At 69.5% G+C, this 55,375-nt stretch carries 53 protein-coding genes, 1 tRNA gene, 1 pseudogene and 1 riboswitch (1 of these 56 only partly in view); of the genes and pseudogenes, 36 read left to right on the top strand and 19 right to left on the bottom strand.

The genetic code is table 11. The features are described from left to right. From SLNSH_RS01595 to SLNSH_RS01560, 8 genes are all read left to right on the top strand, one after another. Positions 1-1,796: the 3' portion of an AMP-dependent synthetase/ligase gene (locus SLNSH_RS01595; protein WP_106334877.1), read on the top strand. It extends 187 nt beyond the left edge of the window; only the last 1,796 of its 1,983 coding nucleotides appear in the window; its start codon lies off the left edge, out of view; it ends in the stop codon at positions 1,794-1,796. Then, a complete protein-coding gene (locus SLNSH_RS01590; protein ID WP_106334876.1) occupies positions 1,793-2,596 on the top strand; it encodes an ABC transporter ATP-binding protein in 804 nt (267 codons plus the stop codon). Before SLNSH_RS01595 ends, SLNSH_RS01590 begins: the two co-directional genes overlap by 4 nt. A gap of 208 nt (positions 2,597-2,804) precedes the next feature. Then, complete coding sequence (locus SLNSH_RS01585; RefSeq protein ID WP_196240192.1) at positions 2,805-3,761, top strand: branched-chain amino acid ABC transporter permease; 957 nt, start codon at positions 2,805-2,807, stop codon at positions 3,759-3,761. A 12-nt stretch (positions 3,762-3,773) separates the two neighbouring features. Further along, entirely contained in the window at positions 3,774-4,850 is a 1,077-nt protein-coding gene (locus SLNSH_RS01580; RefSeq protein ID WP_106334875.1) for a branched-chain amino acid ABC transporter permease, read from the top strand. Positions 4,851-4,936: 86 nt separating this feature from the next. Beyond that, entirely contained in the window at positions 4,937-6,286 is a 1,350-nt protein-coding gene (locus tag SLNSH_RS01575; RefSeq protein ID WP_106334874.1) for an ABC transporter substrate-binding protein, read from the top strand. Between the two features lie 166 nt (positions 6,287-6,452). Continuing rightward, positions 6,453-7,301, top strand: coding sequence for an ABC transporter ATP-binding protein (locus SLNSH_RS01570; protein WP_106334911.1), 849 nt, complete (start codon positions 6,453-6,455; stop codon positions 7,299-7,301). A gap of 17 nt (positions 7,302-7,318) precedes the next feature. Beyond that, positions 7,319-8,551 (top strand): phenylacetate--CoA ligase family protein, encoded by a 1,233-nt coding sequence (locus SLNSH_RS01565; protein ID WP_106334873.1) that lies wholly within the window; start codon positions 7,319-7,321, stop codon positions 8,549-8,551. 114 nt (positions 8,552-8,665) lie between these two features. Next, on the top strand, positions 8,666-10,252 hold the full coding sequence (locus tag SLNSH_RS01560) for a gamma-glutamyltransferase family protein (RefSeq protein WP_106334872.1): 1,587 nt from the start codon (positions 8,666-8,668) through the stop codon (positions 10,250-10,252). Between the two features lie 156 nt (positions 10,253-10,408). Here SLNSH_RS01560 and SLNSH_RS01555 read toward each other — a convergent pair whose 3' ends face one another. Continuing rightward, positions 10,409-11,512, bottom strand: coding sequence for a peptidase C39 family protein (locus tag SLNSH_RS01555; protein ID WP_106334871.1), 1,104 nt, complete (start codon positions 11,510-11,512; stop codon positions 10,409-10,411). Between the two features lie 131 nt (positions 11,513-11,643). Here SLNSH_RS01555 and puuE point away from each other — a divergent pair. The 3 genes and pseudogenes from puuE to SLNSH_RS01540 all read left to right on the top strand — a co-directional run. Further along, a pseudogene (gene puuE, locus SLNSH_RS01550) lies at positions 11,644-12,543 on the top strand (allantoinase PuuE); the annotation flags it as partial. A 414-nt stretch (positions 12,544-12,957) separates the two neighbouring features. Further along, a complete protein-coding gene (locus tag SLNSH_RS01545; RefSeq protein WP_106334869.1) occupies positions 12,958-13,908 on the top strand; it encodes a TAXI family TRAP transporter solute-binding subunit in 951 nt (316 codons plus the stop codon). Between the two features lie 22 nt (positions 13,909-13,930). Next, a complete protein-coding gene (locus SLNSH_RS01540) occupies positions 13,931-14,305 on the top strand; it encodes a DUF1850 domain-containing protein (RefSeq protein WP_106334868.1) in 375 nt (124 codons plus the stop codon). Between the two features lie 113 nt (positions 14,306-14,418). On the opposite strand, the gene SLNSH_RS01535 is transcribed toward SLNSH_RS01540, so the two are convergent. Next, a complete protein-coding gene (locus tag SLNSH_RS01535; protein WP_106334867.1) occupies positions 14,419-14,655 on the bottom strand; it encodes a hypothetical protein in 237 nt (78 codons plus the stop codon). 117 nt (positions 14,656-14,772) lie between these two features. Between SLNSH_RS01535 and SLNSH_RS01530 the strand changes: the two genes are divergently transcribed. The 6 genes from SLNSH_RS01530 (at position 14,773) to SLNSH_RS01510 (ending at position 19,625) form a co-directional block, all read left to right on the top strand. Then, positions 14,773-16,368, top strand: coding sequence for a gamma-glutamyltransferase family protein (locus SLNSH_RS01530; RefSeq protein ID WP_106334866.1), 1,596 nt, complete (start codon positions 14,773-14,775; stop codon positions 16,366-16,368). Between the two features lie 24 nt (positions 16,369-16,392). After that, positions 16,393-17,595 carry an amidase gene (locus SLNSH_RS01525; protein ID WP_106334865.1) on the top strand — a complete coding sequence of 401 codons (1,203 nt, stop codon included), beginning with the start codon at positions 16,393-16,395 and terminating at the stop codon, positions 17,593-17,595. A gap of 100 nt (positions 17,596-17,695) precedes the next feature. Further along, positions 17,696-17,824, top strand: a complete 129-nt coding sequence (locus SLNSH_RS25535) for a hypothetical protein (RefSeq protein ID WP_280954442.1) — start codon at positions 17,696-17,698, stop codon at positions 17,822-17,824. 111 nt (positions 17,825-17,935) lie between these two features. Next, positions 17,936-18,580: a nitrile hydratase subunit alpha gene (gene nthA / locus SLNSH_RS01520; protein ID WP_106334864.1), complete on the top strand. Its 645-nt coding sequence runs from the start codon at positions 17,936-17,938 to the stop codon at positions 18,578-18,580. Then, positions 18,577-19,242, top strand: a complete 666-nt coding sequence (gene nthB / locus SLNSH_RS01515) for a nitrile hydratase subunit beta (protein ID WP_106334863.1) — start codon at positions 18,577-18,579, stop codon at positions 19,240-19,242. Before nthA ends, nthB begins: the two co-directional genes overlap by 4 nt. Continuing rightward, positions 19,239-19,625, top strand: a complete 387-nt coding sequence (locus SLNSH_RS01510) for a nitrile hydratase accessory protein (RefSeq protein WP_106334862.1) — start codon at positions 19,239-19,241, stop codon at positions 19,623-19,625. The genes nthB and SLNSH_RS01510 overlap by 4 nt, the downstream gene beginning before the upstream one ends. On the opposite strand, the gene SLNSH_RS01505 is transcribed toward SLNSH_RS01510, so the two are convergent. From SLNSH_RS01505 to SLNSH_RS01495, 3 genes are all read right to left on the bottom strand, one after another. Next, a complete protein-coding gene (locus SLNSH_RS01505; protein ID WP_106334861.1) occupies positions 19,622-20,662 on the bottom strand; it encodes a nickel/cobalt transporter in 1,041 nt (346 codons plus the stop codon). The two genes, SLNSH_RS01510 and SLNSH_RS01505, sit on opposite strands and share 4 nt — an antisense overlap. Before the next feature lie 10 nt (positions 20,663-20,672). Next, positions 20,673-21,305, bottom strand: a complete 633-nt coding sequence (locus SLNSH_RS01500) for a DUF1007 family protein (protein WP_106334860.1) — start codon at positions 21,303-21,305, stop codon at positions 20,673-20,675. A gap of 62 nt (positions 21,306-21,367) precedes the next feature. Then, positions 21,368-22,876: a bifunctional metallophosphatase/5'-nucleotidase gene (locus SLNSH_RS01495; protein WP_106334859.1), complete on the bottom strand. Its 1,509-nt coding sequence runs from the start codon at positions 22,874-22,876 to the stop codon at positions 21,368-21,370. A gap of 120 nt (positions 22,877-22,996) precedes the next feature. Here SLNSH_RS01495 and hemH point away from each other — a divergent pair, with 120 nt between their 5' ends. Then, positions 22,997-24,064 carry a ferrochelatase gene (gene hemH, locus SLNSH_RS01490; protein WP_106334858.1) on the top strand — a complete coding sequence of 356 codons (1,068 nt, stop codon included), beginning with the start codon at positions 22,997-22,999 and terminating at the stop codon, positions 24,062-24,064. On the opposite strand, the gene SLNSH_RS01485 is transcribed toward hemH, so the two are convergent. The 3 genes from SLNSH_RS01485 to galE form a co-directional block, all read right to left on the bottom strand. Beyond that, positions 24,061-25,326 (bottom strand): SGNH/GDSL hydrolase family protein, encoded by a 1,266-nt coding sequence (locus tag SLNSH_RS01485; RefSeq protein ID WP_106334857.1) that lies wholly within the window; start codon positions 25,324-25,326, stop codon positions 24,061-24,063. The genes hemH and SLNSH_RS01485 overlap by 4 nt on opposite strands. An 84-nt stretch (positions 25,327-25,410) precedes the next feature. Further along, positions 25,411-26,661 carry a lytic murein transglycosylase gene (locus tag SLNSH_RS01480; RefSeq protein ID WP_106334856.1) on the bottom strand — a complete coding sequence of 417 codons (1,251 nt, stop codon included), beginning with the start codon at positions 26,659-26,661 and terminating at the stop codon, positions 25,411-25,413. Between the two features lie 79 nt (positions 26,662-26,740). Continuing rightward, positions 26,741-27,730: a UDP-glucose 4-epimerase GalE gene (gene galE, locus SLNSH_RS01475; RefSeq protein ID WP_106334855.1), complete on the bottom strand. Its 990-nt coding sequence runs from the start codon at positions 27,728-27,730 to the stop codon at positions 26,741-26,743. Positions 27,731-27,899: 169 nt separating this feature from the next. Here galE and SLNSH_RS01470 point away from each other — a divergent pair, with 169 nt between their 5' ends. Continuing rightward, positions 27,900-28,772: a UTP--glucose-1-phosphate uridylyltransferase gene (locus SLNSH_RS01470; protein ID WP_106334854.1), complete on the top strand. Its 873-nt coding sequence runs from the start codon at positions 27,900-27,902 to the stop codon at positions 28,770-28,772. Between the two features lie 37 nt (positions 28,773-28,809). Here SLNSH_RS01470 and SLNSH_RS01465 read toward each other — a convergent pair whose 3' ends face one another. Further along, positions 28,810-30,327: an outer membrane beta-barrel protein gene (locus SLNSH_RS01465; RefSeq protein WP_158266632.1), complete on the bottom strand. Its 1,518-nt coding sequence runs from the start codon at positions 30,325-30,327 to the stop codon at positions 28,810-28,812. 142 nt (positions 30,328-30,469) lie between these two features. Between SLNSH_RS01465 and SLNSH_RS01460 the strand changes: the two genes are divergently transcribed. Next, on the top strand, positions 30,470-31,474 hold the full coding sequence (locus tag SLNSH_RS01460; protein WP_106334910.1) for a KpsF/GutQ family sugar-phosphate isomerase: 1,005 nt from the start codon (positions 30,470-30,472) through the stop codon (positions 31,472-31,474). A gap of 112 nt (positions 31,475-31,586) precedes the next feature. On the opposite strand, the gene SLNSH_RS01455 is transcribed toward SLNSH_RS01460, so the two are convergent. The 5 genes from SLNSH_RS01455 to gltB all read right to left on the bottom strand — a co-directional run bounded on the left by SLNSH_RS01455 (position 31,587) and on the right by gltB (position 40,156). Next, complete coding sequence (locus SLNSH_RS01455; protein WP_106334852.1) at positions 31,587-32,024, bottom strand: NfeD family protein; 438 nt, start codon at positions 32,022-32,024, stop codon at positions 31,587-31,589. Between the two features lie 9 nt (positions 32,025-32,033). Then, positions 32,034-33,011: an SPFH domain-containing protein gene (locus tag SLNSH_RS01450; protein WP_106334909.1), complete on the bottom strand. Its 978-nt coding sequence runs from the start codon at positions 33,009-33,011 to the stop codon at positions 32,034-32,036. A 211-nt stretch (positions 33,012-33,222) separates the two neighbouring features. Continuing rightward, complete coding sequence (locus SLNSH_RS01445) at positions 33,223-34,644, bottom strand: glutamate synthase subunit beta (protein ID WP_106334851.1); 1,422 nt, start codon at positions 34,642-34,644, stop codon at positions 33,223-33,225. Between the two features lie 10 nt (positions 34,645-34,654). Beyond that, positions 34,655-35,254 (bottom strand): glutathione S-transferase family protein, encoded by a 600-nt coding sequence (locus tag SLNSH_RS01440; RefSeq protein WP_106334850.1) that lies wholly within the window; start codon positions 35,252-35,254, stop codon positions 34,655-34,657. 183 nt (positions 35,255-35,437) lie between these two features. Then, positions 35,438-40,156 carry a glutamate synthase large subunit gene (gltB, locus tag SLNSH_RS01430; protein WP_106334848.1) on the bottom strand — a complete coding sequence of 1,573 codons (4,719 nt, stop codon included), beginning with the start codon at positions 40,154-40,156 and terminating at the stop codon, positions 35,438-35,440. A 612-nt stretch (positions 40,157-40,768) separates the two neighbouring features. Here gltB and SLNSH_RS01425 point away from each other — a divergent pair. Further along, positions 40,769-41,827, top strand: coding sequence for a threonine aldolase family protein (locus SLNSH_RS01425; RefSeq protein ID WP_106334847.1), 1,059 nt, complete (start codon positions 40,769-40,771; stop codon positions 41,825-41,827). 122 nt (positions 41,828-41,949) lie between these two features. Continuing rightward, positions 41,950-43,026 carry a hypothetical protein gene (locus SLNSH_RS01420; protein WP_106334846.1) on the top strand — a complete coding sequence of 359 codons (1,077 nt, stop codon included), beginning with the start codon at positions 41,950-41,952 and terminating at the stop codon, positions 43,024-43,026. 58 nt (positions 43,027-43,084) lie between these two features. On the opposite strand, the gene SLNSH_RS01415 is transcribed toward SLNSH_RS01420, so the two are convergent. Next, positions 43,085-43,549, bottom strand: a complete 465-nt coding sequence (locus SLNSH_RS01415) for an Hsp20 family protein (protein WP_106334845.1) — start codon at positions 43,547-43,549, stop codon at positions 43,085-43,087. Between the two features lie 243 nt (positions 43,550-43,792). On the opposite strand from SLNSH_RS01415, the gene SLNSH_RS01410 reads away from it, so the two are divergent. Together SLNSH_RS01410 and SLNSH_RS01405 are read left to right on the top strand one after the other, a co-directional pair. Further along, on the top strand, positions 43,793-44,125 hold the full coding sequence (locus SLNSH_RS01410; RefSeq protein WP_106334844.1) for a PepSY domain-containing protein: 333 nt from the start codon (positions 43,793-43,795) through the stop codon (positions 44,123-44,125). Between the two features lie 116 nt (positions 44,126-44,241). Then, complete coding sequence (locus SLNSH_RS01405) at positions 44,242-45,183, top strand: alpha/beta fold hydrolase (RefSeq protein ID WP_106334908.1); 942 nt, start codon at positions 44,242-44,244, stop codon at positions 45,181-45,183. Between the two features lie 6 nt (positions 45,184-45,189). Here the strand turns inward: SLNSH_RS01405 and hisN are convergent, their stop codons facing one another. Together hisN and SLNSH_RS01395 are read right to left on the bottom strand one after the other, a co-directional pair. Beyond that, positions 45,190-45,972: a histidinol-phosphatase gene (gene hisN / locus SLNSH_RS01400; protein WP_106334843.1), complete on the bottom strand. Its 783-nt coding sequence runs from the start codon at positions 45,970-45,972 to the stop codon at positions 45,190-45,192. Between the two features lie 399 nt (positions 45,973-46,371). After that, positions 46,372-47,262 (bottom strand): N-formylglutamate amidohydrolase, encoded by an 891-nt coding sequence (locus SLNSH_RS01395; RefSeq protein WP_106334842.1) that lies wholly within the window; start codon positions 47,260-47,262, stop codon positions 46,372-46,374. Between the two features lie 151 nt (positions 47,263-47,413). Here SLNSH_RS01395 and cpdR point away from each other — a divergent pair, with 151 nt between their 5' ends. Next, the gene (gene cpdR / locus SLNSH_RS01390; protein ID WP_245421961.1) at positions 47,414-47,779 is read left to right on the top strand and encodes a cell cycle two-component system response regulator CpdR; all 366 of its coding nucleotides are present in this window, start codon (positions 47,414-47,416) and stop codon (positions 47,777-47,779) included. Positions 47,780-47,868: 89 nt separating this feature from the next. Beyond that, positions 47,869-47,943, top strand: a tRNA-Val gene (locus tag SLNSH_RS01385). Between the two features lie 394 nt (positions 47,944-48,337). On the opposite strand, the gene SLNSH_RS01380 is transcribed toward SLNSH_RS01385, so the two are convergent. Further along, positions 48,338-49,111 carry a CbtA family protein gene (locus tag SLNSH_RS01380; protein WP_106334840.1) on the bottom strand — a complete coding sequence of 258 codons (774 nt, stop codon included), beginning with the start codon at positions 49,109-49,111 and terminating at the stop codon, positions 48,338-48,340. 10 nt (positions 49,112-49,121) lie between these two features. Beyond that, positions 49,122-49,307 (bottom strand): CbtB domain-containing protein, encoded by a 186-nt coding sequence (locus tag SLNSH_RS01375; protein ID WP_106334839.1) that lies wholly within the window; start codon positions 49,305-49,307, stop codon positions 49,122-49,124. A gap of 83 nt (positions 49,308-49,390) precedes the next feature. Next, a riboswitch (cobalamin riboswitch) is annotated at positions 49,391-49,587 on the bottom strand. Between the two features lie 101 nt (positions 49,588-49,688). Between SLNSH_RS01375 and SLNSH_RS01370 the strand changes: the two genes are divergently transcribed. The 10 genes from SLNSH_RS01370 (at position 49,689) to SLNSH_RS01325 (ending at position 55,284) form a co-directional block, all read left to right on the top strand. Continuing rightward, positions 49,689-50,003, top strand: coding sequence for a metal-sulfur cluster assembly factor (locus SLNSH_RS01370; RefSeq protein ID WP_106334838.1), 315 nt, complete (start codon positions 49,689-49,691; stop codon positions 50,001-50,003). Positions 50,004-50,018: 15 nt separating this feature from the next. Continuing rightward, positions 50,019-50,273 carry a DUF2249 domain-containing protein gene (locus SLNSH_RS01365; protein WP_106334837.1) on the top strand — a complete coding sequence of 85 codons (255 nt, stop codon included), beginning with the start codon at positions 50,019-50,021 and terminating at the stop codon, positions 50,271-50,273. A 56-nt stretch (positions 50,274-50,329) separates the two neighbouring features. Continuing rightward, positions 50,330-51,364, top strand: coding sequence for a hypothetical protein (locus tag SLNSH_RS01360; protein ID WP_106334836.1), 1,035 nt, complete (start codon positions 50,330-50,332; stop codon positions 51,362-51,364). A gap of 4 nt (positions 51,365-51,368) precedes the next feature. Further along, the gene (locus tag SLNSH_RS01355; RefSeq protein WP_106334835.1) at positions 51,369-51,767 is read left to right on the top strand and encodes a putative zinc-binding protein; all 399 of its coding nucleotides are present in this window, start codon (positions 51,369-51,371) and stop codon (positions 51,765-51,767) included. Beyond that, positions 51,764-52,156: a hypothetical protein gene (locus SLNSH_RS01350; RefSeq protein WP_106334834.1), complete on the top strand. Its 393-nt coding sequence runs from the start codon at positions 51,764-51,766 to the stop codon at positions 52,154-52,156. The genes SLNSH_RS01355 and SLNSH_RS01350 overlap by 4 nt, the downstream gene beginning before the upstream one ends. After that, complete coding sequence (locus tag SLNSH_RS01345) at positions 52,149-52,760, top strand: cytochrome c oxidase subunit 3 family protein (RefSeq protein WP_425352963.1); 612 nt, start codon at positions 52,149-52,151, stop codon at positions 52,758-52,760. Before SLNSH_RS01350 ends, SLNSH_RS01345 begins: the two co-directional genes overlap by 8 nt. Before the next feature lie 4 nt (positions 52,761-52,764). Further along, complete coding sequence (locus tag SLNSH_RS01340) at positions 52,765-53,025, top strand: hypothetical protein (RefSeq protein WP_106334833.1); 261 nt, start codon at positions 52,765-52,767, stop codon at positions 53,023-53,025. A gap of 219 nt (positions 53,026-53,244) precedes the next feature. Beyond that, complete coding sequence (locus SLNSH_RS01335) at positions 53,245-54,420, top strand: zinc-dependent alcohol dehydrogenase (protein ID WP_106334832.1); 1,176 nt, start codon at positions 53,245-53,247, stop codon at positions 54,418-54,420. 11 nt (positions 54,421-54,431) lie between these two features. Continuing rightward, positions 54,432-54,962, top strand: a complete 531-nt coding sequence (locus SLNSH_RS01330; RefSeq protein ID WP_106334831.1) for a hypothetical protein — start codon at positions 54,432-54,434, stop codon at positions 54,960-54,962. A 49-nt stretch (positions 54,963-55,011) separates the two neighbouring features. Continuing rightward, a complete protein-coding gene (locus tag SLNSH_RS01325) occupies positions 55,012-55,284 on the top strand; it encodes a hypothetical protein (RefSeq protein ID WP_146140142.1) in 273 nt (90 codons plus the stop codon). Positions 55,285-55,375: the final 91 nt, after the last annotated feature.

Below are 55,375 nucleotides of genomic sequence, written 5' to 3'. Positions count from 1 at the left end.
CGGGCGAGACGATCGCCATCGTGGGCACGAACCGCCCGCGGCTCTACTGGTCCATGATGGCCGCCCAGATGCTGGGCGCGATCCCGGTGCCGGTCTATTCCGACAGCGTCGCCGAGGAGATGGCCTATGTGCTGGCCCACGCCGACGTGAAGCTCGCGGCCGTGGAGGACCAGGAGCAGGTCGACAAGCTGCTCTCCATCTCCGAGCGCATCCCGAACCTGCGGCACATCCTCTACGACGAGGAGCGGGGCCTGCGCGACTACGACCACACGCGGCTGCACCATATCGAGAGGCTGTTGGCGCGCGGCGCAGAGACGCTCAGGGCGGACCCTGCCGCCGCCGCAGCGCTGGACGCCTCCATCGCGGCCGGCAAGGGCGCCGACCTCGGGGTGATCCTCTACACGTCGGGCACCACGGGCCGCCCCAAGGGCGTGATGCTCACCTATGACAACGTGCTGATCTCGGCCCGCAACGGCTGCGCCTTCGACAGGCTGGACGAGACGGAGGAGACCATCGCGTACCTGCCGCTGGCCTGGGTGGGCGACCACATCTTCAGCTACGCGCAGTCGCTGGTGGCCGGGTTCTGCGTGAACTGTCCGGAGAGCCCGGACACGGTGGTGGAGGACCGGCGCGAGATCGGCACCACCTACGCCTTCGCGCCGCCGCGCGTGTACGAGAACCTGCTCACTCTCACGATGGTGCGCATGGAGGACGCGGCTCCGCTGAAGCGGCGGATGTTCCACTACTTCCTGGACGTGGCGAAGCGGGTCGGCGAGCCCATCCTGAACGGCGAAAGCGTCTCGCTGACGGACAGGCTGCTCTACGGCCTGGGCGAGGCCCTGGTGTACGGGCCGCTGAAGAACCGCTTCGGCTTTTCGCGCATCAAGGTGGCCTACACGGCCGGCGAGGCCATCGGGCCGGAGATCTTCCGCTTCTTCCGGTCGCTCGGCATCAACCTGAAGCAGCTCTACGGGCAGACGGAGGCGGCGGTCTACGTCACCATGCAGCCGGACGGCGAGATCCGCGCCGACACGGTCGGGCGGCCGGCGCCGGAGGTGGAGGTGCGCATCGCCGACAACGGCGAGGTGATGTTCCGCTCGCCCGGCGTGTTCCAGGCCTACTACAAGGACCCGGAGGCCACGGCGAAAACAAAGACGGCGGACGGCTGGGTGCACTCGGGCGACGCCGGCTTCTTCGACGCCACCGGCCACCTCAAGATCATCGACCGGGCCAAGGACGTCGGCAAGATGCGCGACGGCTCGCTGTTCCCGCCGAAATACGTCGAGAACAAGCTGAAGTTCTATTCCAACATCAAGGAGGCGGTCGCCTTCGGGGACGGGCAGGACTCCGTGTCCTGCTTCATCAACATCGACCTGACCGCCGTCGGCAACTGGGCCGAACGCAACGGCATCGTGTACGCCTCCTACCAGGAGCTCGCCGGGCACCCCCAGGTCTACGACATGATCGCCCGGCACGTGGACGAGGTGAACCGCTCGCTCGCGGTCGAGCCCATGATGGGCGGCGCCCAGATCAAGCGCTTCCTGATCCTGCACAAGGAGCTGGACGCGGATGACGGCGAGCTCACCCGCACCCAGAAGGTGCGGCGCGGCTTCATCGCCGAGCGCTACGCCCCGTTGGTGACGGCGCTCTATGATGGCTCGCCGGAGGCCGACATCCGCACGGAAGTCACCTTCGAGGACGGCCGCAAGGGCGTCATCGCCGCCCGGGTGAAGATCCGCGACTGCGCCACCTATCCGGTCGCCGCGCCGGCGCCAGCCATGGAGAACGCGGCATGAGGGCGCCCGGGGGCAAGGATGGGCTCGTGGCCGGGGACGTGCTGCTCGCCGTCGACAACGTGTCGCTGTCGTTCGGCGGCGTGAAGGCCATCACGGAGGTCTCGTTCGACATCCGCAAGGGCGAGATCCGCGCCATCATCGGCCCGAACGGCGCGGGCAAGACATCGATGCTGAACGTCATCAACGGGTTCTACCACCCGCAGCAGGGCCGCATCACCTACAAGGGCGCGACCCGCCAGAAGATGCGGCCCTATGTGGCCGCCTCGCAGGGCATCTCGCGCACCTTCCAGAACGTGGCCCTGTTCAAGGGCATGTCGACGCTCGACAACATCATGGCCGGGCGGACGCTCAAGATGCAGGGCTCCTTCTTCTGGCAGCTGTTCCGCCACGGGCCGGCGATGCGCGAGGAGATCGAGCACCGCAGGAAGGTCGAGGAAATCATCGATTTCCTGGAGATTCAGGCCATCCGCAAGACGCCGGTCGGCAAGCTGCCCTACGGGCTTCAGAAAAGGGTCGAACTCGGCCGGGCGCTCGCCATGGAGCCGGACCTGCTGCTGCTCGACGAGCCGATGGCGGGCATGAACCTGGAGGAGAAGGAGGACATGTCCCGCTTCATCCTCGACGTGAACAACCAGTACGGCACCACCATCGCGCTCATCGAGCACGACATCGGCGTGGTCATGGACCTCTCCGACCGCATCGTGGTGCTGGAATACGGCCGCAAGATCGCGGACGGGACCCCGGACCAGGTGAAGAGCGACCAGAAGGTCATCGACGCCTATCTGGGCGTGTCGCACTGATGATGGCCGTTGTGATCGTCCCGACCGCCCCTCACCCCAGCCCTCTCCCCGTTGTGGCGCGCAATGCGCGCCCGGGGAGAGGGGGCGCGTCGCAGCAACGGCGCCGCTGCGAACCCTTCTCCCCGGCACGGGGAGAAGGTGGCCGAGCGAAGCGAGGTCGGATGAGGGGCCGAGCCGCTTGCGACATGTCCGCCACGGAGCGCGCCACATGAACATCCTCTACGCGCTTTTCGTGGACCCGTGGGTGCAGATGGGACAGGCGCCGGACCTGCTGGTCCAGACGCTGTGGGAGGGCCTCGTCTCGGGCGTGCTCTACGCCCTGATCGCGCTCGGCTTCGTGCTGATCTTCAAGGCCTCGGGCGTGTTCAACTTCGCCCAGGGCATCATGGTGGTGTTCTCGGCCCTCACGCTGGTTGGCTTGCACGAGATGGGCGTGCCCGCCTTCCTGGCGCTGGGGCTCGCCGTCGCGGTGATGTTCGTGCTGGCCGTCGCGGTGGAGCGGGTGGTGCTGCGGCCGCTGGTGAACCAGCCGGACATCATCCTGTTCATGGCGACCTTCGGCATCACCTATGTGCTGATCGGGCTCGGCGAGCTGATCTTCGGCGGCAACCCGAAGCGGATGATCGCGGACGAGCTCTACCTGCCCAAGGGGGCGATCGACCTGAAGATCCTGGGCGGCTTCGTCAGCCTGCAGAAGATCGACATCGCGGCCGCGGTGATCGCCGCCGTCATGATCGCTGCGCTGGCCTTCTTCTTCCAGAAGACCCGCATCGGCCGGGCGCTGCGGGCCGTGGCGGACAGCCACAAGGCGGCGCTCTCGGTCGGCATATCGCTGAACCAGATCTGGGCCATCGTGTGGTTCACGGCCGGCATCGTGGCGCTGGTCACCGGCATCATGTGGGGCGCGCGGTCTGAGGTGTCGTTCTCGCTGCAGGTCATCGCCCTGAAGGCCCTGCCGGTGCTGATCCTCGGCGGCTTCACCTCCGTGCCCGGCGCCATCGTGGGCGGCCTCATCATCGGAATCGGCGAGAAGCTCGGCGAATTCTACTGGGGCCCGCTCGTCGGCGGCGGCATCGAGAGCTGGCTCGCCTATGGCATCGCACTCGCCTTCCTGCTGTTCCGGCCGCAGGGCCTGTTCGGCGAAAAGATCATCGAACGCATCTGACGGAGCCGGTCCGTGTTCTACCGCGAAGCAGGGCAGTACAAGACCAGCTACGCCGCCGACATGGCGATCTTCCCGATCCGGCAGGACCGGATCGGAATCGCCGTCATCCTCCTGATCGCCTTCGTGATCATCCCCGTCTTCGGCAACCAGTTTTTCCTTTCCAGCGTGATGATCCCCACGCTGGTGTTCTCGCTGGCGGCGATCGGCCTCAACATCCTCACCGGCTACACCGGCCTGATCTCGCTCGGCACGGCCGCCTTCATGGGGGTCGGAGCCTACGCCTGCTACAAGCTGACCAGCTGGTTCCCGGGCGTGAACATCCTCGTGTGGATCATCGCCTCCGGCTTCGTTTCGGCCGGGGTGGGCGCGCTGTTCGGGCTTCCGAGCCTGCGCATCAAGGGCTTCTACCTGGTGGTGGCCACGCTGGCGGCGCAGTTCTTCCTGCAGTGGTGCTTCGTTCGCATCCCCTGGCTCGTGAACTACAACACCTCCGGCGCGATCGAGGTGCCCGAGCGGACCCTGTTCGGCGTGGTCATCACGGGCGCCAACGCCACCCCGACGGCGCGCTACCTGGTGCTGCTCAGCGTCGTGGCGGCGCTCACCTGGTTCGCCTCCAACCTGGTGCACGGCAGGGTGGGCCGCGCCTGGATGGCCGTGCGCGACATGGACATCGCGGCGGAGCTGATGGGCATCCGCCTGCTCACCACCAAGCTGCTCGCCTTCGCGGTGTCGTCCTTCTACTGCGGCGTGGCCGGCGCGCTCATGGTGTTCCTCTGGTACGGCAGCGCCGAGCCCGAGGTCTTCGTGATCAACCAGTCCTTCCTGGTGCTGTTCATGGTGATCATCGGCGGGCTCGGCAGCCTGATCGGCTCCTTCATGGGCGCGGCGCTCATCTACATGCTGCCGATCGTGCTGCGCATGCTGCCGGCGGCGCTCGGCCTGCCGATCGCCTCCGCCACGGTGGAGCACCTGCAGTTCATCATCGTGGGCGCGCTCATCATCGTGTTCCTGATCGCCGAGCCGCACGGCCTCGCCCGCCTGTGGCAGACGGGCAAGCAGAAGCTGAGAATCTGGCCGTTCCCCTACTAGGGAGCGGAGGTGAAGAGGCGGGCGCAGAACCCGCCAGGTCGCAACAGTCCGGCGCCGGAAAGGCGCGGACCTCGAGGGAGAACAGAATGACCAAGCGTAAGGCGGGCGTCGCCCGCAGGGTTCTCGCCGCCGCGGCGCTGCTGGGCGCAACCGCGCTCGGCTCAGCCGCGACCATCGGCCAGGCGGCCGCGCAGGAAGGCATCTACGTCCCGCTGTTCACCTACCGCACCGGCCCCTTCGCGGGCTCCGGCATCCCGATCGCCGACGGCATGCGCGACTACCTGACCATGCTCAACGAGCGCGACGGCGGCATCGGAGGCGTGAAGATCGTCCTGGACGAGTGCGAGACCGGGTACGACACGAAGAAGGGCCTGGAGTGCTATGACGCCGTGAAGGGCAAGAAGCCCGTCGTCGTCAATCCCTGGTCCACCGGCATCACCCTGCCGCTGATCCCGAAGGCGTCGGTGGACAAGATCCCGATCCTGTCCATGGCCTATGGCCTCTCGGCCTCCGCCCGCGGCGACATCTTCCCGTGGGTGTTCAATCCGCCGGACACCTACTGGGACGGCCTCGGCATCATCCTGCGCTATATCGGCCAGCAGGAGGGCGGGCTCGAGAAGCTCAAGGGCAAGAAGATCGGCTACATCTACTTCGACGGCGGATTCGGCAAGGAGCCGATCCCGCTGTTCGAGCAGCTCGCCAAGGACTTCGGCTTCGACCTGAAGCTCTACCCGGTCGCCCCCGGCGACATGCAGAACCAGTCGTCTCAGTGGCTCTCGGTGCGGCGCGACCGGCCGGACTTCATGGTGATGTACGGCTGGGGCGCCATGAACCCGACCGCCATCAAGGAAGCCGCCAAGATCAACTACCCGATGGAGAAGTTCGTCTCGATCTGGTGGCCGGGCGAGGATGACATCAGGGGCACGGACGGCGCCAAGGGCTTCAAGATGATCAACTGGCACGGGATCGGAACCGATTACCCGGCGCTGAAGGACATCCAGAAGTTCGTGGTCGACAAGGGGCTGAGCAAGGCCAACAAGGACAAGGTTGGCGAGCTGCTCTACAACCGCGGCGTCTACAACTCGCTGTTGATCGCCGAAGGGATCGCCCAGGCGCAGAAGATCACCGGCAAGAAGGCGGTGGACGGCGCCGACGTCCGGCGCGGCCTCGAGAACCTGAACCTCGACGAGGCGCGCCTGAAGGAGCTCGGCCTCGCCGGCTTCACCGGGACGCTGAAGCTCACCTGCGACAACCACAACGGCCACCGCCCCGCCTTCATCCAGCAGTGGGACGGCGCCAAGTGGGTCAAGATCACGGACCCCATCGAGCCCATGCCCGACAAGGTGAAGCCGCTGCTCGACGCCGCCGCCCAGGACTACGCCGAGAAGAACCCCGGCTGGCCCAAGCGCAGCGAGCCCTGCGACAAGGCTTCGTGAGCGTTTGATAACGGTGGTCGCGCTCCGGTGCGACCGCCTCTTCTTCCATCATTGCGAGCGCAGCGAAGCAATCCAGGGCGGCTCGCGCCCACGCCTGGATTGCTTCGTCGCTCCGCTCCTCGCAATGACGGTTCCGGCGCATGAACAGACCCCGAGGCTTATCGCCATGACCGCCGCCTTGGCACCTCACGACGCCACAGCCGCGCCCGTCGCGGAGACGATCCTGGCCGTCAACAACATCGAGGTGGTCTACGACCACGTCATCCTGGTGCTGAAGGGCGTTTCGCTGACGGTGCCGAAGGGCGGCATCGTTGCGCTGCTGGGCGCCAACGGGGCCGGCAAGACCACGACCCTGAAAGCCATCTCGAACCTTCTCCACGCCGAGCGCGGCGAGGTGACGAAGGGCACGGTGGAGTTCGACGGCCAGCGCGTCGACCGGCTGACGCCGAACGACCTGGTGCGCCGCGGGTGCATCCAGGTGATGGAGGGCCGCCACTGCTTCGGCCACCTCACCATCGAGGAGAACCTGCTCACCGGCGCGTTCACGCGCCGCGACGGTAACGCCGCGATCCGGCGCGACATGGAGATGATCTACGACTACTTCCCCCGCCTGCGGCAGCGGAAGGGGTCCATCGCGGGCTACACCTCCGGCGGGGAGCAGCAGATGTGCGCCATCGGCCGGGCGATGATGTCCCGGCCCAAGATGATCCTGCTGGACGAGCCCTCCATGGGGCTGGCGCCTCAGGTGGTGGAGGAGATCTTCGAGATCGTCCGCACGCTGAACCAGAAGGAGGGCGTGTCCTTCCTCCTGGCCGAGCAGAACACGAACATCGCGCTGCGCTACGCGACCTACGGCTACATCCTGGAGACCGGCCGCGTCGTGATGGACGGGGCAGCCGACGCGCTGCGCGAGAACGAGGACGTGAAAGAGTTCTACCTCGGCGTCGCGGGCGCCGACCGCAAGAGCTTCCGCGAGGTGAAGAGCTACAAGCGCCGCAAGCGCTGGCTCGCCTGAGGCCGCAAGGGAAACGCATGTCCGACCACTACGACGCGCTCGAAACGCGCTCGCCCGCCGAGCGCGAGGCCGACCAGTTCGCCCGCCTCCCGCATGTGATCGCCAACGCGCTGTCCGGGCCGGGCTGGGCCGCGCATCTCGGCGCGGTGGATCCCGTCTCCGTCACCAGCCGCGAGGCGTTGGCGAAGCTGCCGGTGCTGCGCAAGTCCGAGCTGCCGGGGCGGCAAAAGGCGGATCCGCCCTTCGCAGGCTTCGTGGCGGAGCCGGTCGGGCATTTCGGCCGGCTGTTCGCCTCGCCGGGGCCGATCTTCGAGCCCGAAGGGCGGGGGCCGGACCCCTGGCGGGCGGCGCGCGCGCTCCATGCGGCCGGTTTCCGGGCCGGCGATATCGTCCTGAACACCTTCAGCTACCACCTCGTGCCGGGCGGCTTCATCCTGGATTCCGGCGCGCGCGCTTTGGGCTGCCCGGTGATCCCGGCGGGGCCCGGCAACACGGAGCAGCAGCTCGAGGTGATCGAGCACCTGCGACCGATGGCCTACACGGGCACGCCCGACTTCCTGAAGATCCTGCTCGACAAGGCGGCCGAGGCCGGCCGGGACGCGTCCTCCATCCGCAAGGCGCTGGTGTCCGGCGCGGCGTTTCCGCCGTCGCTTCGCGACCACCTGCGCGAGCGCGGGGTGGAGGCCTACCAGGCCTATGCGACGGCCGACGTGGGCGTGATCGCGTACGAGACGCCGGCCCGCGAGGGGCTGGTCGCCAGCGAGGAGTTCATCCTGGAGATCGTGCGGCCGGGCACGGGCGACCCCGTGCCGGAGGGGGAGGTGGGCGAGCTGCTGGTGACGTCGCTCGACCCTCATCATCCGGTGATCCGCCTGGCGCTGGGCGACCTCACGGCCGTGCTGGCGGGGCCCTCGCCGTGCGGGCGCACGGCCATGCGGATCAAGGGCTGGATGGGCCGGGCCGACCAGACCGCCAAGGTGAAGGGCCTGTTCGTCCGCCCGGAGCAGATCGCCGCGGTGGCGAAGCGTCATCCCGAAATCGGCCGCCTGCGCGCGGTGGTGACCCGCGAGAACGAACAGGACGTGTTCACGCTGCGGGCCGAGAGCGCGGCCTGTTCCGACGCGCTGGTGGCGGCGCTGGGCGAGAGCGTCCAGGCCTTCACCAAGCTGCGCGCCCGGGTCGAGCTGGTCGCGCCGGGGTCCCTGCCCAACGACGGCAAGGTCATCGCGGACGAGCGGCCCGTGGGCTGACCTTCCATCGTTCTTCGCCCGGAGGCTCGCTTCTCGCCTCAGCCATGCGCCGCGCGGCCTTGACGCCGCGGCCGCGCCGGGGTCTGCATTTCCCCAAAATCCTGGAGGAATCCCATGCGCACCACCCGCGATTTCGTCACGCCCGGCCGATCCATGGCGATCGGCGACCGCGGCATGGTCGCCACGTCACACCCGGCCTCCTCGGTCGCGGCGCTGGACGTGCTGCGCGAGGGCGGCAACGCGGTGGACGCCGCCATCGCGGGCGTGGCTGTGCAGTGCGTGGTGGACCCGCACATGACCGGCATCGGCGGCGACTGCTTCGCGCTCTACGCGCCAAAGGGCGGCATGCCGATCGCGCTCAACGGCTCCGGCCGGGCGCCGGCGGCCGCCACGCTGGGGTGGTACCAGGAGCGCGGCATGACCGCGATCCCCGACCTGACGCCGCACGCCGTCACCGTGCCGGGCGCCATCGACGCCTGGTGCCGGCTGCATGAGGACCATGGCAGCCTGCCTCTGGAGCGGCTGTTCGCCCCCGCCATCGGGTTTGCCGAGAACGGCTTCCGGGTGACGCCCCGGGTGGCGTATGACTGGGCGAAGCTCACGGACAAGCTGTCGCGCAACCCCGCGGCGGCGGCGCAGTACCTGCCGGGCGGCCAGGCCCCGGCGGTCGGCGAGCGCCGGGCGCAGCCGGCGCTGGGCGCGACCCTGCGGGCCGTCGCGAAGCACGGGCGCAAGGCGTTCTACGAGGGCTCGGTGGCCGAGGAGATCGTCGCCACGCTGCGCGAGCTCGGCGGCCTCCACACGGTGGACGACTTCGCGGCCCAGACCTCCGACTATGTCGCCCCGATCGCGGCCGACTACGCCGGCGTCACGGTCCACGAGTGCCCGCCCAACGGGCAGGGCCTCGCGGCGCTGGTGATCATGCGCATCATGGCCGGCTTCGACCTGCGCAACGCCAGCGAGGCGGACCGGGTCCACATCCACGCCGAGGCCACCAAGGCGGCGTACCGGTTGCGCGACTTCATCGTGTGCGACCCGTCCGTCACGCCGGTGGACGTCGACCGCGTCCTGTCCGAGCCGTTCATCGCGCGCCTGCGCGAGGGCATCCGCATGGACCGCTCCGCCCCGGCCGAGAGCTGGGACGAGGCAATCCACAAGGACACCATCTACCTGACCGTGGTGGACCGGGACCTCAACGCGATCTCGTTCATCAACTCGCTGTTCGCGGGGTTCGGGAGCGGCATCTACGCCCCGAAGGCGGGCGTGGTGCTGCAGAACCGCGGGCTCAGCTTCCGGCTCGTCCCGGGGCACGCCAACGCCATCGCGCCGCGCAAGAGGCCGATGCACACCATCATCCCGGGCATGGTGACCCAGGGCGGGCATTGCGTCATGCCCTTCGGCGTCATGGGCGGGCAGTACCAGTCGGCGGGCCACGCGCATTTCATCGCCCGGGTGTTCGAGCTCGGCATGAGCCCGCAGGAGGCCTCCGACGCGCCGCGCTCCTTCGCGTTCGACGGCGTGCTGACGATCGAAGATTCCATCCGCCCGGAGATCGTGGCCGACCTCAAGGGCCGCGGACACACAGTGGCCCTCACGGACGATCCCACGGGCGGTTGCCAGGCCATCTGGATCGACCGCGAGAAGGGCGCCCTGTTCGGCGCGTCGGATCACCGCAAGGACGGAATGGCGCTGGGGTGGTGAACGAGCCCGCTTGGTTCCTGACTTGCTCCCCGGCGCGCCGAAGGCGCGTTGGGCGCGCGTTGCTCCTGGATCCCCTTCCCGGCGCTTCGCGCCGCCGGGGATGACGGCGGAGAGATCGGGCGCTCGCCAGCGGGCTGAGCGGTTCAGGCGCTTGCGTCAGCCTTTCCGGATCACCACGGCCGCCCGCAGGTCTTCCTGCCCGTAGCGGGCCATGCGCTGGAATTCCTCGGCCGGGATGGGCAGGTTGGCGGCCGCCACGTCCGTCTCCAGCTCCGCGGTCTCGACCCAGGGGTCGTTGACGAAGACATGCCGGCCGTCATGGCCGTGCGCCAGAAGCCAGTGCGGAACCTTCTTGCGGAACATGCGGTAGCCGGAGACCAGCACGATGGCTATCGCGCCCTCGTCCAGAATGGCGGCGAGGGAGGCCTGGTCCAGGGCAGGGCCGATCTGCACGCCCCCGCCGAGCGCCTCGGCCCGGAACTCCTCCTGGGTGATGCGCATGACCTCCTTCTTGTCGGGGCTGCGCACGCCATCCAGGAAGAAGGGCCCCTCGTGCGAGAGCCGCAGCTCCGGCTTCAGGCCGTGGCGGGCGAGGGTGGCGGCCAGGCCGTAGGGCTCGCAGCCTCCCAGCCCGGATGTCATGTAGACGGTCGTGGCCTCCCGCCAGAGGCGGATCTCGGCGGACCGGCTTGGGCGGTAGCCGGGGTCGGCCCAGCCCAGCGCCATCATCAGGCAGCAGGGGCCGCAGGTGAAATCGAGCGTCTGCGCGTAGAAGGGCGGCGGCTGCCGGTTCGGCGTCGCGTGATGCGCGAGGCGCTTCTCGTAGCGCAGGGCGTCCTGGTGGTCCTCGTAGTAGTCGTCGTAGACGCCGAAGCGGCGGTAACCGCTGCGCTCGTAGAGCTTGATGGCGGCGGTGTTGTCGGCCCGGACCTCCAGGCGCAGGAAGATGCAGCCGCGGGCCTCCGCTTCCGCCTCCACGGCGCCCAGCAGCTTGCGCCCAAGCCCGGCCCCTCCGGCCTCGGGCAGAATCGCGATGGAGTAGAGCCGCGCCAGGGCCGCGCCGCGGCGGAAAGCCACGAGGGCGTAGCCCAGCACGGCGCCGCCGCGCTCCAAGACGAGCAGCGCGTCCTTGTCGGTCGTGATGTAGTAGCGCAGCGAGCGCCGGGACAGGCGATCGGTGTCGAAGACGCGGTTCTCGATCGCCTCGAGGGCGTCGAGGTCGGCGAGGACGGCGCGGCGGATCAGGGACTGGTCGGGCACGGCGGGCTGGCGATGACAGGGGAGCGCGGCGCTTCCGTAGCAGACGGGGGCAGGCCTGCAAACCGCCGGCTTGAAACGGCGCGGCGCGCGCGCTTCTCTGCCGTCGAGACCCCGCTTCCGGAGCCTGTCCAATGACCGAGACCTATCCGCGCGACATGCTTGGCTATGGCCGCACAGCGCCCGACCCGCAGTGGCCGGGCGGCGCTCATGTCTGCGTTCAGTTCGTCGTCAACTACGAGGAGGGGGGCGAGAACAACGTCCTGCATGGCGACCCGGCCTCAGAAGCGTTCCTGTCCGAGATCGTCGGCGCCGCGCCCTGGCCGGGGCAGCGGCACTGGAACATGGAGTCGATCTACGAATACGGCGCCCGCGCCGGCTTCTGGCGCCTGCACCGGCTGTTCACGAGCCGTAACGCCCCGGTGACGGTCTATGGCGTCGCCACCGCGATGGCGCGGGGACGCGAGCAGGTGGCGGCCATGCAGGAGGCCGGCTGGGAGATCGCCAGCCACGGCCTCAAATGGGTCGAGCACAAGGACATGCCCGAGGAGGAGGAGCGGCGACAGATCGCCGAGGCGATCCGGCTCCATACGGAGATCACGGGCGAGCGGCCGCTCGGCTGGTACACGGGCCGCTGCTCGATGAACACGCAGCGCCTTGTCGCGGAGGAGGGGGGATTCCTCTACTCGTCGGACAGCTACGCGGACGACCTGCCTTACTGGATCCCCTCCAGCAAGGGCCCGCACCTCGTCATCCCGTACACGCTCGACTCCAACGACATGCGCTTCGCGACGGCGCAGGGGTTCAACAGCGGCGACCAGTTCTTCGCCTACCTGAAGGACTCCTTCGACGTGCTCTACAGGGAAGGGCGGGAGGGCGCGCCCAAGATGCTCAATGTGGGCCTGCATTGCCGACTGGTGGGCCGGCCGGGCCGCGCAGCGGCGCTGGAGCGCTTCCTTGATTACGTGCAGTCGCACGACAAGGTCTGGATCGCCCGGCGCGTCGACATCGCCCGGCACTGGCGGGAGGTGCATCCAGCATTGTGAGGTCATCCTGCCTCGCCGTCATCCCCGACCGGAGCCGCGGAGCGGCGGAGGGCAAGGGGATCCAGGGGCAACCTGGCGCCAGTCGTGTCCGGCCCCGATTGGGTCGGTGGTCGCGTGTCACCCCTGGATCCCCTTCCCGCGCCTTCGGCGCGCCGGGGATGACGGAGCCTAGGACGGCCGACTACGAACTCATGGAAGAGCGCCGCCGGATCGGTCCAGATCTGGACAAAATCCAGCCGCGCGCGGCCTGAGCTGCTCACCTTCGGTGGCGCAAGGCCTTGTCCTGAGGGCGCATTCTCGGCAATCTCCCCCGCCAAGGCGCGCCGCGCGAACGCGCGCCTCTCGAAACCGCGCGGAAACCGAACCGCGCAGGCCCGTTCGGGGCTTCGTAGGGAGACGATAATGTTCAGAAGCATCGCCCGCATGGCCTTCGCGGCCGCCGCCACGCTGGCCGTCGCCGGGCCGGCCGCCGCGGACGAATTCATCAACGTGCTCACGGGCGGCACGTCGGGTGTGTACTACCCGATGGGAGTGGCGCTCTCGAAGATCTACGGAGAAGCCATTCCGGGCGTCCGCCCGTCCGTGCAGGCCACGAAGGCCTCCGTCGAGAACCTGAACCTGCTGCAGCAGGGCAAGGGCGAGGTCGCCTTTACGCTTGGCGACAGCCTGGCCTTTGCGTGGGAAGGCAACGAGGAGGCGGGCTTCAAGAACAAGCTCACCAAGCTGCGCGGCATGGCCGCAATCTACCCGAACTACATCCAGGTCGTGGCCTCCAAGGACAGCGGCATCAAGACGCTCGCGGACCTCAAGGGCAAGCGCCTGTCCGTCGGCGCGCCGAAGTCCGGCACGGAGCTCAACGCCCGGGCCATCCTGGGCGGCGCGGGCATCACCTACAAGGACCTCGGCAAGGTGGAGTATCTGCCCTTCGCCGAGTCCGTGGAGCTGATGAAGAACCGCCAGCTCGACGCCACGCTGCAGTCGGCCGGCCTCGGCGTCGCGGCCATCCGCGACCTCGCCACCTCGGTGGACATCGTGGTGGTGGAGATCCCGGCCGAGGTCGTGGACAAGGTCGGCGCGCCCTACGTCAAGGCGACGATTCCGGCGAACACCTACCAGGGCCAGGACAAGGACGTGCAGGCCGCCGCCGTGGTGAACTACCTGGTGACCCGGTCCGACATGAAGGAGGACACGGTCTACCAGATGACCAAGGCCATGTATGACCGCCTGCCGGAGCTGGCGGCCGCGCACAGCGCCGGCAAGGAGATCAAGCTGGAGAACGCCCTGCAGGGCATGCCCCTCCCGCTGCACCCCGGGGCGGAGAAGTTCTTCAAGGAAAAGGGCGTCCTGAAGTGAGGCGGGCGGCGCGCGGCTGAGCGTGCCGGGACTCTGCCTCTACGCCGGTGGCGCGCTGGCGGCGAAGCTCGCGGGCGTCGCCGCCTTCACGCTCGCCTGGACCCATTCCATCGAGAAGATCCCATGGGAAGAGGACTGGCGGGTGACGCCCGCCGGCCTTCAACTCGTCCAAGCGCGAGTCAAGGGCATGGGCGCCGGCATGGAGCCGCCGCCTGAGGCGCGCTTGCAGGACGGATACTGGCGGTGGACGCCGCATGTGCCTCCGCTGCCGGAGGTCGTCTTGCGGCGCTCCGGTTTCACGGCTGACTGGCGCCTGTGCGCCGACGGGCGCTGCCGGACCATGGGCGAACTGGCGCCGGGGGACGCCGACCCTGTCACGCTGAAGGGTTGCGAGTGACCGTCACCCCGACTGGCTGGGCCATGGGCTTCCATGCCAGGAAGCGCCTTCCCCCCCGCCCTGGATGGCTTCGCCGCGCTCGCTACGACGGTCTGGACGATCGGAGCGGAGCCTCAGCTCCGGATGGGCTCGACGCTGATCGCCCGCTTCATGAAGCGGAACAGGGCGTACATGCCGACCGTCCCGAAGACGGCCATGAAGGCGTATTCCCAGGTTGCGCCGAGCTGCAGCAGGCCCGCGAGCGCCCAGCCGGCGGCGAGAGCGAGGCCGACGATCTCCGTGCCGACCAGGATGCCCAGGCTGACGACGGTCATCAGGTTCTTGCTGTTCAGGCTGCCGGATGCGGCCACGCGGTGCTCCTCTCTCGCTCTACGTTCACTGCACTATATCGCGGCGCGGCGGCGTGCAAGGATGCCCGGCCTTCGGGCGCCCGCCGGGGCTCATGAGTTTCTCACGTATTGACCACGATGGCTGACACTCCCGTCTTTTCCCGCGCCGCCGCGGCGGCTCCCCACCACCTCGCATCCGAAAGCGGCCGGGCCGTGCTGGCCGAGGGTGGCAACGCCATTGAGGCCATGGCGGCCATGGCGGCCACCATCGCGGTGGTCTACCCGCACATGAACGCCGTGGGCGGCGATGCGTTCTGGCTCATCCGCGAGCCGGGCGGCCGCGTGCGGGCCGTGGAGGCCTGCGGGCCCGCGGGCAGCCTCGCCACGATCCGGCGCTATCGGGACAAGGGTGTCGACGCAATCCCGTCGCGCGGGCCTGACGCCGCCGTAACCGTGGCGGGCGCGGTTGGCGGCTGGGCGCAGGCCCTGGAGCTGTCGAAGGCGCTGGGCGGCCGCATGCCGGTTTCCACGCTGCTGGCGGACGCGATCCGTCACGCCCGGGAAGGATGCCCGGTGAGCGCGTCGGAGGCGCGGACCGTTCCGAACCTGTTCGAGGACCTCAGGCAGGCGCCTGGCTTCGCCGCGCTGTTCCTGGAGAACGGCGCGACGCCCAAGGCGGGGACGGTTCGCCGGATGCCGCAGCTCGCGGCGACGCTGGAGCAGCTCGCGCATGCCGGCCTGGACGATTTCTACCGCGGCGACGTCGGGCGCGAGATCGGCGCAGACCTGGACCAGCTCGGCGCGCCGGTGACGCGGGGCGACCTGGAGCGCTACCGGGCCCGGTTCGTGGAGCCGCTCGGGGTCGCGATTCCCGGCGCGCAGGTGTTCAATTTCCCGCCCCCCACCCAGGGGCTGGCTTCGCTCATCATCCTGGGGCTCTTCGCCCGGCTCGGGGTGGAGCGGGGCGAGAGCTTCGAGCACATCCACGGCCTCGTGGAGGCGACCAAGCGGGCCTTCCGGGTGCGCGATGCGGTGGTCACGGACCCGGACCGGCTCCGCTTCGATCCGGCCGGGTATCTGACTCCGGCGTGGCTCGACAAGGAAGCCGCGGCGATCAGCATGAGCCGGGCGGCGCAGTTCCCGCTCGCCTGGGGAGAGGGCGACACGGTGTGGATGGGCGCCATCGACGCCCAAGGCATGGCGGTCTCGTACATCCAGTCCACCTATTGGGAGTACGGCTCGGGCTGCGTGCTGCCGCGCACCGGCATGCTGTGGCAGAACCGCGGGATCTCGTTCTCGCTCGACCCAAACGCGGCGAACCCGCTGGAGCCGGGGCGCAAGCCGTTCCATACGCTCAATCCCGCGCTCGCCGTGCTGGACGACGGGCGGGTGCTTTCATACGGCTCCATGGGCGGGGACGGGCAGCCGCAGTTCCAGGCCGCGCTGTTCACACGCTACGCGCGTTTCGGCATGGACCCGGCTGCTGCTGTCGACGCGCCTCGCTGGCTGCTCGGCAAAACCTGGGGCTCGGCCTCCACGTCGCTGAAGCTCGAGAACCGGTTCGACCCGAGCCTGGTGCGCCGCCTCGAGCAGGCCGGCCACGAGGTTGAGGTGCTGCCGGAGGCTTATTCCGACCACCTCGGACATGCCGGCCTGCTCGCGCGCGACCCGCGCAACGGCGCCGTGGTTGCCATTCACGACCCGCGGTCGGACGGCGGCTCGGCCGGAGTTTGAATTCGCCTAGTGGAGAGACGCGCCATGCCCGTCCAGGACGATCCCGTTCACGCCTTCATGCCCTATCCTGAGCAGCCGGTTCCGAACGCGCCGTCCGGGCCGCTCTCCGGCCTGACGCTCGCCGTGAAGGACATCTTCGATGTCGCGGGCTATCGGACCGGCTGCGGCCAGCCCACCATGCTCGCCTTGTCCGACGTGAAATCGAAGAACGCCCCCATCGTGCAGCGCTTCCTCGACGCCGGGGCTCGCTTCGTGGGCAAGACGCACACGGTGGAGCTGGCCTATTCGCTGAACGGGCTCAACAACCACTTCGGCACGCCGATCAACGCCGCGGCGCCGGACCGGGCGCCGGGCGGGTCCTCGTCCGGGTCCGCCTCTGCAACCGCCGCGCGGCTGTGCGACATCGGGCTTGGCTCGGACACCGGCGGCTCCGTGCGCGGGCCGGCGAGCTACCAGGGCCTGTTCGGCATCCGGCCGACCCATGGGCGGCTGCCGCTCGACCTCACCATGCCGCTCGCCGGGAGCCTGGATACGCCCGGCTGGTTCTGCCGTGACGCGAAGACGTTCGAGCGCGTGGGCGAGGCCATCCTGGGCGAGGATCCGCACGCGCTGCCGGAAACGCCGCGGCTCCTGAAGGCGGAGGACTGCTTCGGGCTGGCCGAGCCCGAGCCCGGGCGGCAGCTGGACACGCTGGTGACGCGCATCGACCGGATGCTCGCGCCCGTGAGCGGGACGACCGTGGCGGCGCCGGACTTCGACGCGCTCTACTGGGCCTTCCGCTGGGTCCAGGGCGTGGAGGCCTGGGGGGCGCACGGGGCCTTCATCGAGACCTGGAAACCGGCGCTCGGACCCGGCATCGGCGATCGCTTCGAGTATGGGCGGCGCGTGACGGAGAAGGACGCGGCCGAGGGGCGGTCGATCCGGGAGAGCTTCCGGCGGCATTTCGGGCTGCTGCTGGGGCAGGACGGCGTGCTGCTGCTGCCCACCATGCCGGGCCCGGCGCCGCTGCTGGCGGCCGACGACGCCGCCATGGAGCAATCCCGGGCGCAGTCGCTGCGGTTGCTGTGCCTTTCCGGCCTGTCGGGCTTCCCGCAGGTCACCATCCCGGCGGGGACGCACGAGGGCGGGCCGTTCGGCCTGTCCATCATTGGGCCGGCCGGCTCGGACCTGTCCCTCGTGAAGCTTGCCGGGCGCATCAGCCGCGCAATGGCTGTGCAGATCGCCTGAGCGGGGACAAATGGAGGCGTTGGATTCAGAAAGCATTCAGCGCCGGGCGCCAAGGTGACGGAGGGGGTTCGCGCCGAACCCTCTCCGCCAGGAGGCGACCATGAAAGCCATGACCCTTGCGCGCGTCCGGGGCTTCGAGGCCCTGCGTCTGATCGACGTGCTGATCATGGCCGGGCTTACCGCGTTGCTGATCCTGCAGCTGACCCAGTTCGTGGACGGGCTCGCCTGAGGGGCGCCGCGCTCGGGCGAGTGCGAAGCGGATTTCGCGCCAGGCGAAGGCTTCAACGGGGTGACAGGCGGCTCGCCAGAGCGGTAGCCTGTCGCGATCCCGGGGGCCCGCATGAGCCACGACCACTCGCACGATCACCATCACCACCATGATCACGACGGCTCGGAGCTGTCCGAGACCGCGCTGCGCGTTCGGGCGCTGGAGTCGATCCTCACCGAAAAGGGCCTGATCGATCCCGCAGCTCTCGACGTCATGATCGAGACCTACGAGACCCGGATCGGCCCGCGCAACGGCGCCCGGGTCGTCGCCAAGGCCTGGGCCGACCCTGCCTATGCGGAGCGGCTTCGCCGGGACGCGACGGCCGCCATCGCGGAGCTCGGCTATGGCGGGCGCCAGGGCGAGCACATGGTCGCGGTCTGGAATACGCCCGAAGAGCACAACATGGTCGTGTGCACCCTGTGCTCCTGTTATCCGTGGCCCGTGCTGGGGTTGCCCCCGGTCTGGTACAAGTCGGCGCCCTATCGCTCACGGGCGGTGATCGATCCCCGGGGCGTGCTGGCCGAGTTCGGGGTCACGCTGCCCGAGGCGACGCGCATCAAGGTCTGGGATTCGACGGCCGAGGTCCGCTATCTCGTGATCCCCATGCGGCCGGCAGGCGCCGAGGGCTGGAGCGAGGAGCGCCTGGCGGACCTCGTGACCCGTGACTCCATGATCGGCACGGGGCTCGCGCTCCGGCCGGAGGAGGTGCGTCCATGAACGGCGCCCAGGATCTCGGCGGCATGATGGGCTTCGGCCCGGTCAACCCGGAACCCAACGAGCCGCCCTTCCACGGCGACTGGGAGAAGCGCGCGCTGGCCGTCACGCTCGCCTGCGGGGCGCTGGGCGAGTGGAACCTCGATGCGAGCCGGCACGCCCGCGAGACGCTGCCGCCGCCGGAATACCTCACCTCCAGCTATTACGAGATCTGGACCAAGGGGCTGGTGAAACTCCTGGCCGCCCGCGGCCTGGTCACACCCGGGGAGCTCGAGGCTGGCCGCTCTCTCGCGCCCCCGCGGTCCACGGCCAAGCCGCCCGTCACGGCCGACCGGGTCGCGCCCATGCTGGCGCGCGGCGGCCCCTGCGACCGTGAGCCGGCCGGCCCGGCGCGGTTCGCCGTGGGTGACCGGGTGCGGACCAAGGTGATGAACCCGACCGGCCACACGCGGCTGCCGCGCTATGCCCGCGGGAAAGCCGGCGTGGTGGAGAGCGTCCATGGCGCTTTCGTGTTTCCCGACAAGAACGCGCATGGGTTCGGCGAGAATCCCCAATGGCTGTACGGGGTGCGCTTCGAGGGCGCGGAGCTGTGGGGGGAAGGGGCCGATCCGACCGTGTTGGTCAGCGTGGATTGCTGGGAGCCTTACCTGGAGCCGGTCGCATGAGCGCGGGCCAGGACGTCGCGGCCGCCCTGGCCGCCGTGCCTTCCATCCCTTGCGAGGCGGAGGGGCCGGTGTTCCGGGAGCCGTGGGAAGCGCAGGCCTTCGCGATGACGCTGGCGCTGCACCAGGCGGGCCTGTTCACCTGGCCGGAATGGGCGGAGCGCCTCGGCGCGGCGATCAAGCGCGCGCAGGCGGGCGGGGACCCCGATACGGGCGAGACCTACTACCGGCACTGGCTGGCCGCCTTGGAGGAAATCGTGGTCGAGAAGAAGGCGGCCAGCGCGGAGACCCTGCACGCCCGTCGCGACGCCTGGGACCGCGCCGCGCGCGCGACCCCGCACGGCCAACCGATCCTGCTGGAGAACGACCCGCTCGCGGGAGCCTAGCCGGCTCCGCCGCCAGCCACCCCGAACGCGAGCGCGAGGCCCATCGCGAACACGAAGGCGCCGGCCAGCACCTCGATTCCCGCCACCACCCACTCGGCCGCCACGCCGCGGGCCGCCGCGACGCGCAGGGCCGCCCCCTTGGCGAACACCGCCAGGGCCGCCAGGGCGCCGGTGGTGACCGCCGTCCCGAGCCCCATGGCCAGCGTCGCCGCGATCCCGGCGGGGTAGAGGCCCTGCGCCATGGCGAAGACCAGCACGATGATTGCCCCGGAGCAGGGGCGGACGCCGGCGGCGAAAACCGCGCCAGCGGCGTCGCGCCAACCGCCGGAGGCGCGCTCCGGGCCGGGCAGGTGGGCATGGGCGCAGTCCGGCCCGCAGGCCTCGCCGGGAGCGTGGGAGTGAGAGAGCCCAAGGGGAACGAGGCGCGCCGCGAGCGCGCGGGACTTGCGCCAGGTGAGGGCGGCGCCCACCAGCGCCACGGCGGCGAAGCTCGCCAGCTCGACGGCGCTCGTCAGATTCGTCATGCGCACCGCGGTGACCCGGAGCACGCCGGCCAGCACCGTCACGAGGGCGATCGCGACGACCGCCTGGACGGCGGCCGCCGCAAAGGCCATGGCGAGGCCGCGACGCAGCGCGCGTTCGTTGGCGACGATCCAGGCGGAGATCACCGCCTTGCCGTGCCCCGGGCCGGCCGCGTGGAAGACGCCGTAGGCGAAGCTCAGGCCCGCCAAGGTCCAGCCGGCCGTCCCATTCTCCTTCATGGCGCGCAGCGCGGCGGTGAGCTGATGGTAGAAGGCGGCCTGGGTTCCGAGGATCCAGCCTGCCAGGGCGCCGCCGGAGGCTCCTCCCTCGCGCAGGCCAACGCCGAACGGGCTCCTGGGAGGCGGCGCGGCGCCGAGCCCGCCAAGGGCCCAGGACAGCAAGGCGCCAGCCAGGCCCACGACCGCAAGGGCGCCAAGCGCGACCAGCAGGGTGAGAACGAAGCGCTTGCGCGCCGCTTCGGCCTGTGATGGGCGGGTCTCGACGGCGACCGTCACGGCAGGGGCTTCACGGACATGCGACGATCACCTTGGAGGCGAACTGGAATCCCATGTTGGCGTTGGCGAAGTAGTCCTCGGTCAGCACCTGCTTGGCGTCGGGCTTCTTGGGCCGCGACAACTGCACGGCGCAGTTTTGGGGCGAGCCCGTCAGCTTCACGGCGTCATCGCCGTCGGCGTAGCTGAAGTCGACGAAGAAGGTGGGGTCGTAGACGTCCAGGATCAGCGTGCGCCTGGCGGTCGCCGGCTCCTTCAGGGGGAGGGTGAAGTTGAGGGTCAGCTGGCCTTTCTCATGCTCCAGCCAGTAGTCCGCCGGCGCCCCGAATTCCTGCTTCTTACCGTCCGCCTTCACGACCGTGAAGAAGCCCGTCTCCGCCAGAGACTCCGTGTTCACCTTGGCGAGCTCGGCCAATTCGTCGCGCGAGTAGATGCCGTCGCGGTTCGTATCAAGCCCCTGGATGGCGTAGCTGGTATAGCCCTCGTCGAACGTCCAGTGATGCTTCACGGCGGCGATGCGCCCATCCGGCGCCCAGACGATCTCACATTTCACCGTCACCCAGACATGCGGGTGAGCCCAGGCCGCGACCGTCCCGGCAAGGAGGGCCAGGCTGGCGATCAGACTTGTCCGAAGGCTTCGAATCACGCGCGTCCACCCCCTTGCGCCTGTCGCTCTTTGCCGGTCGAAGGCGGCCAAAGCGGGGCGGTTCACCTGATCACGACGCGCCCTTCGACCTTGGCGTCGATGCTGCCGAGCTTGCGGGCGTAGACCATGACGTCGTTGGCGACCAGCGATCCGCCGGAATCCACGGTCGCGGCGGTCTTGCCTGTCAGGGCGCCGTAGCCGTCGCCGCCGCGGAGCATGAAGTCGTTCGTGGCGACCTTGTAGGTCTTCGCCTCGTCCAGCGGCTCGCCGTTCACCAGGACCGACACGACTCGCTTGCCCGCCGGCTGGGCGGGGTCAACCTCCACCTTGACGCCCGAAACCTGCGGGAAGCGGCCGGCGCGGTTCTCCAGCTGGCTGACCCCATTCTCCAGCGCCGCCTTCAGGGCCACGCCGGTGACCTGGGTGACGGCCGTCCGGTTACCGAATGGCAGCTCGCTCAGGATGTCCCTTCGGGTCCAGGCGGCGCCGGCCTTGTACTGCTTGTTCCCGCGGATGCCGCCGCCGTTGGTGATGGCGACGTCGGCTCCGGTCGCGGCCCGCATGGCGTCGGCGATCAGATTGCCGATGGCGGCCTCGCCGCCGCGCACGGTGGCGTTGCGGCTGTCGAGGTCGACCGCGAGCGTGGCGACCTGGACGTCGAGCTCCTTCGAGAGCTCGGCGTCGTAGCGCTTCACCATGTCGAGCGTCTCGGGGTCCGGCGTCACCGTGGCGGTGTCGATGATGCGGAACTCGGGCGACCAGGCGACCGTGCGCTTCCCCCCCTCCGCTTTCACGTCGAACGTGACCTCGACCACGACCACATACTCGGCGTCCTCGCCGGACTCGGCCATGGCGGTCTTGCCGTCATAATTGACGCGCAGGTCGTGGTCGTGGCCCGTGAGCAGGAGGTCAACCGCCCGCATGTCGAAGAGCTTGAGGTCCGTGGTCCGGTCGGTGTGGGTGAGGGCGACCACGAAGTCCGCGCCCTTGTCGCGCAGCGCCTTGGCCTCTGCGCGGATCGACTCGACCGACGGCGAGAACCGCATGTCGCCCGAGGATGACATCAGCGGCGTCGTCTCGAGCGCCGATCCCAGGATGCCGATGCGCACGCCGCCGATCTCCCGGATGGCGCTCTCGGAGATCCCCGGCACGGGCCCGCCATCGGCCATGCGCAGGTTGGCGGCATAGACCGGGAATTTGGCCTCCGCCATCCGCTTCAGGAACACGTCCTTGCCGAAGTCGAACTCGTGGTTGCCGGGCGTGAGCGCGTCGAGTTTCATGGCGTTGAAAAACGCGATCATGTGCGCGCCCTGGTCGAAACCCGACATGAGGCTGGGCGAGAGCGTGTCGCCAGCATGGACGAAGAGCGTGTTGGGGTTGCGGGCCCGCTCGGCCTTGACCACTGCGGCCAGCCGCGCCATGCCTCCGCGACCCTTTTCCTCGTCGATGATGTAGACATCGTTGGTGAGGACGAACGAGACCTTGACGGGCCCCTGCGCCCAGGCCGCCAGCGCGACAGCGCCGGCTCCCAGGCCCATGCGGAGCGTGTCTCGGCGGGTGATCGGGCGCATGGCGGTCTCCGTATGAGGCAGCGTGCGCCCGGACGGGCGCGCGCCCAAATGGAGCCGAGCGCCAGCGCTTTTGCAAGGCGCAAGCTTCGCCGGGCCGAGTGATGGAAACGAGAGGTTGCGATGACCGTAATGCCCCGTCCCGATGCGGATTTCCGCGCCGTGGGCCCGCTGCCCGAGGCCCATCCGCCCGTCCGCGTGGGCAAGATCGGGGTGCTGCTGCTGAATCTCGGCACGCCGGACGCGACGGACTACTGGTCCATGCGCCGCTACCTCAAGGAGTTCCTGTCCGACCGGCGCGTCATCGAGAAGCCGCGGTGGCTGTGGTGGCCGATCCTGAACCTGATCATCCTGAGCGTGCGCCCGGGCCCGAAGGGCAAGGACTACGACCTGATCTGGAACAAGGAGGGTGACGAGGGGCCGCTGAAGACTATCACCCGCTCGCAGGCCCAGAAGCTGGCCGCCACCATCACGGAGAAGGACCCCCGGATCGTGGTGGACTGGGCGATGCGGTACGGCAATCCCTCCACGCCCTCGCGCATCCGCGCGCTGCAGGAGCAGGGTTGCGACCGCATCCTCCTTGTGCCGCTCTATCCCCAGTCCTGCGCGGCCACGACGGCGACGGCGTGCGACAAGGCCTTCGAGGAGCTGATGCGCATGCGCTGGCAGCCGGCCGTGCGCGTGGCCCCGCCCTGGCACGACGATCCCGTCTACATCAACGCTCTGGCGAAGACCGTGCGGGACAAGCTCGCGGCGATCGACTTCGAGCCCGACATGATCGTGGCGTCGTTCCATGGGGTTCCCATGGAGTACCTGCTCAAGGGCGACCCTTATCACTGCCAATGCCAGAAGACCGGCCGCCTCCTGCGCGAGACGCTGGGCTGGGACAAGGACAGGTTCATGGTCTGCTTCCAATCCCGCTTCGGGCCGGACGAGTGGCTGAAGCCCTACCTGATCGACACCATGGGCGAGCTGCCGAAGCGCGGCGTCAAGAAGGTGCTGGTGATCGCGCCTGGGTTCTCGGCCGACTGCCTCGAGACGCTCGAGGAGATCGAGGGCGAGAACAAGGAGCACTTCCTGCACCACGGCGGCGAGCAGTTCGCCTACGTGCCGTGCCTGAACGACTCTCCCGATGGCCTGGACGTGATCCGCGCCGTGGTGGAGCGCGAGCTGCAGGGCTGGATGCGCTAGCGAGTCTGAGACCCGGTCCAGCTGAAGTCGTCGGCGCGGCCGGGCTTAGGATCCGGCGCGCGGCCCTGCACGAGCGCGCGCTCGATCAGTTGGCCGGCCTCCGTGTTGGCGCGCTTGGCCACGCCGGTCATCAGGGCGCCGCCCTGCGACGTCTCGGAACCGGTCAGCGGCAGGATCGGACCGGCCACCGGCCTTTGCGGGATGGCGACCGGGGCGGGAGGCAGCCCATCGAGACCACGCAGCACCGTCTGGTTGATGGCGCGCTCGACGCCGCCCGGCTGGAGGGCGGGGTCCTGGGAGGCGGGATCGTCCGGGTCCGTGGCGGGAACCGCCACCACGCCCGGGGCGCGCTGGTCGAGCACACGGCGGATCTCGACCTCGACGAAATGCGCCGCCTTGCGGGCGCCGGCCTTGGTGAAGTGGACGCCGTCGGAGGCGCGCAGCTTCACGGTGTCGCCCGCGAGGTCCGGGCCGAAAGGCGAGTAGCGACCTCCCTGGTCGGCGAAGGGGTCGAACAGCTCGACATAGATCGCGCCGGTCTTCCTGGCGGAGTTGCGGTAGATCTCGTTCAGGGCGCGGATGTCCGCGCTCATGCGGTGGCTCTCCACGATGGGCAGCCCGACCCAGAACAGGGGGATGCCCTTCTCCGCGAAGGCGCGGCCGACCTCGTCGACGCGGGCCGCATAGGCTTCCTTCCAGGCGTCGCTGAGCACTTCGAGCGGCGCGCCGGAGGCGTCCTTCAGCATCTGGCGGTCGTTGGAGCCCATCAGGATCACCGCCTGGGTGATCTTCTCCTGGGACGAGAGGAGATCATGGATGGACTTGCGCCAGTCGTAGAAGTCATCCCGCACGAGGCCGCTGGAGGACACGGTGCGACGCAGGATGCGAACGTCCGGGTTGTCCTCGAAGGCCTCGCCGAGCCCGGTCGCGACCTGCTCGGCCATGACGTCGCCCAGCACGTACACGAAGGCGGTAGGCTGGATGTCAGGCGTCTGGGGTTCGTCGCCGACCACCACGGCCGCGGCCGGCGGCGGCTGGGCAGGCCGGCGGCGCTCCACGCGGGGAGCCGGCAGCGGGGCGCGGTGGATGATCCGGGGCCTGGGTCGCAGCTGTTGCTGCTGCTGATAGAACTGCGGCGCGAACAGGTGGGGGAAGCGGTCGTCGACCTGCGCCCGGGCCTGCATCCCGCCGAGCGGAGCCAGGCAGGCCACGGCGAGGGCCAGCAGCAGGAATCGCGCTGTTCGTTCGATCAGGTTCCGCAAGGACGCCTCCGCGGCGCCCGGCCTGGGCGCGCGCCGGCTTTATCTTAAGGCCTTTTGGCGGTTTCGTAACCGTCCCGGATCGATTCAGCGGCGGCCACGCAGCGCCTCCAGCATGGCGAGGCTGGGATGACCGTCAGGGACGAGCCCGCGCCGCTGCTGGAAATCGCGGAGCGCATCGCGGGTCTTGGTTCCGATGCGGCCGTCGGGTTCTCCAACCGCGTAGCCGAAAGACGCAAGCCGGGCCTGCAATTCGCGTCGCTGGCCGTGATCGAGTTGCGGCTCGTCCGTGGGCCAGGCCGCGACGATGCGCGAGCCGCCCGTCACCCGCTCGCCGAGATGGCCGACTCCGAGGGCGTAGGAATCGGAGCTGTTGTAGGCCTTGATGGCCTTGAAGTTGGCCGTCACCAGGAACACCGGTCCGCGGGCGCCGGCGGGCATGAAGAGAGAGGCCTCGCCGCCGTGCGGCAGCGCGCGTCCGTCGGCGCGGCGCAGGCCGAGCGCGGCCCAATGGGGCAGGGCGGCCGAGCGCGTGCGGTAATCGAAGCGGTGGGGGAGGCGCACCTCGACGGCCCAGGGCAGGCCATGTTTCCAGCCGTGCTTCTTGAGGTAGTTGGCCGTGGAGGCCAGGGCGTCAGGGACGGAGGTCCAGATGTCCTTGCGGCCATCGCCGTCCCCGTCCACCGCGTATTTCATGAAGCTCGACGGCATGAACTGGGTCTGGCCCATGGCGCCGGCCCAGCTGCCCTTCATGTCGGCGCGCGACACGTGGCCCTGCTGCAGGATCACAAGGGCGGTGAGGAGCTCGTCCCGGAAGAAGGCGCCGCGATAGCGGATGGAGGCAAGGGTCGCGAGGGAGCGGATGACATCCTTGCCGCCCGTGAAGGACCCGTAGTTGGTCTCCATGCCCCAGACGCCCAGCACGACCGAGCGCTCCACGCCGTATTTGCGCTCGATCGCGGCGAGCGTGCGGTCGTATCGGGCCGCCATCTCGCGGCCGCGGGCGACGCGGGCTTCGGACACGGCGCCGTCCAGATAGGCCCAGATCGGCTTCACGAACTCGGACTGTCGGTGTGTCAGCTCGATGATCTTGGGGTCGGGCGTCACGCCCGCGAAGGCGCGATCGAAGGTCGCGCGGCTCACGCCCCGGGCGCGGGCGGCGGGCCAGAGACCCGCCACGAAGGCTTCGAAAGAGGCGGGGCGCGCCTCGACAACCGCGGTTGGGCTGATGGAGCCCGTGACCGTGGGTTCGGCCATGGCCTGGCGCCGCGGCTGCGCCAGGGCGGCCTCGCAGAGCAGCGGCAGCGCCAGCACGGCGCTGATCAGGGGACGGCGCATGACGGTGACCTCGCCACGCGGGGGCGCGGCTTCGGGCTCCAGTCTCGGCCAGCGTGGTGAAGGCGGCGTTAAGGCAGGCTCAACGGGCGTTGGGCGTGGTCAGGTGGCGCTCCCATTCGAGCGCGTGCCGCACGATGGTGTCGAGGTCATCGTATTCCGGGCGCCACCCCAAGACCTCTCGGACGCGCTGGCCGGTGGCCACGATGGCGGCGGGATCGCCGGCGCGGCGCGGGGCCATGCGGACCTCGAAGTCGACGCCGGAGACGCGCTTCACGGTGTCCACCACCTCCAGCACCGAATAACCCTGGCCGTAGCCGCAGTTCAGCGTGAGGCTCTCGCCGCCGGCGCGCAGGTGCTCCAGCGAGGCGATGTGGGCGTTGGCGAGATCCGTGACGTGGATGTAGTCGCGGATGCAGGAGCCGTCGCGCGTGGGGAAGTCGGTCCCGAACACTTCAAGATAGGGCCGCTGCCCCAGGGCGGTCTGGGAGGCCACCTTGATCAGGTGGGTGGCGCGTGGCGTGGACTGGCCGGCGCGGCCCTTGGGATCGGCCCCTGCCACGTTGAAGTAGCGCAGCACCACGAATTTGAGGGGATAGGCGGCTGCGGTGTCGCGCAGGATCCACTCGGTCATGAGCTTGGAGCGGCCATACGGCGACACGGGCGAGGTCTCGTCGTCCTCGGACACGGGGTCGCCGCTGACGTCGCCGTAGACGGCGGCCGTGGAGGAGAAGACGAAGTGCTTCACGCCGCTCTGCACCGCGGTCTCGATGAGGGCGCGCGCCTTGACGGTGTTGTTGAGATAGTAGCCGAGCGGATCGGTGACGGATTCCGGGACCACGATCTTGGCGGCGAAGTGCACGACGGTGTCGACCTCATGCTCCCGCATCACCGAGGCGACCAACTCCTGGTCGCCCATGTCGCCTACAACCAGCGGCGCGGCGGGCGGCACGGCGGAGGCGAAGCCGGTGCTGAGGTTGTCGAGCACGACGACTTTCTCGCCGCGGTCCAACAAGGCCAGCACCATGTGGGAACCGATGTAACCCGCTCCGCCCGTGACAAGAACCGCCATTCGAATGCTCCTCCAGATCCGATCCTGCGCAAAGTAGAACGCCCAGCATAAGGTTTCCTGAACTCGCCTGGAACGGTCGGCCGTGTTATTCGGTTTGGCCGCGAACGGACGCGTCCTGCGTCCCGGCGCCTACGCCTCAGTTTTTTCTCCTGAAGAGCAGTTGCGATCCATGACCAAGAAAATCCGCAAGGCCGTGTTCCCCGTCGCAGGCCTGGGCACCCGGTTTCTGCCCGCCACGAAGGCGATCCCGAAGGAGATGCTGACGGTGGTGGACCGCCCCGTGATCCAGCACGTGGTGGACGAAGCCAAGGCGGCCGGGATCGAGCACTTCATCTTCGTCACGGGCCGCGGCAAGGCGGTGATCGAGGACCACTTCGACATCAACTTCGAGCTGGACCGTACGCTGGCAGAGCGCGGCAAGACCAAGGAGCTCGAGGCCCTGAAGCGCGACCTGCCGGGCGCCGGCCAGACGAGCTTCACGCGCCAGCAGGCGCCGCTCGGCCTGGGCCACGCCGTCTGGTGCGCGCGCGACATCGTGGGCGACGAGCCCTTCGCGCTGCTGCTGCCCGACATGCTGCACCTGGGGCAGGCGTCCTGCCTCGCCGAGATGATCAAGGGCTACGAGGCCCATGGCGGCAACATGATCGCCGCCTACGAGGTGCCGGACAGCGAGACGCACCAGTACGGCATCGTGGGCGTGCAGGACCAGGGCGGCTTCCAGCGCATCACCTCCATGGTCGAGAAGCCGCCGAAGGGCACGGCGCCCTCAAACCTGGCGATCTCGGGCCGGTACATCCTGAGCCCCTCCGTTTTCCAGATCCTGGAGACCCAGGAGCGCGGCGCCGGCGGCGAGATCCAGCTCACGGACGCCATGATCACGCTCGCGAAGAGCGAGCCCTTCTTCGCCCACACCTTCTCGGGCGACATCTACGACACGGGTTCGAAGATCGGCTTCCTGATGGCCAACGTCGCCTATGCGCTGAGCCGCGAGGACGTGTCGGCGGCGTTCTCGGTGGAGTTGCACAAGCTGATGGGTCGCTGACCCGAGCGGCGCGCCGGTCCAGGCCGGCGCGCCCTGCTCAGTGCTGCAGGCGCAGGCCCACGAGGACCACGTTGGCGGTGTAGTCGGAACCCGGGACAGCTCCGTTCAGGCGCTCGTGGGAGTAGCTCGCCTTCAGCGCCACCGAGCGGGTGAGCTTGTATTCGAGCTTCAGGCCCGCCGTGTAGCCGTTCTCACGCAGGGGCTGACCGATATAGTCGGTCTGGTAAACGCTTCCGGTCGCGGCCAGGATCAGGTTGCGCATGAGGGCATGGGAGATCTCGATCCCGAGCGTCTTCACCGTCGCGCCGGTGGCGCCCACGACGGTGGTTTCGGCCAGCGCGGACGTCCCGCGCAGGGTGACGGTGGTGAGCGGCGTCGCCGACCAGACAAGCGACGCGTCCGCGACAGGGCCCCGCAGCGGCAGCAGGCGGGGATCCTCGTAGTCGCGCGAGCCGTAGCCGGCCGAGACCTCGCCCGTCAGGGTGCGGGTGATCTCGAAGGTCGAGCCGGCGCGCGCTTGAACGCCGGACGACGAGCGTGCATAACCGGACGCGTCGATGGTCGTGTCATAGGCGCGCTTGTCCACGCTCGCTTCCACGAAGGGCTGCACGCCGGGCGTGACCTCGTAGCCTGTGCGCAGCCGCAGGGCGTAGGCGTTCAGGTCGCGGCCGGGCTGGCTGATGTCGACGCCATCCGGGCCTTGCAGGTCGCCATAGGTCGTCCGGTCCACGGAGCCGCGCAGCGAGACGGCGGCGGCCCCGAAACGCTGCGTCAGCGTGGCGCTGGCGCCGGCGGTGAGAATGGTGGAGCGGCGCAGCGTGGCGATCGGTTGTTCGAGGCTGCCGGGGCGCTCGGTGGTGAGATCGTAGGCAGCCCCCAGGTCGACCTGGGTGTCTCGCAGGATGTCGAGACGCAGGTTGGCGGAGCCCTGTCCATCCGGCCGGTTGGCGGAGGGCTGGCCCGGGTACTCGTTGTAGGCGCCGCGCAGGGTCGCCGTAAAGGCGTGGCGCTCCCACTGGCTGTCGACCTGGAGCGAGCCTTCCTGCCGCAGGAGGGCGGAGCCCTTGTGCGGGCCCGGCGCACGGTTCGGGTTGGTGTCGTAACCGCCCGTGGCCTCAATGGCAGGGCGCAAGATGAGGCCGCCCGTATCGAAGCCGAGCGGCTCATAGGGATCGACCTCCGCCTTGCGGCGGGGCCGGCGACGAGGCTCCGGCTCAGGCAGGCCGGGATTGGGCAGCGCCGCTGCGACCGGGCTCGTCGAGCCCAGCGGCACGGGCGCCGGGGACGAAGCCAGCGTCTGCGCCTGCTGGAGGCGGCGAGGCTTCGGCTTCTTCTGGGAGCCTTTCACCGGCTTCCCGACCTGGGCGTAGGAGCCGCGGAAGGCCGGCTTCGACGTCGCTGGCGCCGTGGAGAGGGCGCCCGCGGCCGGCCTGGTCGGGTCAGGGGGCGGCTGAAACGGATCGGCCTCCTGGGCCAGGGTCGCCGTCGCCCACGCGAGCCCGGACGCCAGCCCGGCGAGGGCAGCGAGGCGAACGGTGCTGGGGCGAGCGGGCAAGGACGTCTCCGGCCCTGGACAGGCGATTGCGCCGGGGCGGGCCCGGTTTGGTTAACAGCTTTATAAGGTGGCTGGTTAACGAGTGGTAAGCGCGCGCGGGATGGACGTTTCGACTCTGCGGCCGCCATGCTATGGGGCGCAGATGTCGACGCTTCCCAACCGCGCCCGAGTCGCCCCCGTGGCGGCCTCGGCCCTTCCGTCCGCGCTGCGAGCCCTCGAAGCCGAGAAGGCGGGGCTCGACGCCCTTCTGGCCGCCCTCCAGAACGGCCTGGGCGGTCCCTTCCAGGCGGCCATCGACCTCCTCGCCGGGGCCACGGGCCGCGTGATCGTGACCGGCATGGGAAAGTCCGGCCATGTCGGTCGCAAGATCGCAGCGACGTTTTCATCCACGGGCACGCCGGCCTATTTCGTCCATCCGGCCGAAGCGAGCCATGGCGACCTCGGGTCCATCCAGGCGGATGACGTCATCCTGGCGCTCTCCTGGTCGGGGGAGACCGCGGAGCTTTCCGATCTTGTGGCCTATGCGCGGCGATTCCGGGTGGGGCTGATCGCGATCACCGCCAACGCCGACAGCGCGCTGGGCCGGGAGGCGGATGTGTGCCTCACGCTGCCCAAGGCGCGCGAGGCCTGCCCGAATGGGCTGGCGCCCACCACGTCGACCACCATGCAGCTGGCGCTGGGCGACGCGCTCGCGGTCGCCCTGCTGGAAGGCCGGGCGTTCTCCTCGCAGGACTTCCGGGTGTTCCACCCCGGCGGCAAGCTCGGCGCCCAGCTGAAGCAGGTTCGGGCCGTGATGCATACGGGCGACCGCCTGCCGCTCGTGCCGCGCGGACTCGTGATGTCCGAGGCGCTGGTGCGCATGAGCCAGAAGGGCTTCGGCTGCGTGGTGGTGACCGAAGCGGACGGCGCGATCGCGGGCATCGTGACCGACGGCGACCTGCGCCGGCACATGCAGCCGGACCTGATGTCGCGGACGGTGGACGAGGTGATGACGCCCAACCCCACCACGGCGCCGCCCACGCTGCTCGTGGCGGAGGCGCTGGAGATCGTCGAGACCCGTAAGATCGGCGCGCTGATCGTCGCGGAGGAGGGCAAGCCCGTGGGCCTGGTGCACGTGCTCGACCTGTTGCGGATCGGCGCGGCCTAGGGATTCCACCGTCAGCCCCGCGCGGGGGGCGCGAAGGCGCCAGTTCCGCGCGCGCTGCCCCTGGATCCCCTTCCCGGTCTGCTGGGCAGAGCGCCGGGGATGACGGCAGGGATCAGACGGGCTTCACCTTCAGCAGCGTCCCGTCCACGCCGACGACCTTGACCTCGGTTCCGCTCGGCAGGTCCGGGCCCTCGACTCGCCAGACCGTGTCGTCGATGCGCACCCGGCCGCGACCCTCGGCGATGGCTTCGGTCAGGATCACGTGGCGCCCGACCAGGGCGAAGCCGCGGTCGTTGATGACGCGGTCGCTGGGCTTCGCCCGCGTGTCCCGCATGAACTGCCGGCCGATCGCGACGGAGCCGATCGCGAGGGCGGCGAAGAGCAGGGCGGTTCCCTCCGCCGAAAGCGTGACCACGAAGGTCACCAGGCCGGTCGCGATGGCGGCCAGCCCGAGCCAGAGCATGAAGGCGCCGGGGGCCAGGACCTCCAGGCCGACCAGGACGAGCCCGGCGATGATCCAACCCCACGGGCCCAGGCTGAAGGAGACCATGGCGGGGCCTCAGCTCGCGGGCGCGCCGGCGGAGGGGACGGAGCCCCGGCGAGGCGCCTGCCCGCCGTCCGGTCCGAACGCGCCCTTCGACAGCTCGGCGATGCCAGCGATGGAGCCGATGACGGAGGAGGCGTCCAGCGGCATCATGATCACCTTCTGGTTGGGCGCGGACGCCACAGCCTGAAGGGCCTTCACGTATTGCTGGGCGACGAAGTAGTTGACCGCGTTGAGGTCGCCCTTCGCGATGGCTTCGCTGACCATCTGCGTCGCCTTGGCCTCGGCCTCGGCGGAGCGCTCGCGGGCCTCGGCGTCCCGGAAGGCCGCTTCGCGCCGACCCTCGGCCTCCAGGATCTGGGCCGACTTGTGGCCCTCCGCCCGCAGCACCTCGGCCTGCCGCTGGCCTTCGGCCTCAAGGACGACGGCGCGCTTCTCGCGCTCGGCCTTCATCTGGCGGGCCATGGCGTCCACGAGGTCGCGCGGCGGGACGATGTCCTTGATCTCGATGCGGTTGATCTTCACGCCCCAGGGCGAGGTCGCGGCGTCGACGACCTTGAGCAGCCGCTCGTTGATTTCGTCGCGGTGCGACAGGAGCTGGTCGAGGTCCATGGAGCCCATGACCGTGCGGATGTTGGTCATGGTGAGGGTCAGGATCGCCTGCTGCAGGTTGGCGACCTCGTAGGAGGCCAGCGCGGCGTCCAGGACCGTGTAGAAGGCCACGCCGTCGACGGTCACGGTGGCGTTGTCGCGGGTGATGACCTCCTGGCTGGGGACGTCGAGCACCTGCTCCATGATGTTGACCTTGTGCCCGATGGTCTCGACGTAGGGCACGATCAGGCCGAGGCCCGGGCTCAGGGTGCGGGAGTACTTGCCGAAGCGCTCGACCGTGTACTGGTAACCCTGCGGGATCGTCTTCACGCCGGCCATCAGCGTGATGATGACGAACAGCACCAGCACGACCGCGAAGATCGTGAACCCCGAGACCACCATGGACGCCCCCTGATTCGGCATTCGCCGACCAGGATCATATGGGGGCGGGAGTCCGGCAGGGAAGCGGACCGCCGGAGGATGTGGCGCGATGGTTAGCGGGGGAGGGGACCCTTTCTCCGTTATGGCGAGCGCAGCGCAGCAATCCAGAGGGGCGGGGCGCCCACCCTTCTGGATTGCTTCGTCGCTGCGCTCCTCGCAAAAACGGCCGATGTCACCGCGGCAGGATGGTGTCGCCCATCAGAAACCGGTCGATGGCGTGGGCGGCCTGGCGGCCTTCGCGGATGGCCCAGACAACCAGGGACTGGCCGCGGCGCATGTCGCCGGCGGCGAAGACCTTATCCACGGAGGTGCGGTAGGCGAGGTCGTCCGCCACGACGTTGTTGCGGCGGTCGAGCGCCACGCCCGAGGTCTCCACCATGCCCGGCGCCTGCGAGCCTGCGAAGCCGATCGCCAGGAAGACGAGGTCGGCGCGCATGATGAATTCCGTGCCGGGGATCGGCGCGCGCGTCTCGTCCACGCGGGCGCACTTCACGCCCGTGACCTTTCCGTTCTTGCCCTCGATGCCGAGGGTGGCGGCCTGGAACTCGCGCTCGGCGCCCTCCGCCTGCGACGAGGAGGTGCGCAGCTTCGTGGGCCAGTAAGGCCACACGGCGAGCTTGTCCTCCCTGGCCGGCGGCTTGGGCCGGATGTCGAGCTGGGTGACCGAGAGGGCGCCCTGGCGGAACGACGTGCCCACGCAGTCTGAGGCCGTGTCGCCGCCGCCGATCACCACCACATGCTTGCCGCCCGCGAGGATCGGGGTCTCGTTCACGGGCTCCTGGCCGACGCGGCGGTTCTGCTGCGTCAGATAGGGCATGGCGAAGTGGACGCCCTCCAGCTCCTGGCCCGGGAGCTTGGGATCGCGCGGATCCTCCGCGCCGCCGGCCATCAGGACGGCGTCGAACTCTGCGGTGAGCTCGGCGAACGGCTTGGTGACGCCCACGTTCACGCCATAGTGGAAGGTCACGCCCTCCTGCTCCATCTGGGCGACGCGCCGGTCGATGTGGCGCTTCTCCATCTTGAAGTCCGGGATGCCGTAGCGCAGGAGGCCGCCGGCGCGAGGCTCGCGCTCGAAGACGTGCACGTCGTGGCCGGCGCGGGCGAGCTGCTGGGCGGCGGCAAGGCCGGCCGGGCCGGAGCCGACGATGGCCACGCGCTTGCCCGTCTTGTCCTCCGGCGGCTCGGGCTGGATCCAGCCTTCCGCCCAGGCCTTGTCGGCGATGGCCTGCTCGATCGTCTTGATGGTGACGGGCATGTCCTCGAGGTTCAGCGTGCAGGCCTCCTCGCAGGGCGCGGGGCAGATGCGGCCGGTGAACTCCGGGAAGTTGTTGGTGGAATGGAGGTTGCGCGCCGCCTCCTTCCAGTTGCCCTGGTAGATCAGGTCGTTCCAGTCCGGGATCTGGTTGTTGACCGGGCAGCCCGAGCCGGAGTGGCAGAAGGGCACGCCGCAATCCATGCAGCGCGCGGCCTGGCGGCCGACGTCCTTCTCGTCCAGCGGCAGCGTGAACTCGCGGAAGTGGCGGATGCGGTCGCCGGCGAGCTGGTACTTCTGCTCCTGCCGGTCGAACTCGAGAAAGCCTGTGACCTTGCCCATGTGCCCCTGCCTACTGCGCTGTTTCGACCGGCGAGAGGCCGAGAGCCTGCTCGCAGCGGCGGATCCAGGCCCGAAGGCTGGTCCGCGGAGTTAAATCGAGGCCGCCTTCGCCGGCCAGCCGCGTATAGGCCAGCAGCGAAATGTCGGCGACCGTGAGCCGCCCGGCGGCGAACCAGTCGCGGCCGGACAGGATGGCGTCCATGAAGTCGAGCGCCTGGTCGGCGCGGGCGACGCGCCAGGGTTCGCGCTCGGCGGCGGCCTTGCGGAGATAGAGCATCTGGAAGCGGCAGCCGGCCACGAAGAACTCGTGGGCGTTTTGCTCCCAGAAGAGCCACTCGTCCACCTGGGCCTGCTCGAAGGGGGCCTCGGGCAGCAGGTCCGTGCCGCGCGCCAGATAGCGGACGATGGCGTTCGACTGGGCGAGCGCCCGGCCGTCGTCGAACACGACGACCGGCACCTGGCCCATCGGGCTCATGGCGAGGAACTCCGCCGTGCGGCTTTCCCCGCGCAGGATGTCGACGGGCAGCCACTCGTAGGGAAGACCCAGCGCATCGGCCGTGTACTTCACCTTCAGGCAGTTGCCCGACTGGAGGTCGCCGTAGATGCGCATGTCAGATCGCCTCCCGGCTGAGCCGCGCACCCGAACGCCCGCCTTTCAGCGTGAACTGGCGTGCGCAAACCCGTCCACCGTCATCCCCGGGCTTGACCCGGGGATCCACCCGCTGGGCGCCGGCGTGGATGGCCGGGACAAGCCCGGCCATGACGGAGAAAAGCGGACGCCTGCCGACCATGCTCACTCCGCCGCCTGCAGGGTGCGGAGCTTGTCCATCTCCTGAAGCGCACGCCGGTACTCGACCGGCATGACCTTCACGAAGCGGGTGCGATACTCGGCCCAGTTCTCCAGGATTTCCTTCGCGCGGGTCGAGCCCGTGTAGCGCAGGTGGTCACTGATGAGCTGGTGCAGGCGCTCCTCGTCGTGGCCGGACATGTCGGCCATGATGTCGATGCGCCCCTTGGTCTCCAGGTCGCCGCCGTGATGGTGGAGGCGCTCCAGGAGATCCTCCTCTTCCTCGACTGGCTCCAGGTCGACCATGCTGAGGTTGCAACGCTTGCGGAACGTGCCGTCCTCGTCGAGCACATAGGCGATGCCGCCCGACATGCCGGCCGCGAAGTTGCGGCCTGTCGGGCCGATCACGACCACCACGCCGCCCGTCATGTACTCGCAGCCGTGGTCGCCCGTGCCTTCCACCACCGCCACCGCGCCGGAGTTGCGTACCGCAAAGCGCTCGCCCGCGACGCCGCGGAAGTAGCACTCGCCGGAGATCGCGCCGTACAGCACCGTGTTGCCGACGATGATCGACTGCTCGGCCGGCGCCTTGGCGTCGTCCGCCGGGCGGATGATCAGCTTGCCGCCCGAGAGGCCCTTGGCGACATAGTCGTTGGCCTGGCCGACGAGCTCCAGCGTGACGCCGGCGGCCAGGAACGAGCCGAAGCTCTGGCCGGCGGTGCCGTGCAGGCGGATGCGGACGGTGTCGTCCGGCAGCCCGGCGTAGCCATAGCGCCGGGCGACCTCGCCCGACAGCATGGCGCCCGTGGTGCGGTCCACGTTGCGAATGGCCGAGTGGATCTCGACGGGCGCGCCGCCCTCGATGGCCGGCATGGCCTCGGCGATCAGCTTGCGATCGAGCACCGTATCGATCGGGTGCTTCTGGCGCTCGACGTGCCGGACCGCGACCTCGGGGCCGACCTGCGGCTTGTGGAAGATGCGGGTGAAGTCGAGCCCGCGGGCCTTCCAGTGGTCCACCGCCTCGCGCTTGTCGAGCAGCTCGGAGCGGCCGATCAGCTCATCGAGCTTGCGGAAGCCCATCTCGGCCATCAGCTCGCGCACCTCTTCGGCGACGAAGAAGAAGTAATTGATGACGTGCTCGGGCGTGCCCTTGAAGCGCTTGCGGAGCACCGGGTCCTGGGTGGCGACGCCGACCGGGCAGGTGTTCAGGTGGCACTTGCGCATCATGATGCAGCCGGCCGCGATGAGCGGAGCGGTCGAGAAACCGAACTCGTCGGCGCCCAGCAGCGCGCCGATGATGACGTCCCGGCCGGTGCGCAGGCCACCGTCCACCTGCAGGGCGACGCGGCCGCGCAGGCGGTTCAGCACCAGCGTCTGCTGGGTCTCGGCGAGGCCCATTTCCCATGGGGAGCCGGCGTGCTTCAGCGAGGTGAGGGGGCTCGCGCCCGTGCCGCCCTCGAAGCCCGAGACCGTGATGTGGTCGGCGCGCGCCTTGGCGACGCCGGCCGCGACAGTGCCCACGCCCACTTCGGACACGAGCTTCACCGAGACGTCGGCGGACGGGTTCACGTTCTTCAGGTCGAAGATCAGCTGGGCCAGATCCTCGATCGAGTAGATGTCGTGGTGCGGGGGCGGGGAGATCAGGCCCACGCCCGGCGTGGAGTGGCGCACCTTTGCGATCACCGCGTCGACCTTGTGGCCCGGCAGCTGGCCGCCCTCGCCGGGCTTGGCGCCCTGGGCGATCTTGATCTGCATGACGTCCGAGTTGACGAGATACTCGGTGGTGACGCCGAAGCGGCCCGAGGCGACCTGCTTGATGGCCGAGCGCTTGGAGCGGCCGTCCGGCAGGGGCCGGAAGCGCTCCGGCTCCTCGCCGCCCTCGCCGGTGTTGGACTTGCCGCCGATCTTGTTCAGCGCGACCGCCAGGGTCTCGTGCGCCTCCTTGGAGATGGAGCCGAACGACATGGCGCCAGTGGCGAAGCGCTTCACGATCTCGGCCGCGGGCTCGACCTCCTCCAGCGGCACAGGGGCGGCGCCCCGATCGGCCGCCGTCTGGATCTTGAACAGGCCGCGGATGGTGGTGAAGCGGTTCTGCTGCTCGTTCACGCGCTTGGCGAACTCGCGATAGCGGTCCTGGGTGTTGTGGCGCACCGCGTGCTGCAGGCTCGCGACGGTGTCCGGCGTCCAGACGTGGTCCTCGCCGCGGATGCGGTAGGCGTAGTCGCCGCCGACGTCGAGAGCGTTGCGGTAGACCGGGGCGTCGCCGAAGGCGTCACGATGGCGGCGCACCGTCTCCTCGGCGATCTCCTCCAGGCCGACGCCCTCGATGGTGGTGGCGGTGCCGAAGAAGAACTTCTCGACGAAGTCGCTCTTCAGCCCGACCGCGTCGAAGATCTGCGCGCCGCAATAGGACTGGTAGGTCGAGATGCCCATCTTGGACATCACCTTCAGGATGCCCTTGTCGACGGACTTGATGTAGCGCTTGACGATCTCGTCCTCGTCCACCTCCTCCGGGATCTCCGCCCGCATGGCGAGCAGGGTGTCGAAGGCCAGGTAGGGGTTGATCGCCTCGGCGCCGTAGCCGGCCAGGCAGCAGAAGTGGTGAACCTCGCGCGGCTCGCCGGTCTCGACCACAAGGCCGACCGAGGTGCGAAGGCCCTTGCGGATCAGATGATGGTGTACGGCCGCCGTCGCCAGCAGCGACGGGATGGCGATACGGTCCGGGCCGACCTGGCGGTCGGACAGGATGATGATGTTGTAGCCGCCGTGGACGGCCGCCTCTGCGCGCTCGCAGAGGCGGTCGAGCGCCCCGGCCAGACCGGCCGCGCCTTGCTCCACCGGATAGGTGAAGTCGAGCGTCTTGGTGTCGAAGCGGTCTTCGAAGTGGCCGATGCAGCGGATCTTCTCGAGGTCGCCGTTGGTCAGGATCGGCTGGCGCACCTCGAGCCGCTTGCGGCGGGAGGAGCCTTCCAGGTCGAAGATGTTCGGGCGCGGGCCGATGAACGACACCAGGCTCATCACGAGCTCCTCGCGGATCGGGTCGATCGGCGGGTTCGTGACCTGGGCGAAGTTCTGCTTGAAGTAGGTGAAAAGCGGCTTCGACCGCGACGACAGCGCCGAGATCGGCGTGTCGGTTCCCATGGAGCCGACAGCCTCCTGGCCGGTGATGGCCATGGGGGACATCAGGAGCTTCAGGTCTTCCTGGGTGTAGCCGAAGGCCTGCTGGCGATCGAGCAGGCTCACGTCGGTGCGCGACTGGCGCGGCTCGACCGGGCGCAGGTCTTCCAGGATGATCTGGCCGCGCTTCAGCCAGTCGCGATAGGGGTTGGCCGTGGCGAGCTTGGTCTTGATTTCGTCGTCGGAGACGATGCGGCCCTCTTCGAGGTCGATGAGCAGCATCTTGCCGGGCTGGAGGCGCCACTTGGTGACGATCTTCTCCTCCGGGATCGGCAGCACGCCGAACTCGGAGGCCAGAACCACAAGCCCGTCATCGGTGACGAGGTAGCGGGCGGGGCGCAGGCCGTTGCGGTCCAGCGTCGCGCCGATCTGGCGGCCGTCGGTGAAGCACACGGCGGCCGGGCCGTCCCACGGCTCCATGAGGGCGGCGTGATACTCGTAGAAGGCGCGCCGGTCCTCGTCCATGAGCGGGTTGCCCGCCCAGGCCTCGGGGATCAGCATCATCACCGCGTGGGCGAGCGAGTAGCCGCCCTGCACCAGGAATTCGAGCGCGTTGTCGAAGCAGGCGGTGTCCGACTGGCCTTCGTAGGAGATGGGCCACAGCTTGGAGATTTCGGCGTCGAACAGCTCGCTGTCGACGGAGGCCTGGCGGGCCGCCATCCAGTTCACGTTGCCGCGCAGCGTGTTGATCTCGCCGTTGTGGGCGACCATGCGGTAGGGGTGCGCCAGGGACCAGGTCGGGAAGGTGTTGGTCGAGAAGCGCTGGTGCACCAGGGCGAGCGCCGAGGCGAAGCGCGGGTCGGTAAGGTCCTTGAAGTACTCGCCGAGCTGGCCGGCGAGCAGCATGCCCTTGTAGGTGATCGTGCGCGAGGACAGCGACACGGGGTAGAACCCCTTCGTGCGCGCGTCCTTCATGTCGTAGATGGTGTTCGAGATCACCTTGCGCAGGATGAAGAGCCGGCGCTCGAAGCCGTCGCCCGCCTCCGTGTTGGGTGCGCGGCCGATGAAGACCTGGCGGATGCAGGGCTCGGTCGGCTTGACGCTCTCGCCCAGCCCCGAGCTGTCGACCGGCACGTCGCGCCAGCCCAGGAACTGCTGGCCCTCGTCGGCGATCACCTTCTCGACGACGTCCTCGCAGATCTTCCGGCCTTCTGCGTCGCGAGGCAGGAAGAGCATGCCGACGGCATAGTCGCCGACCTGCGGCAGGGCGAAGCCGAGCTTCGCGGCCTCTTCGGCGAAGAACGCGTGGGGGATCTGCACCAGCATGCCGCAGCCGTCGCCGGCCTTCGGGTCGGCGCCGACCGCGCCGCGATGGTCGAGGTTGAGCAGGATCTGCAGGCCCATCTGGATGATGGCGTGCGACTTGCGGTTCTTCATGTCGGCGACCATGCCGACGCCGCAGGCGTCGCTCTCGCGAGCCGGGTCGTAGAGGCCCTGGGCCTCGGGCAGAGCGGGGTCGCGCACCACGAGCGGCTTGCGGTCGGTCGTCCCGCGCTTCGCCGTCTCGAAGCTCGCGCCGGTGGGGCCCTGTCCTGTCCGCTCGCTCATGGTCGCCCTCGTCCTCTGGCGGCCTTCCCGTCAGGGCCGGCCAAGCTGCTCACATCCGTGCGAAGCGCGTTCTCCATGGCAAGACCATGTAGGGCGCGCGCCATCCGGCTCGGGGCTTCTTCAGATCCAGGGAGGTTCGGCCGCGCCCCGTTTGCGCCCGCTTCCCTGCGGGCGTCTCCGGTCCGAAGACCGGCGTGCGCCCGCTCAGCCCGCGTTTTTGCGGGCGGCGCGTTTACGACCGCGCGTGGCGGCCGAGCCGCGCACCGTCATCGTCGTCTTCGCACCGTTCATCCGCACTGGCGTCCGCCATCTTTTGCGAGGCTACGGCCCCGGAAATTGGGACAGCATCACTGTCCTATTGGGGCGGGACAATGCCAGATAACCCCACGCCGCACAAGGGCCAAAATTCGTCGTTTCTGCAAGAAAATTGCCCATGCCCTCGCGTGAGCGCAAGGAACGGAATGTCGCGTCTGCGGGCGCGCAAGGGTCTGACCCGCGGCTCACCGCGCAGCAGCACGGCGCCGCAGCGCCGGATTGCGTTTCCGGGGCTTGCAGGCGCGCCCGGGGCGTGCATCGTGCGGCGGCTTTGTTTCCCTCCGCAGGTGCGCACGCATGAACTTCGCCAGCGACAACGTGGTCGGCGCCAGCCGGCCGGTGCTCGAGGCCCTCCTGGCCGCCAACGACGGGGCCGAGCCGGCCTACGGCGCGGACTCCTTCACCAAGCGCGCCGAGGAGATGCTCGCGCGGGTGTTCGAGCGGGAGTGCTCGGCGTTCCTGGTCGCAACCGGCACGGGCGCCAACGCGCTGGCGCTGGCCGCGGCCACGCCGCCCTGGGGGGCGGTGTTCTGCCACGCGGAGGCGCACGTGCTGGACGACGAATGCGGCGCGCCGGAGATGTTCTCGGGCGGCGCCAAGATCGTCGGGATTCCCGGGGTGGGCGGAAAATTCGACCCCGCCGGCCTGGAGGAGGCGCTGGAGCGCTATCCGCGGGGCGTCGTGAAGGCGGTTCAGCCGGCGCTCGTCTCGATTTCCCAGGTGACCGAGGCGGGCACGCTCTACACGCTGGCCGAAATCCGCGCGATCGCGGACGTCGCCAAGCGGCATGGCCTCAAGACGCACCTCGACGGCGCGCGCTTCGCGAACGCGCTGGACGGCCTCGGCTGCACGGCGGCCGAGATGACGTGGAAGGCCGGCGTGGACATCGTCTCCTTCGGCGCCACGAAGAATGGCGGGCTCGCGTGCGAGGCCGTCGTCATCTTCGACAAGGCGCTGGCGGAGGACTTCCCTTATCGGCGCAAGCGCTCGGGACATACGGTGTCCAAAGGGCGGCTTCTTGGCGCCCAGATGGTCGGCTACCTGGAGAACGACCACTGGTTGGACAACGCGCGGCACGCCAACGGCGCGGCCCGGACGCTGTCGCGCGGGCTCGCCGCCGTCGCGGGCGTGCGGCTGCCCTGGCCCACGCAGGCCAACGAGGTCTTCGCCGTTCTGCCGGCGCTGGTGGCGAAGGCGGTCACAGGGGCGGGATACCGCTTCGCGCCCTGGTCGAGCGGCAGCCTGCCGGATGGCTTCTCGATCGGACCGGACGAGGTCTTCGCCAGGTTCGTGACCTCGTTCGCGACCCGGGCAGACGATGTCGAAGGGCTCCTGGCCGCAGCGAGGCAGGGCTGAGGAGGCCGGAACATCCGGCCGGGGCTCGTGTTTCCATAGTGTGAACGCCAAGCGGGCGTCGCAGGTCCGCCTTAATCGGTCCTTAACCCTTGCCGCGCCCGCAATACGAGGAGCCCGTCTCCATGTTCGCGTACACCGCCGACGGCTCGACCGCCTCGGTCTTCCGTTCCGTCCTTCGCCGCAGCGCGCTGGCGCTCGTCGCCTCGGTCGCGCTGGGCGGCTCCGCCTTCGCCGGCCCGCAGGCGATGCTGCCGCCGCCCCCGAGCGACCTGGTCAAGCCCACCCAGTGGTTCGGGGAAGACTCCGGGTCGAGCGAAATCGCCGACATCCTGTATTCCCGCTACGGCATGCAACGCGTCATGCGCATCCGGGCCACGGGCGATCTGTATCGCGCCGATGCTATCGACCGGCGTGGATACCGTGTCCGGGTCACCCTGGACGGGCGCGGTCGCATGCTGGACAGCTTCGTGGTGGGCTCTCGCGCCTATGACGCCCCCGTGCCGCTTCCTCCGCGCGGGGTGCCCGGCGGGGAGCGGTATCGCTACGTGGACCCGCAGGACGGCACGGAGTTGCCCCCGCCCGGCTACGGCCGCTACGAGCAGCGTTCCTATGAGCAGCGCTCGTATGGTGCGCCATCCTACGACCAACGCTACGCGCGCACGCCGGAGTCGCGTTCGTTCGAGCCGGATGGCGTAAATCCGGCTCCGGATACGCTGAGCCGGGAGCGGCCCTCCACCAGGGCGCCGAAGTCACGTCAGGCGCGCAACCCGGATGCGGCGACCGCGCCGGCTGCCCCGCGCAAGCCGAAGGCCGTGCCGAGCCTGCCCAAGACGGAGCACGCGGCTCCGGCCAAGCCCGCGCCAGAGAAGCCCGCCGAGACGGCGGCCCGGCCGGCTGCGCCCGAGCCCGAGGCCACGAAGCCCGTGACCCCCGCGCCCATGCCGGCGCCGGCGCCCACGGCGGTCCCGCCGACCACGACGCCTCCGGTGGTCGCCCCCGAAAAGCCGGCCGCCCAGGAGCCCCCGGCGGTGCGCCAGGCCGCGCCGGCCCCGCAGCGCATCCCGGAGCCGCTGGTCGATCCCAAGACGGGCCAGCCGACCGGCTCGGCTTCAGGCGGCGGCTCCGTCCCGGCGGCCCCACTGGACGACTCCAGCAAGAAGGCGGACACGCCGATGGTGCCTCCGGCCACGCTGGAGTGAACGCAACAAAAAGGGCGGCCGGTCGGCCGCCCTTCGCGTCTGGGACTTCGGTTCGCGCTTACGCGGCCGCCTTGGCGGTGGTGTCGATCACCGTCTTGGAACCCGCGTTGATCGGGATCAGGCGAGGCTTCTTGGCCTCCGGGATCTCGCGCACGAGGTCGATGTGCAGAAGACCGTTCTCGAGGCTCGCGCCCGTCACCTGGACGTAGTCGGCGAGCTGGAAGCGGCGCTCGAAGCTGCGGGCCGCGATGCCCTGGTAGAGCACCTCGCCGGGGCGGTCTTCCTGGGCCTTCTTCTCGCCGCGCACGGTGAGCGCGTTCTCCTTCGCCTCAATGGCGATGTCCTGGTCGGTGAAGCCGGCCACCGCGATGGAGATGCGGTAGGCGTTCTCGCCGGTGCGCTCGATGTTGTAGGGCGGGTAGCTGGCGGCGGAATCCGGGCCCGACATCTGGTCGAGCATGGAGAAGAGCCGGTCGAAGCCGACGGTCGAGCGGTAGAGGGGGGAGAGGTCGTAGTTACGCATAGCATATCCTCCTAGAAGCGACATGCGGGCGGTCCGCCTTCCGAGGCCGGACCGGCCGTCGCGCAGCCGTTGCGGCCTGCGCATCGCAGAGGTGGGCATGGCCCGTCGGCCGTTCAAGACCCCCATCGCAAGCGCCGTGCGCGGATGAACGGCGGGTGAACGGCTGCTTCCGCCGGCGTTCAGGGTCGGCATGCGACAAGGCGCGTCAAGGCGGGATCTGCGGCGATCCCGGAAGGCGTTCCCATGATGTCACGCGTATTCACCCTCTGCCTGGCGGCCAGCCTGATGGCCGCCACCCTGCGCCTCGCGCCCGGGCCGGCGCTGGCGGGCGACGACGTGTCCCGCGGCGGGCTCGAGTCCGGGGCGGTCGAGGCCGTGCTGTCCCGCCAGGGCTATTCCGAGGTGCGGAACCTGCGCCGCCGGGGCGGGCAGTGGGTGGCGGACGCGTCCGGACCGCGCGGCCAGAAGGTCCGCACGGTGGTGGATGCGTTCACGGGCGAGATCACCGGGCTGGCCCCCCTGCAGGGTTCCGTGCTCGCGCCGCCGACCCGCCGCGCGGCGGACGCACGGCTCTAGGGCGCATTGGGCCTTCCGGGGCGGCTGAACTCGGCTATCATTCGCGCGACCGCCTCGCCGGAGCCCCCGTGGACCTCGTCTCGACCCCCCAGAATCCGATTCCTTCCAAACCCGTCATGACGCGCGTCACCAGCGCGGGGGGCGTCCGCCTGCGCGTGGCTCGCTGGCGTCCTACGGGACGGCGCAGCCGCGGCACGGTGGTCGTACTGCAGGGCCGGGCGGAGTTCATCGAGAAGTATTTCGAGGTGGTCGCCGAGCTGCGTCGGCGCGGCTTCGCTGTAGTGGCCTTCGACTGGCGCGGGCAGGGCGGCTCGGACCGCCTGCTCAAGGATGCGCGCAAGGGGCATGTCGACGACTTCGAGGACTACGCGGCCGACCTTGCGGCCGTGATGGAGGGCGTGGTCCGGCCGTACTGCCCGGGTCCCGTTTTCGCGCTCGCGCATTCGATGGGCGGCTGCATCCTCCTGCGGGCGCTGCGGGCCGTTCCGGACCTCGTGGAGCGGGCGGTGCTCTCCGCGCCCATGATCGAGATTTCGGGGCTGCGGCGGCCGCGGCGCATCCACCTGCTGGCGGCCGGGCTCGACGTGCTCGGGCTGGGGGGCAGCTACATCCCGGGCGGAGGCCGCACGGCGGTCAACACGCGCCCCTTCGTGGGCAACCCGCTGACCCTGGACGCCGACCGCTACGCCCGGACGGCCGACATCATCGCCGAGGCGCCGGACCTCGCCCTGGGGGATCCCACCATCGGGTGGGTCCACGCCGCGTTCCGCGCCATGGATCCGTTCCGGGATCCCAACTACCCGCTCCAGCTGACGACGCCGATGCTCATCATGGCCGGCGGCGCCGACAGCGTGACGGTCACCCCCGCGGCCGAGCGGTTCGCGGCGCGCCTCAAGGCCGGACGCGCGATCGTGCTCCCGGGCGCCATGCACGAGCTCTTGGTGGAGCGGGACTGGGTGCGCGGGCTGTTCTGGACCGCGTTCGACGCCTTCATCCCGGGCTCGACGCCCGTGCGCGACCGGCCAGCGGAGGCCTCGACCCTGGCGGAGCCTGCCTAGCGCCGGTCAGGCGTTCAGAAGCTTCAGCACCTTCTCGTGGAGGCGCGGGTCGCCTGCGGCCACGATCGCGCCGCCCTTGGCGGCCGATTCGCCCGACCAGGTGGTCACGACGCCGCCGGCGCCCGTCACGATCGGGGCGAGGGCCACGATGTCGTAGGGCTTCAGGTCGGTCTCGATGACGACGTCGATTAGTCCTGCCGCCAGCATGCAGTAGGCGTAGCAGTCGCAGCCGAAGCGCGCGAGCCGCGCCTCGCGCTCCACACGCTCGAAGGCCTCCAGCTCGGCCCCGCGGAACATGCGCGGCGACGTGCAGGACAGGATGGCGTCGCCGAGGGACTCGCACGCGCGCGTGCGCAGCGTGCGCTCGCCCGTGGGCCCGCGCCAGCGCGCGAACCCGCCGTCGCCCGTGAAGCGCTCGCGCGTGAACGGCTGGTGCATCATGCCGTAGCAGGGCTCGCCGTGGCGGGTGAGGCCGATCAGGGTGCCCCACATGGGCAGGCCGGAGATGAAGGCCTTGGTTCCGTCGATCGGGTCCAGCACCCACACGAACTCCGCGTCCGTGCGCTCGTCCCCGTATTCCTCACCGATGATGCCGTGGGATGGAAAGGTGCGCTTGATCATCTGGCGCATGGCGGCCTCGCCGGCGCGGTCAGCCTCCGTAACCGGATCGAACATGCCGCCGCGGGATTTGTCGGCTGCAGCCAGGGTGGTTCGGAAGAAGGGCATGATCGCCGTCCCGGACAGGGTGGCGAGGTCGTCCACGAACGCTGCGAAATCGACGGCCGTCATGATCCATCCAGTCCTGGCGCAAGGGAATCCCCGGCGGGCGGGGCAGGTTCGACCGTGATAGTGAACATCGCCGGGCTTGGCAAACCGGGCTCGATGGGGCCCGGCGCACAAGGTTCATGCCAAAACCATTCTGCCCGAGACACTTCTGTGCTGCGGCGCACGCATGGCGGAAAGCCGAGTGGAATCAATGGCTGTCCTGCGTTTTCGACGCGGCAGATCCTCGCCCCGCGCCGCCGGGAGGCCTTGCGGATTGTGCGGTGCAATGACATATTCAGGGGGCGTCGGGACGCGCATCGCGCGTTCGACGCAGCCCTCCTTGGGCGTTTCCTCCCTAGACTTGGGCCGCCAGCGTCAGTTGGCGGCCTCTTTCTTTTTCGGGGCTGCTTTTGGGGCCGCAACTCACTCGGCGGCGAGGCGGCCTGCGCCCAGGTAATCGCTCATTTCCCGCATCAGCGCTTCGGCCACGGCCATGAGATCGTCCGCGACGCGGGCGAAGCCATGAGTGCGGACATAGCGACGCTCGTCCATGTAGAGGCTCCGGCAGATCTCGATCTGGATCGCGTGGCGGCCGCCGGCCGGGTCGCCGTAGTGCTCGGTGATGTATCCGCCGGCATAGGGCTTGTTCCGCGCCACGACGTAGCCGCGCTGGTGCAGCTCGTGCTCGATCACGTCCGCGAAGAATCCCGCCGCGCTGGAGCCATAGCGGTCGCCGATGACGACGTCCGCCTTGGACGCGTCTTCCCGTTGGGCGACCCCCGAGGGCATCGAGTGGCAATCGACGAGCAGCAGCGCGCCGAAGCGGCGCAGCGCGTTCTGGAGCAGGTTCTCCAGCGCGCGATGGTACGGCTTGTAAAGGTGCTCGATCCGCTGCAGCCCCTCGTCAACCGGGATGCGCCGGGCATAGATCTCCTGGGCGTCTCCGACGATTCGGGCGATCGTGCCGAGGCCGCCGGCGACGCGAAGGGAGCGGGTGTTGGCGTAAGCCGGCAGGCGCCCGTCGAACATGCGCGGGTCCAGTTCATAGGGCTCGCGGTTCACGTCCAGATAGGCCCGCGGAAAGTTGGCGGACATCAACGGCGCGCCGCGGCTCACGACGCCAGCGAACAGCTCGTCCACGAAGGTGTCCTCGGACCGGCGCAGGGTGATGGCGTCCAGACGCGAGCCCTTGACGAAACTGTCGGGATACACGCGCCCCGAGTGGGGCGAGTTGAAGATCAGGGGCGTTGTCCACGAAGCCGGTTCGGCGATCTGAAAGGGGGGTGCAAACAGGTCGGCAAAGGGGTTCGTCATCAGGTGTCCGCCACCGCAAAGGCTGGTATGAAGTCTGCCTGCAACCGCCCGGGCTGTCCACGTTCGGGACGGTTCTCGTCTTTCACGGGAAATTTACCCACCCCGCGCTTCATGATTCCGAGGTCCGGAGCTTTCCATGTCCGCTGAAACCATCAACACCCGCATCCTCCTGGCCGAGGACGACAACGACATGCGTCGTTTCCTGGTCAAGGCTCTGGAAAACGCAGGGTACAACGTCGCCTCCTTCGACAACGGGCTGTCCGCCTATAACCGGCTGCGCGAGGAACCGTTCGAGCTGCTGCTCACCGATATCGTGATGCCCGAGATGGACGGCATCGAGCTGGCCCGGCGCGCGACCGAGCTCGATCCCGACATCAAGGTGATGTTCATCACGGGCTTCGCGGCCGTGGCGCTGAACCCCGATTCGAACGCTCCGAAGGACGCCAAGGTGCTTTCCAAGCCCTTCCACCTCCGCGACCTCGTCAACGAGGTGCAGAAGCTTCTTCAGGCTGCGTGAATTCCGCCGGCGGCGGCCACGATGGCGCTTGCCATCCCGGGATCGAGCCGGTATACCCCCGCCACTCGCGAACGACCTCGGTCGTCGCCGGGCGCGTAGCTCAGCGGGAGAGCACTACGTTGACATCGTAGGGGTCACAGGTTCGATCCCTGTCGCGCCCACCATTTCGAAAGCCCCATGCAGCGCCACGGCGAGGCATGGGGTTTTTCGTTGCGCGCCGCTCGCTTTTCGGGGCGAGTTCCTGGAGAGCGGGGCTGGCGAAGCCTCGCGGTCGTGGGCGCCGGACGTGGTCGGCGCCACTGTGCGGCATCCATGAGCGACATCGACCAGCGAGACTTTCTGACGTTCACGCCCCCGGGTCACCGCGGCGCATGCGTCGTGCACCGGCGGGCCTTCCGCGTGCTGCTTCGCGGATGCGCAAGCCTGGAGGACTGCGAGCGCTTCCTTGCGCACCATCGCGGGGCTTTCGACCGGGCGGCGCTCGACAAGAAAACGCGCGCCCGGCTGGGGCCGGACGCGCGGTTCCACATCAACAGCCGCGACATTCGTCGCGCTCTGTCAGGACTTGAGCTCGGCTCCGCCGAATCGGCGCAGGAAATCGCCGGTCAGGGCTCCGAGGAGCGCCCATGAGATGAAGGTGGTGACCGTCACGGCGGTCGTGAACTGCCGCGAAAGAGCGTCCGGAACGGCGCTGGCGCCCTCGGCCAGCTGAGGGGCGCCGATCACGTGCGGCGCCACGACGAGCAAGCCGCCCAGGACGCCGAGCAGCACGGAGCGACCCAGGGCCATCAGCGCCAGGCCCGAGGCCGTGGCGAGCGCGGTTCCGATCCACCATGCCTGCCTTGCGCCGAGTTCGGCGGCGGGCGCGCCGGGCAGCTCCGGCGGCAGGCCCAGGCCCGGCGCAAGCGCGAAGGCGGCGAAGCCGCCGAGGCCCCAGAAGAGCCCCTCACGCCACGACGCAGGACGTCTCGCGACGACCAGCAGCCCGGCCAGGCCCAGCCCGAAGCCGATCCATTCCACGACGTTGAACAGCGCCGTGTAGGCGTTGCGCTCAAGGCCGTCCGTGGGCTCCCATGCGGCGGCCGCGTGGTCGTGCCCGCCGTGGTCGTGACCAGCGTGGTTGTGGCCGCCGCCGTCCTGCCCATGTGCGGATGCGGCGGCGGGCGCCTCAGGCGCGGGCGCCGCCTGCCTCGCGGCTTCCGCCTGCTTCTCGTAGACCTCAGCCTTGAGGATCAGGGGAATCGGGCCGACGTGCTGGATGGCCGTGACCGTGAGGCCGACGCACAGGCCCGCAGCCGCCGCCGTGAAGACGATGGCGCGAAACACCGACACGCAGACCTCCTCAGTGGCAGGGGAAGCCGTTTGCGTGGCGCGTGTCGTGGGCCGCGTTGTGCACCGCCCCGATATTCGAAAAGCCGGCGAAGCCGACGATGAACGCGCCCAGCAGAACGGCGAAGAGCGCCTGCGCGACCGCGGAGGTCGACTTGCTGGTCGAAGCGGGAATCGTGACGGTGGACTGATGCAACATGATCTACCCCGAGTTGCTGATGTCGCGGTCCCCCGTTCGGACCGCGGCTTGCCGGGGCAGGCGCGTCCGAACCAGGGGCGCATCACCCTGGTTGCGCGGCGGCAGGTCTCCTGACTTGCGGGTCGTCGCTCCGGCGAACCTTCCCAGCGTCCATGGACGCCAGTGGTCAACTCGCCTTCCCTCGCCGCTCACAGTTGCGGGGGCAGTCGCAGCCTTGGGCGCAAACCCTCACTGCGTTCCCTTTTCAGCCCCGAAGGGCGCCGTCGCGCCAAGCACCATACCGGGTTCTTCGCCGGCGTCCATCATGAACACGCCGCGCCAGGCGCCGGCTGTTTGTCCCGGGGCAAAGAACGCCCGGCCCGGCCGTTGCACAAAACAGGCATGCACGCGTCCACCCATACGCTCGATCCCGCAATCCTCCAGGCCATCGCGGATGTTCGCGACCCCGAACTGGGCGTCGGGATCGTCGACCTCGGGCTCGTCTACAGGGCCCGCAGGGCGCCCGGCCGAGTCGACGTGGCGATCACGTTGACGTCGCGGGGCTGTCCCCTGGCGGGGCTGATCCTCGAGGAAACGAAAGTCTGTCTCGAAGACCGCTTCGGGGCGGCGACGGCCGTCGGCGTCGAACTCGTCTGGGAGCCTCGCTGGACGCCGGATCGGATGTCCGGGGCGGCGCGCGCGCTTCTGTCCAGGTGAAAACGGAGACCCCCTATGTCGTGTGGCTGCGGCAATGTAACTGAGACCACCATCGACGTCCGGCAGATCGTGCCGAAGATGCGGCACCCCATCGTGTTCGGCACGTTCGACATGCTGTCACCGGGCGAAGCCTTCCTGCTGGTCAACGACCACGATCCCCGCCCGCTGCACTACCAGTTCGGCGAATACCGCCCCGGCGCGTTCGCCTGGGACTACGAGGAGCAGGGCCCGGAGGTCTGGCGCGTCCGGATCTCCCGCGTCCTGGACTGACGGTGGCCAGGGTTTCGAACGGGCGACTCCTGCTCCTCGCGATGGCGGGGAGCGCCATGATGCTGGGCCTGGCGGGCGGACTGTCCCGGCTGGGCTGGGGCGGGTCTACCGGCCTGGCGGCCGCCACCCTGCACGGGCCGCTCATGGTCTGCGGCGTGTTCGGAACCCTGATCGGCGTCGAAAGGGCCGTCGCCCTGGGCCGCTCATGGCCCTGGGCGGCGCCTGCGCTCGCGGCCGCGGGAGCGAGCCTCGTTCCGTTTGGCGCCCCCGCCGCGACGGTCGCGGCGGTCTTCGGCCTGGCGGCCGCCTGCTATGCGGCTGTGACGACCTATCTCGCCAGGGAAGAACCCGGCCTGCCATCCGCCGCGATGCTCTTTGGCGCGCTCTCCTGGTTCGCGGGCTGCGTGGCCTGGCTCACGACTGGGTCCACCGCCGAAGGGGCGGGCTGGTGGCTGATGTTCCTGATCCTGACCATCGGGGGCGAGCGGCTGGAGATGAGCCGGCTGGTGCGGCCCTCACGCTGGGGGGACGCGGCGTTTCTGTTCGGCGTCAGCCTCATGGGCGCGGGCGCCGGGGCAGGGCTGCTGGAGCCCGCGGGCTCCGCGGTCTTCGGCGTGGGCCTGGCGCTTCTCGTGGCGGCCCTGGTCGGCCGCGACGTGGCCCGCGTCAACATCCGCCGACAGGGCGACGTGCGGTATTTCTCGACCTGCATGCTGGCCGGCTACGGCTGGCTCGCCCTTGCGGCGGCGATCCTGGCGACGGCTCCCTTCCTCGATCTTCCAGGCCGCTACGACGCTCCGATCCATGCCGCCATGCTCGGCTTCGTGGGCTCGATGGTTTTCGGCCATGCGCTGATCATTCTCCCGGCGGTGCTCGGGGTGCGGCTGCGGTTCTCACCCGCGCTGTATGTCCCGCTCTGCCTGCTCCACGGCGCGATCCTGCTGCGGGTGGGTGGGGCGCTCGGGTCTCTGGAGACCGTGCGCATGGCGAGCGGGCCCCTGACCGTGGCCGCCTTCGCCGCATTCGCAGCCTGCCTGGTCGGGGCCGGCCGGGCACCGGAGCGGGCGCGGCCCACGGGAGCGAGGGGCTAGAGCCATGGCGCGCAATCCCGATCTTCCACTCGTTTACTCGTGCTCGGGATGCTCCAGCGCGGCGCAGCTCGCCAACGCGGTCGCCGTGCGGCTCGACCGCAGGGGGCACGCCGAGATGTCATGCATCGCGGGCGTTGGCGGAGATGTCCGGTCGCTGGTGCGGACGGCGCAGTCGGGCAGGCCGATCGTGGCCATCGACGGCTGCGCGCTGGCGTGCGTGCGCAATTGCCTGGCGCGGCAAGGGGTGACGCCGACCGTTCACCACGAACTGGGTCAGGTCGGCGTGCGGAAGCGCTACGGGGCCGATTTCGACCCCGCGGATGCCGACCGGGTGTTCCAGCTCGTCCGGGACGGACTTCCGGGAGCGGCCATCCGTGCTGTCATGGAGGACGAGCCCGCATGAGCGCCGCAACCGCTTCGGTGATCTCCCGGGTGGAGGTCGTGCTGCGCACGGTGGAGTTGGACTGCGCATGCCGGGCTCGGCTCACGGACGCGCTGGCGCGCTTCGCCGAACTGGAGGCGCGCCGCGAGGCGCGGCGCGAGCTCGCCGAGTCCCGACGCCAGCGTGACCTGATCGCCGGCATCGTGGCGCTGATGTCGGATCTCGACGAGATCGCCTGCGACGAGGCGGACGCGAGCGTCTACGCCGAGCTGGCCTATCTGTTCGACGACGTCGCCGAGGCGGCCCGCAAAGGGGCCGGCGCGCTGCGCAGCCTGGCCGCTGGAAGCGGCGAGCCGCCCAGCCAAGACGCGGCGGCGCTTCGCCGGGAGCAAAGGGCGACTCATGACTGACTTGGCGCGGACCGACCTGGCGCGGACCGACCTGGCGCAGATCGGCGACGCGGACGAGGGCGTGTGGATCATCTTCCGCGGCCTGCCGGGTCACCCGATGATGTGGGTGCTGATCCTGAGCGAATTCGTGGTGTTCGGCGCCATGTTGTGCGCCTTCGCGGTCACGCGGCGGCTCCATCCCGAGGTGTTCGCGGCCGGCCAGGCCCAGCTCAGCCCGGCCTTGGCGGCGCTCAATACGGCTGTGCTGGCGACCAGCGGCTGGTGCGCGGCGCGCGGGGCCGAGGCGGCGGGCCTGCGCCGTCCGGGGCGGGCCCGGGCATGGATCGCGACTGCGATCGTGCTCGGCCTGGGCTTCCTTGGCGTCAAAGGCTTCGAATATGCGGGGGAGATCGCAGCCGGGCACGGACTCGAGGGGGATGTGTTCTTCACCCTCTACTTCCTGCTCACGGGCTTCCACGCCCTTCACGTGGCGCTCGGAGCCGTGATCCTGGGCGTTGTCGCCTGGGGAGCGGATGACGAGGCGGTCGAGACCGGAGCGGCGTTCTGGCACATGGTCGACCTCGTCTGGATCGTGATGTTCCCCGTTGTGTACCTGATCGGGTGATCCCATGGATGTTTTGACCCGGCGGGCCGATTTCGCTTGGCTCGCGCTTTTGCTGATCATCGGCGGCGCGGTCGTCGCCCTGCAGGCTGGCCTGCCGAAGGGGATCCTGGACGGGATCGTGGTGGCGGCCCTCCTGGCGAAGGCGCGCCTGGTGGCGATGGACTTCCTTGGGCTGCGCTGGGCGCCTGCCGGTTGGCGGCGGGGCATCGGCGCCGGGGTCATCACGGTGGCAGGCCTGGCCTGGGCCCTCGCCGTGATCGGCTGATCGTAGGCGAGGTGTCGGCCTGGGCGTAGCCGCCGGCTTCTGCCGCTGCGCCTTCTTGTTCCCCTCAGGTTCCATTCCGCGCGTCCCGCCGAGGGGCGGAACATTGCCGCGCGCGGGCGATTTCCGGCCCATGCGACATGAGCCTGCCGCTTCGCGGGACCGCCGGGCGCGGCTTCGCGGGCGGCTGCGCCCGTCTGAACGCCGAGGAAGGAGCCGCCCATGAAAGCCCTGGTCTGGCACGGCAAGGAAGACATTCGATGCGATAGCGTCTCGGATCCGGAGATCCAGGATCCTCGCGACGCCATCATCAAGGTGACCAGCTGCGCGATCTGCGGTTCGGACCTGCATCTCTTCCACAACTTCATTCCCGCCATGCTGCCGGGCGACATCATGGGCCACGAGACCATGGGCGAGGTGGTCGAGGTCGGCTCGGGCGCGAGCGGCAAGCTCAAGAAGGGCGACCGGATCGTCGTTCCGTTCACCATCATCTGCGGCGAATGCGACCAGTGCCGGCGGGGCAACTTCTCGGTGTGCGAGCGGTCCAACCGCAACAAGGCCCTGGCGGAAAAGGCCTTCGGGCACACCACGGCCGGGCTCTTCGGCTACACGCACCTGACCGGCGGCTACCCGGGCGGACAGGCCGAATATCTCCGCGTGCCGTTCGCGGACGCCACCCACATCAAGGTGCCGGACGGAATCCCGGACGAGAAGCTGCTGTTCCTCAGCGACATCTTCCCGACCGGCTGGCAGGCGGCGGCCCAGTGCGACATCGAGCCGACTGACACGGTCGCGATCTGGGGGTGCGGGCCCGTGGGCCAGATGGCCATCCGCAGCGCCATCCTGCTCGGCGCGAAGCAGGTGGTCGCCATCGACCGCCTGCCGGAGCGGCTCGGCATGGCGGCCGCGGGCGGGGCGATCACGATCAACTTCGACGAGGAGAGCGTGATCGAGCGCCTGAACGAACTCACGGGCGGCAAGGGCCCGGAGAAGTGCATCGACTGCGTGGGCATGGAGAGCCACGTCTCCCTGTCCTACCCGGACACGATCTACGACCGCGCCAAGCAGTTCATGATGTTGGAGAACGACCGACCGCATGTGCTGCGCGAGATGATCTACGTCTGCCGGGGCGGCGGCGTGCTCTCGATCCCCGGCGTCTACAGCGGCCTCGACGACAAGATCCCCCTTGGCATGCTGATGAACAAGGGCCTGACCGTCCGGACCGGGCAGACCCACGTCAACAAGTGGACGGACGACCTGCTGCGGCGGATCGAGGAAGGGCAGATCGATCCCTCCTTCGTCATCACCCACACCGTCGGGCTCGAGGACGGGCCCGAGATGTACAAGACGTTCCGCGACAAGCAGGACGGCTGCGTCAAAGTCGTGCTCAAGCCCTGAGAGGTGATGCGATGAATTTCCTGTCCAACATCACCCGCAGCGAAGGCGACCCCAGGATCCTGCGCACGGGCCCCAGCTCGCTCAGCATGACCGACAAGCTGGCGCGAGGCCTGGGCTGGTTCAGCATCGGGCTCGGCCTTGTGGAGCTCGTCGCGCCCCGCAAGCTGACGCGGGCGCTCGGCATGGAAGGCATGGAGCCTTTGGTGCGCGCCTATGGGGCCCGCGAGCTGGCGGCCGGAGTGGTCACGCTCTCGCCGGACAAGCAGGTCGGGCTCACGAGCCGCGTGGTGGGCGACGCGCTCGACATCGCGACCCTGCTGGCAGCCATGGGCCCCCGCAACCGCCGGCGGGACAATGTCGGGCTGGCTCTCGCGATGGTGGTCGGGGTGACCATGCTCGACATCGCGGCCACCAAGGCGGTCGCCGTCCGGCATGGCCGCAAGAGCAATGGCGACGCCCGCCGCTACGCGGACCGGACCGGCTTCCCGCAAGGCGTCGAGGCGGCCCGGCGGGTGGCGACGGCCCAGCGGCAGGGCGCCTGAACCGGAACACGGGACGCTGCGGCGCGTTCGTTGGGAAAAGGAGGCTTCGATGGGCCCACGTGACAGTGATCCCCGGCGCCGGATGCGCAATCCGATGAAATGGGCGGTCGCCCTTGCGCTGGTGGTCGCCGCGCTGCTGATCGCTGTGGTGACGCCGACGATGTTCGGGCACGCGCCCAAGGCGCCGCCGAACGCGCCTCGCTACCCGGTGGGCACGAGCCCCAATGCGGACGTGCCGCCCGCGCCGGGCTCTCCCGGCTCGGCGGTCTCGCCAGGCTCCTCCGTGTCGCCGCCTCAACCTGCAGCGCCGGCACGGCAGTAATCAGATTGCTCTTTCTTGAGCCGGCCGAAGCATCCCGCTTCGGCCGGCTTGTCTTTGTTTGCTTTTCGAACAGATTGCGAGCTCTTCACAT

The organism is Alsobacter soli (genome assembly GCF_003004785.1).
Taxonomy (GTDB): Bacteria; Pseudomonadota; Alphaproteobacteria; order Rhizobiales; family Beijerinckiaceae; genus Alsobacter; species Alsobacter soli.
Note: the sequence above shows the minus strand (reverse complement) of the source record. Positions and strands in the feature narration are given on the sequence as shown.

Excerpts from the sequence above, each read along its gene's own strand:
- SLNSH_RS01590 (WP_106334876.1), top strand. The coding sequence starts at position 1,793 with ATGAGGGCGCCCGGGGGCAAGGATGGGCTCGTGGCCGGGGACGTGCTG.
- SLNSH_RS01585 (WP_196240192.1), top strand. The coding sequence starts at position 2,805 with ATGAACATCCTCTACGCGCTTTTCGTGGACCCGTGGGTGCAGATGGGA.
- SLNSH_RS01575 (WP_106334874.1), top strand. The coding sequence starts at position 4,937 with ATGACCAAGCGTAAGGCGGGCGTCGCCCGCAGGGTTCTCGCCGCCGCG.
- SLNSH_RS01570 (WP_106334911.1), top strand. The coding sequence starts at position 6,453 with ATGACCGCCGCCTTGGCACCTCACGACGCCACAGCCGCGCCCGTCGCG.
- SLNSH_RS01565 (WP_106334873.1), top strand. The coding sequence starts at position 7,319 with ATGTCCGACCACTACGACGCGCTCGAAACGCGCTCGCCCGCCGAGCGC.
- SLNSH_RS01560 (WP_106334872.1), top strand. The coding sequence starts at position 8,666 with ATGCGCACCACCCGCGATTTCGTCACGCCCGGCCGATCCATGGCGATC.
- SLNSH_RS01545 (WP_106334869.1), top strand. The coding sequence starts at position 12,958 with ATGTTCAGAAGCATCGCCCGCATGGCCTTCGCGGCCGCCGCCACGCTG.
- SLNSH_RS01530 (WP_106334866.1), top strand. The coding sequence starts at position 14,773 with ATGGCTGACACTCCCGTCTTTTCCCGCGCCGCCGCGGCGGCTCCCCAC.
- SLNSH_RS01525 (WP_106334865.1), top strand. The coding sequence starts at position 16,393 with ATGCCCGTCCAGGACGATCCCGTTCACGCCTTCATGCCCTATCCTGAG.
- SLNSH_RS25535 (WP_280954442.1), top strand. The coding sequence starts at position 17,696 with ATGAAAGCCATGACCCTTGCGCGCGTCCGGGGCTTCGAGGCCCTGCGT.
- nthA (WP_106334864.1), top strand. The coding sequence starts at position 17,936 with ATGAGCCACGACCACTCGCACGATCACCATCACCACCATGATCACGAC.
- nthB (WP_106334863.1), top strand. The coding sequence starts at position 18,577 with ATGAACGGCGCCCAGGATCTCGGCGGCATGATGGGCTTCGGCCCGGTC.
- SLNSH_RS01510 (WP_106334862.1), top strand. The coding sequence starts at position 19,239 with ATGAGCGCGGGCCAGGACGTCGCGGCCGCCCTGGCCGCCGTGCCTTCC.
- SLNSH_RS01495 (WP_106334859.1), bottom strand. The coding sequence starts at position 22,876 with ATGCGCCCGATCACCCGCCGAGACACGCTCCGCATGGGCCTGGGAGCC.
- hemH (WP_106334858.1), top strand. The coding sequence starts at position 22,997 with ATGACCGTAATGCCCCGTCCCGATGCGGATTTCCGCGCCGTGGGCCCG.
- SLNSH_RS01480 (WP_106334856.1), bottom strand. The coding sequence starts at position 26,661 with ATGCGCCGTCCCCTGATCAGCGCCGTGCTGGCGCTGCCGCTGCTCTGC.
- galE (WP_106334855.1), bottom strand. The coding sequence starts at position 27,730 with ATGGCGGTTCTTGTCACGGGCGGAGCGGGTTACATCGGTTCCCACATG.
- SLNSH_RS01470 (WP_106334854.1), top strand. The coding sequence starts at position 27,900 with ATGACCAAGAAAATCCGCAAGGCCGTGTTCCCCGTCGCAGGCCTGGGC.
- SLNSH_RS01460 (WP_106334910.1), top strand. The coding sequence starts at position 30,470 with ATGTCGACGCTTCCCAACCGCGCCCGAGTCGCCCCCGTGGCGGCCTCG.
- SLNSH_RS01455 (WP_106334852.1), bottom strand. The coding sequence starts at position 32,024 with ATGGTCTCCTTCAGCCTGGGCCCGTGGGGTTGGATCATCGCCGGGCTC.
- SLNSH_RS01450 (WP_106334909.1), bottom strand. The coding sequence starts at position 33,011 with ATGGTGGTCTCGGGGTTCACGATCTTCGCGGTCGTGCTGGTGCTGTTC.
- SLNSH_RS01445 (WP_106334851.1), bottom strand. The coding sequence starts at position 34,644 with ATGGGCAAGGTCACAGGCTTTCTCGAGTTCGACCGGCAGGAGCAGAAG.
- SLNSH_RS01440 (WP_106334850.1), bottom strand. The coding sequence starts at position 35,254 with ATGCGCATCTACGGCGACCTCCAGTCGGGCAACTGCCTGAAGGTGAAG.
- gltB (WP_106334848.1), bottom strand. The coding sequence starts at position 40,156 with ATGAGCGAGCGGACAGGACAGGGCCCCACCGGCGCGAGCTTCGAGACG.
- SLNSH_RS01425 (WP_106334847.1), top strand. The coding sequence starts at position 40,769 with ATGAACTTCGCCAGCGACAACGTGGTCGGCGCCAGCCGGCCGGTGCTC.
- SLNSH_RS01420 (WP_106334846.1), top strand. The coding sequence starts at position 41,950 with ATGTTCGCGTACACCGCCGACGGCTCGACCGCCTCGGTCTTCCGTTCC.
- SLNSH_RS01415 (WP_106334845.1), bottom strand. The coding sequence starts at position 43,549 with ATGCGTAACTACGACCTCTCCCCCCTCTACCGCTCGACCGTCGGCTTC.
- SLNSH_RS01410 (WP_106334844.1), top strand. The coding sequence starts at position 43,793 with ATGATGTCACGCGTATTCACCCTCTGCCTGGCGGCCAGCCTGATGGCC.
- SLNSH_RS01405 (WP_106334908.1), top strand. The coding sequence starts at position 44,242 with ATGACGCGCGTCACCAGCGCGGGGGGCGTCCGCCTGCGCGTGGCTCGC.
- hisN (WP_106334843.1), bottom strand. The coding sequence starts at position 45,972 with ATGACGGCCGTCGATTTCGCAGCGTTCGTGGACGACCTCGCCACCCTG.
- SLNSH_RS01395 (WP_106334842.1), bottom strand. The coding sequence starts at position 47,262 with ATGACGAACCCCTTTGCCGACCTGTTTGCACCCCCCTTTCAGATCGCC.
- SLNSH_RS01375 (WP_106334839.1), bottom strand. The coding sequence starts at position 49,307 with ATGTTGCATCAGTCCACCGTCACGATTCCCGCTTCGACCAGCAAGTCG.
- SLNSH_RS01370 (WP_106334838.1), top strand. The coding sequence starts at position 49,689 with ATGCACGCGTCCACCCATACGCTCGATCCCGCAATCCTCCAGGCCATC.
- SLNSH_RS01365 (WP_106334837.1), top strand. The coding sequence starts at position 50,019 with ATGTCGTGTGGCTGCGGCAATGTAACTGAGACCACCATCGACGTCCGG.
- SLNSH_RS01360 (WP_106334836.1), top strand. The coding sequence starts at position 50,330 with ATGATGCTGGGCCTGGCGGGCGGACTGTCCCGGCTGGGCTGGGGCGGG.
- SLNSH_RS01355 (WP_106334835.1), top strand. The coding sequence starts at position 51,369 with ATGGCGCGCAATCCCGATCTTCCACTCGTTTACTCGTGCTCGGGATGC.
- SLNSH_RS01350 (WP_106334834.1), top strand. The coding sequence starts at position 51,764 with ATGAGCGCCGCAACCGCTTCGGTGATCTCCCGGGTGGAGGTCGTGCTG.
- SLNSH_RS01345 (WP_425352963.1), top strand. The coding sequence starts at position 52,149 with ATGACTGACTTGGCGCGGACCGACCTGGCGCGGACCGACCTGGCGCAG.
- SLNSH_RS01340 (WP_106334833.1), top strand. The coding sequence starts at position 52,765 with ATGGATGTTTTGACCCGGCGGGCCGATTTCGCTTGGCTCGCGCTTTTG.
- SLNSH_RS01335 (WP_106334832.1), top strand. The coding sequence starts at position 53,245 with ATGAAAGCCCTGGTCTGGCACGGCAAGGAAGACATTCGATGCGATAGC.
- SLNSH_RS01330 (WP_106334831.1), top strand. The coding sequence starts at position 54,432 with ATGAATTTCCTGTCCAACATCACCCGCAGCGAAGGCGACCCCAGGATC.
- SLNSH_RS01325 (WP_146140142.1), top strand. The coding sequence starts at position 55,012 with ATGGGCCCACGTGACAGTGATCCCCGGCGCCGGATGCGCAATCCGATG.